Raw genomic sequence first — 55718 nt, forward strand, 5'->3', positions numbered from 1 at the left:
TCCAGGCTCTGAAACGTTCCGCCGAGCCGGACGATATCGGCGGTGTCGTCGCCTTCCTCGCCTCCGACGACGCGCGCTGGATCAGCGGCGACACCATCCGGGTCGACGGCGGCTCGAAGCTCTGAAGTCTCTCCGCCAGCGCCAGGAGCGTGCCGATGTCAGTCGTCCGAAGAGAAAGGTCATCAAACCGTACTGTAAGGCGGTCCGGACCTTTGGCACTCGGCCGACAGGCGAGCTTCTGGGTGTCGGCAGGCGTTGTCGTTCATACCTTCTGGAGCAGCGCCGCACCGGCCATGACCTACCAACTCTATGCCGACGAATGGCGGCTGACCCATACAGTGACGACGGGCATATTCGCCATCTACCCCATCGTCGTCGTCGCCGTCCTCATCCTCTTCGGGGACATCTCCGACCATATCGGCCGCCGAACGACGATGCTGCTTGGACTTTGCGCATCGCTCATCGGCGCGTTGCTGTTCGCTGTCGCGCCTGACGTATTGTGGCTCTTCGCGGGTCGTGCCTTCATGGGCATTGGCGTCGGCCTGACCGCCGGGCCTTCGACGGCGGCAATGGTGGAGTTCAGCGCCGAGGGCCAGGCGAAGCGAGCCGCTTCCGTCACAGCCGCCGCCCAAGCCTTTGGTTTCACCGGAGCTTTGCTCCTCGGCGGCGCGCTGACGCAATACGCGCCGTGGCCCACCCATCTCAGCTTCTGGGTCCTGTTCGCCCTGATCGGGCTGCTGTTCGCCGCCACCTGGTTCCTGCCTCGCCATGTCGGCGGCCACGCGTCCAGGCGCTGGCGTCCGAAAGTTTCTTCCTTGCCGCCCGGATTGCGGCCGGCCTTCGCGCTTGCGTCGATCGCGGTGACGACGGCCTATACGCACGGCGTGCTGATCCTGTCGCTCGGCGGGCAAGTCGCGCGGGACCTCGTCGGTTCACCCAACGCCCTCGTCAACGGCGCTGCGCTCTCGCTCTTCGCGATCACCTCCGGCATCCTCGGGATCGTCGCCCGAGACCTTCGTCCGCGGCCAGCGATGATGCTGGGGGCGATTGCCTCGTCCGCCGGCATGGGGCTGCTAGCCTGTTCCGTCGCATGGCACGGATTGTCGATCTTCCTCGCCGCGACGGCGGTGAGCGGCATCGGCTACAGCCTGCTGTTCCTTGGCGGCCTGGCGCTGATCAACAGCGCGGTTCCCGCTGGCCACCGCGGCGGCGTGCTCTCGGCACTCTATCTGTCCGCCTATCTGTCGCTTGGCGCCGTAGCGCTCATCCTCGGCGCAGTGGCTACGCAACGAGGGCTCGCTCTCGCAATCAACCTCGGAGCCGGCATCATTACCCTGCTCAGCCTCGCTACGATCGGCTTGATCGCGATGCTGGGGATGAGCGTGAATACGCCGGCCATTCCTTCAACCGCCGACACAGCTCGGCGCTTAACCGACCGACCTGAAGAATGAGGAGAATGATGTGACCAAGACCACTCCGGAACAGAACAAGGCGCTCGTGTTGGAGGCCTTCGACACGCTGTTCAACAAGCGCGACTACGAAGCCGCTGCGCAGTTTTGGTCAGCGAGCTACATCCAGCACAGCGCTCACATCGAGCCCGGCCGCGACGGGTTGTTCAACCTGATCCGCAGCGGGCCGAACACGCTACGCTACGAACACCAGCTCATCTTGGCCGAAGGCGACTACGTCATTGTCTACGGCCGCTTCACCGGCAACGGCCGTCCCGTGGCATGGATAGCCGCCGACGTGGTCAGGGTCGAGGATGGCCGCCTTGCCGAGCACTGGGACGTGCTTCAGGACGAGGCGACCGAGGCTGAATCGAAAAGCGGGCGACCGATGTTCGGCGACCGGTTCCCTGCCTGAATTTCGATCGACGGAGTTGCCCGGACCGCAACATCGTTCGGCGAATGTCTGCTTTCCGCAGCGAAGCCTATGTCCACATATGGCGCAAAGCGGCCCACACTGGGCTGGACCCAAAGGTCGGCTTTCTAGCCCAATTTCATGAAAGCGGATCTTCCGCATCCGGCCAGTTTCGGTCATTCCGAATGGGAGCTTCCGACCAGTTTCAGTCATCCCGATCGCAGGCCAGTATGGTCGATCCTGGGGGCATATGATTGGATCCACGTGATACTGCGCAACGCCGGTGGATCACGGATTCATCTCGCAACGACCAGAACTTGAAAAATCCATCCGGATGTTGCTCGAAAGCCATCTGAGGTCTCCACGATCTATGGTTCCGCGCCGGCGACCGCCGGCGCTCCAACGACAGAACGGCGCATAAACCGCAGTCCTGCGCGCGTCCGCAACAGCGGACGATTGTCGCGCGTAGGACGGAGGAAATTCGCCCCCGCCGTGGGCGGTGAACGGGACAGCCGCAGGAGCGTCAGCATAGCGCCGGCCGCAGGACGGGACGCGGGACCGACTGTCCCCGTCCGAGGTGGTCCGCATGCTGCATCAGGGATGGAAGCCGCCCGGCCGAGACCGGATGCGGGCTCGGTTTACGACAGCCCGGCCGCCGATCGGCGGCGATGCTCCCTGGTTGCGACCCTTCGCTAAGACACTTCGGCGCGGCTCCCACATCGGCGAGCCTGAACGCAATTTGGCTAAAGAACTCGACCACGCGCCCCAAGCCTAGGCGACCAATCTTCGTTGGAACTGCGGTGTGGTAGTCCCGCACCCTGGCCGGCCCTTGCCGCGGCTACGCAGATTATCAGTCACAAGATCGCAGTAATTCAACGGCAGATTGCGTTCCGTCGCTAGCGACAATATGGTCGCGTTGCTGGACTGCATTTCGCGAGGGGTCGAGAATGTATTTCCGTTTACGTTTTGTCGGTTTAGCCATTGCTGGTGCCACAACAGCTGCGTTCCTTGTCTCGACAATGGCGGTGGCTCAGGAAACGCCGGTGTCTGCGGTACAGGGCGCCGACCACAGATCCCCCGTCGCAGGCGGAGGGGTTTTGACCCTATCAGGCGTAGTGACAGAGCTGTTCGGCGACGGTTTCTTCCTTCAGTCCACGGCACCGGACAACGATCCGGCCACCTCGGAGGGCCTCTACGTCTTTCTGCGCAACGTCGCGGCCTTCCCAGCTCATGACGTCGGGAGCCTCGTCACGGTGACGGGACGCCCCGTCGAATTCCAGCCCTTCACCGAAGGCTTTCCGCCCAGTCGGACCGTGGTCGCCTGCGGGACGATTGAAACGTCGACCATCCCAAACGAAGACCGAAAGTCTTACCTCACGATTACCGAACTTAATAATGTCACGGCGATGACCGTAAAGGGCACCGCGGCCGTCCCCGCGCCGGTGCCGCTGATGCCGCCGGGGGCAACGGCCTCCATCGCTTTTGCAGACGTTCCGAACACGCCGTTCGATCCGGCAAATCATCCTCGTGACTACTTTGAATCCCTCGAGGGCATGCGCGTCAGTATCGATGACGCGTTGGCCGTGTCCGCGCGGGACAACAAGATCGTCTATGTCGCTGCACGCGCGAACCTCCAGCCAGGCGAACTGACCGTCGATGGACTGCCTATCAGTATCCCTGGCCACATCTTTCCGGAAATTACGCGGGTACGCTTGCCGGCGACACAACCAACAATCGTCGTCGATCCTGGCACGCTCCTTGGCGACCTCACGGGCGTCGTTACTTACGAGAATGGCGAGTACATGGTGGCGCTCGATCACGTGATCGATCCGGCATCCCTGACGCAGCCTGCCGCGCCCGAAGCGCCGCCCGCCCCGATGCAGGGTTTGCGCATCGCAACGTTCAATGCCGAGAATCTCGACGCGAATGACCCGCCGTCGCGCTTCACTCGCATTGCTGAGCAGATCGTGGAATCGCTCGGCGCGCCGGATATCCTTGCCCTCCAAGAAGTCCAGGACGACGATGGTGTTGATGTCACGATGACGGTCACCGCGGGTGCCACCCTCGCGAAGCTAATTGCCGCGATCGGGGCCGCTAATGGCCCTGCTTACGAGATTGTTGCTCTCGATCCACTGGTGCCCAATGCCGATGGTGGTCAGCCTGGTGGCAACATCCGCAACGTCTATCTCGTCAAGAGCGGGGCGGGCGTTGCGGTCGGGGCGGTCGAGCGACTGTTCGATACAGCCGACCGGTGCGAGGAGGGTGTAAATCCGTTCTATCAGTCGAGAAAGCCGTTGCTGGCGACACTCACAGTGAACGGGATGCTTTACGTTTTGCTAAATGTCCACCTGAGCTCAAAGGTCGGGGACCAGGGGCTCTACTCGAAAGCGGAGGATCCCGTGCCGCAGTCGTCGGCAGGGCGACGCGCACAGGCGGAAGCCATCGTCGCTGAGTTGGAGTCACGTTTTGGCACGAACCCGCCCCGGATTATTATTCTCGGCGACTTCAACGATGTCACAGAGGCCGCCACGCTTGCTCCCTTCGAGGCGGGCAGCCTTGGCCTTACTATGCTCCCGGACAGCCGGGGCGAGAACTACACCTTCTCGTCGCAGTTCCACGGCCTGCGGGAGGCCATCGACCACATAGTCGTGGGCGGTAGCCTGTCGTCGACCGACGTCACCTCGATCACCTACCTGAACCTCAATGCCGACTTCCGTGACCAAACGAGCGACCACAATCCGGTCGTCTTGACGCTCAACTAACCGCCCGTGTTTGCGGGCCGTTTTGTGTGCTCCTGCCTGATCGTTACGCTCCCTAAGTCGCGTCCATCGTGAGTCGTTTTGATGCACGGCACACCACAATATTTTTGTTATCCCACATCTCAAGTTCCTCAACCGGATACAGCACCGCTTTTCCGATCTTGACGTAGGCCGATCTAATCCTCATGGCTCGCCAGTTTCGAAGCGTCCCAACAGAGATGCTACCACGGTAGCGTTCCGAGACTTCCTCAGCCGTCAGATATTTCATCGGGGTCTCCAGATGTTCGCCGGCGGCTGCGCTGCTGGTGGCATCCCAGCCATTGCCTGCGAGCAGGCTCATGCACGCTTCCGAACCGTTGATCATCCAACTTCACGGCTATGACTGACGTCGGCGCACGACCCTCCATGGCCACCTGCGTTGGCCAAAATACCCGCCGTCTCGTTCGCAACGATGGCGGCAGTGTCTATGTCAAAATAGACGACGCGCTATCCGTTGCGCACCATGTGAACCGCGAGATCGAGACAGCGGCTGGCATAGCCCCATTCATTGTCGTACCAGGCGATAAGCTTGGTCAGGCCTTCGGATGTCTGCATTCCCGCCTGCGCGTCGAAAATGGCGCTGTGGGGATTCCCGCGCAGATCGGTCGAGACGACCGGCTCGTCGCAATATTCGAGAATGCCGCGATACGCATCCGCCGCCGCCTCCCGAATTGCCTCGCAGATTTCGGCGTACGATGCGTTGGAGCGCAGCCGGCAGGTCAGATCGATCATCGACACATCCGCGACCGGTACGCGCACCGCCATGCCGTTGATGCGCCCGCTCAGTTCGGGAACGACCCTGCCGACCATGCGCGCTGCACCGGTCGTCGCCGGAATGATGTTGTTGAAGACACTGCGCCCGAAGCGCCAATCGTCGCGCGCAACGCCGTCGACGGTGTTCTGGCTCGCCGTCGCCGCATGCACAGTCATCATCAGCGCCTCTTGGAGGCCGAAGACGTCGTTGATGAGGTTGGCCAGCGGCGCCACGCAATTGGTCGTGCATGACGCATTTGAGACAATTGCCTGCCCGGCATAGTCCGTCGCATTCACCCCCATGACGAAGACTGGCGTGTCGTCGTTCGGCGGCGCCGAAAGGAGCACCTTGCCGGCGCCGGCGCGAACATGGCCTTCGGCCTGTTCTGTCGTCAGGAAGCGCCCAGTCGACTCGATCACCAGATCCACCCCGGTATCGGCCCAATGGATCGCGCTGGGGTCCTTTTCCTCGAAGGCGACGACTACACGTCCGCCAATGCGCAGCGCGCTTTCTTCCGCAACGATCTCTCCGGCAAAACCGCCATGCACACTGTCATATTTCAACAGATAGGCGAGATGGATCGGTGGGCAGCAGATCATTCACCGCGACGATGTCGATATCGTCTCGCACCATTGCGGCGCGGAACACCATGCGGCCGATCCGGCCGAAGCCGTTGATACCGATACGTACCTTGGAACTCATTTTCAGTCCTTGTTCTCGTCAACCGAAGCATTGGGCGGATGCGGGGGCGTGATTCCCCGGCGCAGTTGCGGCTGTTGCTATTATCGTGTTTTTTCCCTCTCTTTTTTATGCTAGTTCGCATAGAAAGGTGGCGCAATCAATTTGTTGCGGATTGGCATAGAAATGGAACGCAAACTTTCTCGCGGCCGACCCAGGGAATATGAGCCAGAGCAAGCTTTGAAAGCGGCCCTTGGTGAATTTAGAAGGCGCGGCTATGCCGCCACCTCGCTCGATCATCTGTCGGAAGCGACGAAAATGGCGCGGCCGAGCCTTTATGCGGCCTTCGGCAACAAGCTCGAAATCTATCGCAAAGCCGTCAGACAATATGCTGACGAATCCGTCGAGCGGCGGACGCACGCCCTCTTCGACGAGCCGTCGCTCCACAAGGGACTGGAAGATTATTTCGGCGAGATCGTCGGCGCCTATGTTTCGAGTGAGGGCGAACCGCTCGGCTGCCCGATTCTGAGCGTCATCTCGGGTGAGGCTGCCGCTGATCCCGAGATTGGAGCGGAACTGGCCGCCGCCGTAGAAAAGACCGACACCCAGTTCCGGCGGCGGATGAGAATGGCGGCCGATGCCGGAGAAATATCGGCCGACGCGGATATGGTTGGTATCGCAGCGATGCTTGCCGCGCTCCAGCACAGCCTGGCGCTTCGCGCGCGTGCCGGCGAGAGCAGGCCAAAACTATTGAGAATCGCCCGATCGCATATCACGCTGGTGCTCAAGGCGGCTGGATATGCTGGCGTTGAGACAACGCGCAATTGATCGCGCTAAGAACCGTTCACGTGGCTATTGCGTCAAATTGCGGCCTATCGCCCGAATGCTACAAGTCACGGCTGTCGAAGGTTGGTGAATCCAGCCAGAAGCATCGTTCGAGGTCTCGGGGGATCGGTGCAGCGATAACTCGAATCGCGCGGCCGGTAGCCTCAAGCGCTGGTCAGCAACCGATATCCGCCCTGAGCCGCGTCACCTGCGGCCTTTCTTGAAGCCAGATCGGTCGCCATGAAGCGCGCCAGCATCGGCGCGACGAGCTTCGCGGTGCGCCGATCGCGAAATGCTTTCATCGATCTGCGCGCCGGGAAGATCGAGAAACAGATACCAGAACAAGGCGGTTTCTGTTTCGACTCCTTCGATTGGGGCATAGAGCAATCGGTCGAATCCGCCGAGCCGGAAGCCATACCTCGCATAGAAGCGACAAGCCGGCAGGTTATTGCTCTGCGTTTCGAGGCGAATGCCCCGCAGTCTCTGATCTCGCGCCCAAGCGACCGCTGTGTCCATGAGCGAACGCCCGACTTGCCCGCGACGTACATGCCGATCGACGGCAAAATCAGTAATCGCGGCCAGGTTGTTCCAGGATTTCTCGACCGCGACGAAACCCACTGGTAGCTCTCCCGATAATGCCACGAAGACGGCTCGATCAGGCTTGCATAGATGGCCTGCTAGAGAACGCGCATCAAAGCCGTATGCCTTGCGGTGCGGCTTGCGGGTCACAGTCTTGGCGATATCCGCACTATCGAAAGGAGGTACGGCCTCCTCATCGATTTGGAATGAATAGTCCAAACCTTCGAGCTCGCGCAGCAATTCCGCCGTACCGTGCACAATGCTTACGTCATGATTGAACATCGTCAATTGGGCCCTTTCCCCCGACGAACACGAGTGATGTGACTATGCGCCCTGTCCGCCAAAAGGCGGACCGATCCGGCTTTAAGCCGTAACCCGAAGCCACCGCCTTTCAGGCGGTGGAGCATTCACAACTATCGTGCAATCCCGCGGCGAGCGCCGGAGGGTACCTTCCAGCACGCCATCAGCAATGGATAGTTCCATGGGATAATCGCGCCAACTCGGTGGCCGGATCGACCACGTCCAACATTGCGCCCTTGGCCGACGGCACAAACCGTCCATTGATGCAGATGTCTCGCTGCACGCTCATTGCTCCGCCAGCCGGCCACCCAGATCGTTTCGTCTTGTCTGGAGCCGGATTATCCCACCCATCGTCCGATCCAAGGACGAACTGGCCGACAGAAGGCGTCTTGTGTAGGGATGTTGCGGCCGATCGAAAATCTCAGAGCGAGTACCTATCTCGACAAATCTCCCCCCATTCATGACGACCACCCGATCCGCGATCTGCTCCACGGCACCGAGGTCGTGTGAAATGAAGATGCAGGCAAAGTTGAACCTTCCCTGAAGCTCTGCAAGCAGGTCGAGGATTTGCTTCTGTACCGTCATGTCCAGCGCCGATACTGGTTCGTCGGCAATAATGATGTCAGGCCTTCGAATGATCGCCCGGGCGATTGCTACTCGTTGGCGTTGGCCACCCGAGAGTTGATGCGGGAAGCGACCAACAAACTCGCGGCCAAGCCCTACATCGGACAACACTGCCAGTGTGCGCTCGCGTCGACCGGCTGATGTTAGAGTAGCCTCATGCCGGAGCGGCTCCTCGATGATCGCATCGATGTGCATTCTCGGGTCAAGTGAGGAGTACGGATCCTGGAAGATCATCTGTATCCTTTGCCGAACTGCATGGCCGACGCGGTAATGTAGTTCGGTCAGCTCCTCGCCGTCGAGAAGGACCTTGCCTGCGGTTGTGCTGATTAATCCGACCAAGCTGCGGCCCAAAGTCGTCTTGCCGGAACCGCTTGCTCCGACGAGGGCTACCGTTTCACCGGGGTATAGATCGAGCGAAACGTGATCTACTGCCTTTTTCGGGGCGGAGGTCGCGAAAAGGCGACGTCGACCAGCATGCACGATCGTCAGGTCGAGAACCTGAAGCACTGGTTTGCCGCTGCGATCCAACGATTTACGCTGAACGCGGCTTGGGAGAGAGTCCAACAGGCGACAGGTATATTCGTGGCTTGGGCGCAGTAAGACATCCCGAGCCGGTCCCTGTTCTACGATCTTACCCTTCTGCATGACAGCGACTCTCGCCGCGTAACGGGCGACCAAAGGCAGGTCGTGGCTGATAAGGAGGACGGCCGCGCCGTTCTCCCTGCACAGTTCCACCATGAGTTCCATGATTTCCTGCTGCAGCAACGAATCGAGTGCGGTGGTCGGTTCGTCGGCGATCAGCAGCGTCGGACGCAGCAACATGACTGACGCCAACAGAATTCGTTGTCGCATCCCGCCAGAAAACTGGTGTGGAAATGCGTCAAAGCACCCCCGCGGATCGTCGATGCGGACGCGTTCCAGCATATCGAGGCAAAGTTTCATTGCTTCGTGTCTTGACAGGCGGCGATGCAGCCGAAGCCCTTCCATCATCTGGTTGCCTATCGTGCGAGATGGGTTGAGCGAGACCATCGGCTCCTGAAAGACCATCCCGATTCGGCCGCCGCGGATTGCCCGCAGATCGCGCTCCGCAAGCTTTGTCAGGTCGGTGCTCTCAAACAGAATGGAGCCATCGGCTATCCTCACCGCCGCTGGCAGCAAGTTGAGGATCGAACGGGCGAGCATCGTTTTTCCACTGCCGGATTCGCCGACGACCGCAAAGATCTCGCCTGGCGCAACTTCGAAGCTTGCACCATCAACAATTGTCAGATTGCCCACCTTGAGGGTGAGGTCTCGCGTCGACAGCACGGCTCGTTGAGAAAGCATCAGGCTGGCATCTTTCTCTAGAGCCCGATCATTGAATGGCTTATGACGATGATTGGGCGGTTCGGGGATCAAGATAGTCATTCAGGAGGTCCCCTATGAGATTGATCCCCAGCATTGTCAGAGAGATACAAAGGCCTGGAAAGACGCAGAGCCAGCTCGCGCGGCTGATATGGGCAAAGCCGCTGGCCAGCATGTTGCCCCATGTGGGCGCCGGAGGAGGCACGCCGAGGCCAAGAAAGCTCAGAGCGCTTTCGGCCAGGAGAACCCATCCGAACATGGATGTGGCAAGGATGATGATCGGCGGCAGACAGTTCGGAAGTATGTGGCGCCACATCGAGTATAAGTCCGAGTTACCCATGACGAAAGAAGCTTCCACGTACTCTCTGCGGCGCAGCGACAGCACCGCGCCGCGGACGACGCGCACCACCGACGGCAGGAATGCAATAGACAGCGCCACGACGATGCCGCTCCGTCCGGCTCCAAGGACGGTCATCAACCCGAGTGCCAGCAAGATGCCGGGAAACGCGAGCAGCGCGTCGTTGACCACCATCAGCACGACGTCGACCGGGCCGCGCAGATAGCCACTGACCATGCCAAGCAGACTGCCGACGGTGATCGCGCCAGCCACCGTCTGCAGACTGATCCACATGCTGCTGGTGCCTCCCGCCATTATCCGGCTGAGCACGTCACGGCCAAACTCGTCCGTGCCAAGCCAATGACGTCCGTTCGGTGGTTGCAGCCGCGAGCCTATGTCGATCGAAAGCGGGTCGTGAGGCGTCCAGACAGCGCCTACCACTGCAAAAGCAACCACGAATAAAAGGGGAACGCAACTGAGTAGAAGACGATCGGGTTGCAGGACCGATCCACCAGGTGATCGAGTCATTCTGCCACCCTCGGGTCGAACAAGGGGTAGAGGAGATCGACAACAAGGTTGATCACCACGTAGACGCCCGCCACCAGCAGAAGGCAGCCTTGTACGACAGGGTAGTCGCGGGCATATATCGACTCCACAAGTAACCGCCCGAGGCCTGGCAGCGTAAAAACGGTCTCGACTACCGCGACGCCGCCCAAAAGATTGCCTAATATTAGCCCGATCACGGTCCATGTCGGCGCAAACGCGTTGGGGAAGGCGTGTCGCCACAGGACGGCGCTCTCTGACAGCCCTTTCGCGCGCGCGTGCGTGATGTACTCCAGGCGCATGACTTCGATCATGCTGGATCGTGTCATGCGGGCGATGAATCCCATCTCAGAAAACACCAATGTAGTGACCGGCATCACCAGATAGGCAAGAGCGCTGACGGGGCTCTCGCTGAATGAGATGTAGCCCACGATCGGCAGCCAGTTCAGGGTGAGGCCGAACAGCATGAGGATAAGCAGACCAAGCCAGAAACTTGGGATGGAAACGAGTAACGAAGAAAGGCTGACTGTCGCGAGGTCGATCAGACCGCCCTGCCGCCACGCTGCAAGCACACCTGCCGGAACCGCAAGCAAGCTTGCCAGCGCAACAGAAATGATAACAACGCTGGCCGTCACCTGAAAACGATCCAACATCAGGTCCAGCACGGGCAGCTTGTTGACGATCGAATAACCAAAGTCTCCTTGCAGGACATTCGCAAGCCAGATCATGAACTGGATGGGCATAGGCCGATCCAGGCCGAGAGAGCGGCGGTATTCTTCGATCATGTCGGGCTGCGCCATATCGCCCAGCATTACGATGACAGGATCACCGGGGATCAGTCGCATCAAAAAAAAGACTGTCAAAGCGACGATCGCCAGCGTCGGCAACGCCATGACAATCCGTCGAAGGATAAAGCTAAGCATGTCGCGTTTGTCCCTGCTGTCGCGGCGCCCCAAAGAATCGACAAGCGCACCTAGGCTGCGGCTTCGGCCGCGCCCTTTGTGTCCATTGTGAGCGAGTAGACCGTAAAGTGCCTGTTTCGTGCCGGCGCAGGAGCGACTTCCATCAAGCCACGGGCCGGCTGCATCACAATCATGGCCACGGTTTCCGATATACTTCCGGGGAATTCTGGTCGCCATGGCCGACAAACCGAAAACGGCTCTCCGAAGCGATCAAAGAGGGCGTCTTTCACATCCTCAACGGCCAAGCCGCCACCTCTCGACCCTAGCCTTTCGCGCACCCGATAGTCTCTGTAGTAGCTTTCCGGTACGTTCGCGATGCCGGTGTCGCGCAGCTTCGACAAGGCCGCTGGCGATGTCCAATGGTTTGCATGCGCTAGCACGCCCCTCTCTGGTAGGATCGGGAACGATTCATCCGGCGCGCACTCAAAGTCGATCGCAAAGCCCGCTGCCGTGCTGAGCATCATGTTGTTGGACCCGGATTTCGGTGTGGTCGCCACGGTTTTTATTCCCTGAGCCAGATGCTGACTTTCAAGGAACTTTCGTCGTATGAAGGGCAGCGGAATTCCAGGCCGATCATAGTCACGGTCCGACTCCAGGTAGTTTGCCGTGATTGCCAATCCCGCAGAATTCAAACCGCTCCTTGCCAGACCTCCGGCTTCCGTGAAGGTGAGGATATCAGGCCCATCGTCTGTCCTAATCATGAGAACCACTCCGGTTTGTGCGCACTCCGGCAGCCAGTCCCAATTCTGAGCATGGATCAACGCGCCGTCACGGGCCATTTCCGGCATCACGATGACGCCTGTGCAACCATCGGGCGCCTCACGAGCAGTTGCCTTGCGACCAATCTCAAGTATCTCGGTTCGAGCATTCACCAGCACGATCTCTTCGAATGAGCAGCCCGCACCATCGGCGATGCCGCGCATTTCCTCGAGGTAGTCGGGTGCGAACTCTTCAACCGTCGGCACGAAACCGCGTACGATCTCACGGACATCGTTCCAGGCATAAGACATGGCCAGAAGCCGCTGACTGTAGATGCGAACGCTGCGGGCGATCCGTTCGCGTGCGGCACGTCCATACTGTTGGCCGCGGCTGAATGGCGGCCCCGCGATCTCGACCAAGGGAAACGACGGTATGCTCATTGTTAGTTCCGTGATGAGTTATATCATCATAAAAAACATTTTGTGACCTTAGTGTCAACCAAGTTTCGCGAAGGTATGTATGGTTCTTGGTACACCAAGAGACTAAGTGATAGCCGACGCGGACGCGTGTATCGGGTGACGGTGGAACAGGGCGATCAAATGAAAAGATCGGGAACGCGTGCCAAAGAAGGAGCCACGCAACGGAGCGCGAGCCCGTTGCAACTCGATCTTGCGCGCCAGATTCTTGCAAGATTGCTGGATGAAGGGTTCACCGTCGATCAGCGGGTGCCCGAACAGACCATTGCGCGCGCGCTCGGCGTGTCGCGAACGCCGGTCCGAGCTGCATTGCGCTTGTTGGCCGAGCAGGGAGTGCTTCGCACCGAGGCGGAGCGCGGCTTCCTGGTGGCGCAAACAATCGAAGGCATCGATGCCGATGGCCTGATCCCGCGGTCTCCAGACCAACGCGTCTATGAAGCAATGCTGTCCGATCGCGCTGACGGGCGCATTGGCGTGGAAGTTTCCGAAGCGGAGATGATGCCGCGGTACAACGCGTCGCGCGGCGTCATCCGCAAGGTGTTCATCAGGCTTGCTGCAGAGGGCCTCGCGCAACGCCAGCGAGGACATGGATGGTCCTTTTCGGATACCCTCGACAGCGATCAATCACTCGCCGAAAGCTATCGGTTTCGTATGGCCATCGAGTGCGCGGCGCTGCGGCAGCCCGGCTACCAGCTCGATCCGGACCGGATCCTGAAGCTGCGCCGAGCCCATGATGCCGTTCTTAGAAACGGCCGCCCGTCGGTGGATGGAGTCGAGTGGTTTGCGGTCAATGCAACCTTCCACGAGACGATCGTCTCCGGCTCCCAGAATAGATTCTTTGTTCAGGCCGTCCATCAGCAGAACAACCTTCGGCGCATACAGGAGTATGCGGGCTATCCCAGCCTGGCCAGCGACAGGATCGTGCAATCGTGCACCGAGCACATCGCGATCCTGGATGCGCTGGAGGCACAGGACTATCCTTGGGCCGAGACGCTGCTCTCTCGCCATCTTCAGCTTGCTCTGCGCTACGCCCAAAGCGGATCGGACACCGCCGTGGAGGGTGCCGCCGATTGATGCGAGGCAAATACGTCGCTCGCGATGCCAGCGCCATGTGTTTTTTGTCGATGCAAAACATTGCCTCTTGATTGTGCATTATGTGATGATATAAAACACATGAGGCTGGGATCGTAGGACGACCCCGGACCCCTTTGCGGAGGCGCGGTCAGATGAGCGAAACGAACAGTCTGAACTTCTATGATCTCGGCTATACCGCCCTGTTTGCTTCAAGGGCCGATCAACGCTTCTCCTATTGCCTCTATGTGCCGAGCGACTACGACGAGAACGGCGACAAACGCTATGGGTTGGCCATCGTGGTTCACGATACCGAGCGAACCGTGGGAGCGTACCGCGATCGATTCGCCGACTTTGGCGAGGCCAACGATTGCATTATCCTCGCCCCATTATTTCCGGGCGGCATCATCGAACCTGGAGACCTCTCGAACTACAAACTGCTCAAGTTTCACGATATCCGGTTCGATTTGTTATTGCTTTCAATGGTTGACGAAGTCGCCGCGAAGTATCGTGTCGATACCGGCAAGTTCCTTCTCTACGGATTCTCCGGCGGGGCGCATTTTGCTCACCGATTTTACTATGCGCATCCGGAGCGTCTGCTCGGCGTCTCGATAGGAGCGCCCGGTGTGGTGACCCTGCTCGACGACAGTCGAGACTGGTGGGTCGGTGTCCGCAACTTTGAGAGCGAGTTCGGCAAACCCCTGGACATCGGCCTGATGCGCGGCGTCCCCGTTCACATGGTCATAGGCGATCGGGACACGGAAACCTGGGAGATAACCATCGAGCCTCAGGACCATTGGTGGATGCCGGACGCCAACATCGCCGGCGCAACGCGCATCGACCGGATGCGATCCCTACGCGAGAGCTACATGGCCCGAGACATTAATGTGCGCCACGACTTTGTTGCGGGGGTCGGGCACGACTCCGAGCCGGTTGTAGCTCCGGTCAAGGTTTTCTTTGCCGACGTCCTTCGTCGGCGGAGCTCGTGCGATGTGAATTCTTGAAATCGGTAAACCAAAGAAGCGGGGAGCAGACAAAATGAGAATGTCGAAACATCTACGGGCGATCCTGATTTTGACAACCGCTCTCTTGCCCGGCGAGTCCAGTGCCGGCCAAGATTTACGAGAAACCGACGTGCTTACCCTCGCCATCGGCGGCGACATTTCCAGCAGCGACCCCGGGGTGGACCGTGACTCGACGTCGGACACTGTCCTGCACCATGTCATCGAGGGCCTCGTAGCCTATAAAGAGGACCTGACAGTCGGTCCGATGCTCGCCAAGAGTTGGGAAATCAGCGCCGACGGGCGAACCTACACGTTCAAATTGCGCGACAGCCTGAAATTCCACAATGGGGATGCTGTCACCTCGGCCGATGTTGCCTGGAGCTGGTCGCGTTACCTCGACCCCAAGACCAAGTGGCAATGCACGTACCGTTTTGACGGCTCGTTCGGTTCGAAAGTCGAGCAGATCACCACGCCGGATCGCGTCACAGTCCAGTTTCAACTCAGTGAGCCCGACGCGCTGTTCCTTGCAAATATGGCGAATATCCAATGCCTAACCGCGGTCCTGAGCAAAGCCTCTCTCAAAGCGGACGGCAGTTGGGACAAGCCTATCGGTACGGGACCGTACATGTTCGGAAAGTGGGAACACAATCGATACATTACGTTGGAGCGCTTTGCCGACTATCAGTCGTTGCCGGGTGAGCGTGATGGGCTGGCCGGCGGCAAGCACGCTTACGCCAAGCAGCTCAAATTCTTAGTTGTACCGGATGCATCCGCCCGAAAATCCGCTCTCTACACGGGCGAGATTGATGTCGTTTCCGATTTTGGGGCGGCGGACATCGAAGACGCCAAGGCAAGGAATACGTCTGTGTCGGTCCAATCCTCAATGGCTTGGCAGATGCTACTGCTGCAGACTGAGGATCCCATTCTGGCCGATCTTCGAGTTCGCAGAGCGATCGCTCATGCCTTGGATATCCAACAGATTGCCAATGCGGCTACCTATGGGCTTGCGACGCCCAACCCATCGGCGGTGCCAACGATGAGCCCCTACTATGGAGACAAGCAGACCATCTGGCCGGCATACGATCCGGCTGCCGCCGCGGCGCTTCTGAAGGAAGCTGGGTACTCCGGACAGAAATTGAGCATCCAGACCAACAAGAAATTTGAGAACATGTATTCGGCGGCGGTCGTCATACAGTCCATGCTTCAGGCTGTCGGAATCAATGCCGAGTTGGAGGTGCTCGATTTCGCAGCTCAGCTCGACAACTACTACTCCGGGAAGTTTCAGCTGATGTCCTTTGGAATGTCTGCACGCCTCGACCCGGCCTACAGCTTTGAGACATTTATGGGAGCAAAAAAGGACGACGCGTCCAACCAGTGGGAGGATCCGGACGCGCTGATGTTGCTTGCCGCCGCAAAATCGGAATCAGATCCGTCGAAACGGCAGGCGATCTTCGATTCACTGCACGCGAGATTGGCCGAACAGGTACCGATCATTGGCCTCTTCAATGATCCGCTTGTGACCGCGATCGGGCCGAAGGTTCGAGGATATGCCGACTGGCCCGCTGGCAAGGAGCGCCTTTGGGGCGTTTGGCGGGAGCGGTGAGGCGAGTTCATAACCTGGCTCGCCAACCCTGCCGGTCACGCAGAACTCGACCCTGAGATCGTTCAGCGTCGCGCTTTTCCATCAACTCTGGAGGATCAACATTGCCGTCAGTCGTCCGACTTTCTGAAACTGCCCCGGGATCCCAACCACTTCCGAAACTAGGCTATTCCGCCCCGGAGCTAGTAGTTTGCGGTGCCCCAGTCGAATACGGCTACACATACTACTGCGATCCCGCAGGCCGCATGATCGCAGGCATCTGGGAGAGCGAGCCAGGGTCGCTGCGCTTTGAGTCATACCCGTGCGACGAGTTCTGTTACGTGCTGTCAGGTTCGATAACCTTGCAGGAGACCGACGGGGAGGCGCAAGAGTTCAGCGCAGGCGACAGCTTTGTAATTTGCAGAGGCTTTCGGGGGCTGTGGCAAATGACCGAAAGGACGAAGAAGTACTATGTCGAATGCAGATAGCAGGCCCAACGGGCGTCAGACCGTGGCTGAGTTCGGGATCGCTGCCTGCCAGACGACGTGGCCCGCGGGCGACAATATTGACCGCCTTCGCTGTGAGATATCAACCGTCAAGGCGCGTTTCCCCTGGGTCAGCATGCTGCTGTTCGGCGAACTCGTTCCGCTCGGTCCTTTCGTCAAGCAGGCGATCAAGCTTCCCGGCCCGGCGGAAGATCGCCTTCGAGAGCTTGCCCGGCACAACCGCATCTGGCTCATCCCAGGGTCTATGTATGAACTCGATGGCGACAGCGTGTACAACACGACGATCGTCATCGACCCAAGCGGCAACGTCGTCGGGCGGTATCGGAAGCTCTATCCGTTTCAACCCTATGAGTGCGACGTCAGCGCGGGCGACAGTTTTCTGGTGTTTGAAGTGCCTGACGTAGGGAGGATAGGCGTCCTGATCTGCTACGACATCTGGTTCCCGGAGGTTATGCGCACGCTTGCCTGGCTTGGCGCTGAGGTCGTCCTTCACCCGATACTGACGAATACCCTAGACCGCGACGTCGAGTTGGCAATTGCCCGCGCGAGCGCCGCTCAGCAGCAATGCTACCTCTTCAATCTCAACAGCGCAGGCGGGGACGATGGCCTGATGGGGTATGGCCGATCCGCAGTCTTCGGCCCGGACGGCGATATCATCCATCAAGCTTGTGCCGGCCCGGAGACAATTCCCGTCCTTGTCGATTTTGACCGCGTGCGCCGATCGCGATCGCGCGGCTTGCATGGGCTGGGCCAACCACTGAAGAGCTTTCGCGAGGGTGCCATTGCGTTTCCGCCATACGGTGGGATGTCGTCCTCCGCTCTGGAGGTCCTTGGTCCACTCGGAATGCCAACGCCTCGGCTCTAATTTTTCGTCGGTGGAGTCAACATGTATACATCGGAGCATTTTCGCGAGAGCCGTATCGAAGTCATCACGCAGTTTATCGTTGAACATCCCTTTGCCGTGCTGGTAACCCACGGCGACCGGGGGCTCGAGGCAACGCATCTACCCATGTTGTTCGATCTAAACGGCGGGCAGGGCGCCCTAAGCGGTCATCTTGCGAAGGCTAATGGCCAGTGGCGCAACATATCGGATGGGGACGACGTCCTGGCCATATTCAGGGGTCCGCAAAGCTACATCTCGCCCGTTGCCTATTCCCAGGAGCCAGATGTTCCAACATGGAACTACATGGCCGTCCACGCACGAGGCCGATGGAAGCTGGTCAATGACAGGGTACGGAGCATCGCTCATCTTCGCCGAATCGTGGCTCATCACGAGTCGGGTCGAGGGAGCCCTTGGCCTTTGTCGCAACTCGACGCAGGCTTTCTTGAGGGACTGCTGCACGGAATCGTGGGGTTCGAAATAGAGATCCTCCACCTCGATTGCGCGTTCAAGATCAGCCAGGACAAGTCGCTTCAAGATCGCATCGGTGTCATCGAATGGCTGGCTTCGCAGAGCTCGCCGACGAAACATGAATTGGCCGACCGCATGCGCGAATATTTCGGGTTTGACTAATGAAGGGGAGATGCAGCCCCTGCTGGCTGTCAATCGATCGGCCAGCCGCCATTTCTTGTCGGTCAACGTGGAGCCGCTGCCGTCGAAAGCGTTTCTGCCTCAAAGGGAGCGTGGGCGACGTGGCGACAGTGTATTGAATTGGGCTCAGCAGTCCGCATCCTTGGCCGCGAGATGCTGGTGTGTGCCAGTGGTCGAAGCGCGATCGTTCCTTTCCTGCAACGACGGGTTTCTGGGCTACAGAGGTGGCCCAGGGGATAGTGTTGATGACGCTTCTCGACCTTGCCTTCAGAGATTTTGTTGATGCGCTTGAAACGGCGCGCGACGAGGTTGGCTTCAAAGGTGCCGCTGATCGTTTTGCCGCACGGCTGGGTTACCGGTGGTTTGCCTACCTCGGATTTTCGGAACCTGCGCTCAAGGTGCATTCTTCATATCCGAGTTCATGGGCACGGCAATATATTGAGCAGAAATACGAGGATATCGACCCTGTCGTTGGCCTCGCTCGATCATCGCAGCGGTCGTTTCATTGGGATCGCTGGACGCTGCGACTTCCGTCAGCTTCTCAGCAGCGCTTTTTCTCTGAGGCTGCCAAATTCGGCATTCATAGTGGTGTGACTGTACCGATACGAGGAGGCTTTGGCCGCTTCGCTGCGTTCACAGTTGCGGGTAATAGGGACGCAAGTCTCGAGGTTCGTCCCACGGAAGTGATGGATACCCTGCAACTTGCCGCACTCTACTATCATGCACACGTCTACGCGAAGCTGCAACTGGGCCTGACCCGTGTTGCCGACGCGCCACTCACTCAACGAGAGCGGCAGTGCCTTTACTGGGCCGCGCGCGGCAAGAAGATGCCAGAAACCGCGAAAATTCTCGGCATCACCACACGAACAGTGGTCTTCCATCTTGAGAATGCTCGGTCAAAGCTGAGCGCGTCCACGGTAGCGCAGGCAGTAGCCGAGGCCACACACCGCGGCCTCATCTTGTCGTGAAAAAGCGCTCGACTCTGCTTCTCATGAGACCGCCGCGGGCGCAGTGACGCCCCGATTTGCTTGGTCTGATCGACATCTCCCGTCCATGCACCACCCATCTCTACTGCAGCCGTGGGTGCAATCGGCCAAATTTACGCTAGAGCTTCCGCGCATACTCACCCTGTAAAACCCCACAGCTACGCGACCCGGCCCGCCGTGCTCTTTGTTTCTCACAAACAAAGGAGCCTGCTGCCATGCGCGTAATTCCAGTTACTCATTCGGACTACGCAGACTTTCCTGATCTGATCGCGAGCATGCACCGCTTGCGCTACCGCGTGTTTCGGGATCGTTTGAATTGGGATGTTTCTGTTTCAGGCGATATGGAGATCGACGCCTACGACACGCTTGAGCCGACATACATCATGGCTGTCGACGACAGCAACTCGGTGGTCGGCTGTGCGAGGCTGCTGCCGACGACAGGGCCAACGATGCTGGCGAACACCTTTCCAGCGCTGCTTGGATCGAATCCCCATCCGCGAAGCGACAGAATATTCGAAAGTTCGCGCTTCTGTGTGGATACAAGCGCGGCGGACAGCGTGGCCTCAACTGGGCTTCGTGACGCGACGTTCAGCCTGCTTGCGGGGATTCTCGAATGGGGACTAGCGAAGGGTCAAGAGGCGGTAGTCACAGTAACGGACGTTCGATTTGAGCGCATCCTAAGGCGTGCTGGATGGCCACTGGAGCGCTTTGCTCCGCCCATGCAGATTGACAACACAAGGGCGTTGGCCGGTTACCTGCCGATCTCTGAATCCGCGCTGATGAACGTTCGCGAGATGGGGCAGCTCAAAGGGTCCGTGCTCACGGGTCGCATTATCCCACCGGTAGCGGCGTGATGATGGCTGCTGCGAGTCCGTAATGGCGATTGAACTGCGCCATTTGCGGTACGCTGTCGCGGCCGCGCACTATGGCAGCTTCCGTCGCGCGGCGGAGGCGCTTGGCGTCAAGCAGTCGTCGCTCAGCCGCCGCATTCGCCAAATGGAGGACCGCTTGGGTGTCGCGGTGTTCGAGCGATCGAGCAGCGGCGTGCGGCTGACAACGGCCGGCACCGAAATCCTGCGCACCTCCAGGCATTTGGTCGATGGGCTGGACCACATGATGGCGTCGGCCAAGGCCGCAGGCAGGGGGGAGGCTGGCCGGCTGGCCATCGGCTTCTACACCTCGCTGTCGGCGGGAAATTTGCGCGCGAGCTTGGTGGAACATGCGCGACGATTTCCGAACGTGGAAATCCGTGCGGTCGAGGGAGCACGAGCGAGTCTTATTGTAGGCTTGGAACATGGCACCCTCGACGTTGCCATCGTCACCGGCGAGCCGGCAGTTCGCGATGGCGGAGCAATGGCCTTGTGGGGCGAACGTATCATGGTCGCGCTCCCGGAAAGCCATCCGCTGGTAACGAACGATATCGTCTATTGGACCGATCTCAGAGGCGAAACTTTCCTCCTGAGCCAGCGCGATCCCGAACCGGAACTCCGGGACATTTTGCTGGCGGAACTGGCTTCGCCCGGCGTCCAGCCTAAGATTGTCACCCAGGACGTCAGCCGCGAAAGCATAGCGAGCTTGGTGGGCGCGGGCTTCGGGGTCAGCCTGACATGCGAGGCTGCCATCGGTGCCAGTTACGTTGGCGTCGTCTATCGCGATGTGCAGGACGGCAGGGGCCCGAGCCGGATCAGCTACGCCGCCTGTTGGCAGAGCGACAACGACAACCCGGCTCTGGCGCACTTCCTCAAGCTGTTGGAAGAGCGCTATCCCTCGCTGCCAACTAGGGCTGCCGAATCCGCCGCGCCTTCGCGAACGCCCGATCCGTCGCCATGAAGCGCTCGATCATCGGCGCGATTAGCCTGGCCGGTTCGACAACGGGCTGGCCCGTCTCGCGTCCGAGAACCTCGGCATAGGCGATGAGGTCGCGATGCAGGGTGGCCGACAGTTCGATCGAGACCTTGACCGGCTTGTCGTCGGCAATGGCGCCAAGTTTCAGATTCGCCATGGATCACCCTCCGTAGGGTTCGAGGACAAGATCGCGCGTAACAATCACGCGTACGGGGAAGCCCGGCCGGATGGTGAGCGTCGGTTGGACCGACAGCTGACGCCGGACGATCTGCTGGCCAGCATCGTTGATCGTGTCCTGCGTCCCGTCGCGGATAGCACGGAGCAAGCGTTGATCATCGTCGATCGCCAGTTCGGCGCCGATACCGAGCAGCGTCGAGAGGCCCGCCGCCTTGGCCAGATCCCACCAATGATAGTCGACGCCGTCCTCGAGACCGGCATAGCCCTCGGCGTCGGCGCCGGGTTGCCGCTCGAGGACGATGGACCTGCCGTTCGGCATGATGACGCGGTTCCAGACCAGCAGGACGCGGCGCTGACCGAAGCCGACGCCGTTGTCATACTGTCCGATCAGCCGCGCGCCCTGCGGGATGATAAGGATGCGTCCGGTCGGGCTGTCATAGACGTTTTCGGTCACCTGCGCGGTGATCTGGCCGGGCAAGTCGGAGCGGATGCCGGTGATGAGGGCCGCCGCGATGATCGAGCCTGCCTGCAAGACGTAGGGCGAGGCTGGTTCCACAACGCGATGCGGACTAACCGTGTGACGGTCGACGGCGGCGTTGAGGAAGGCGGCCTGCCGATCCTGCGCGGTGAGGGTTACAGGCTCTGGCGTGAGGCCCAAGCCCGCTAGCGTCGGCGCCTCGATTGCCGGCGTTTCGCCCGGCGCGGGCGCCGGAGTGGCCGGTGCGGGCCGCGTTTCGGTGCCGGCGAACAGCCGGCTGGTGCGCGCGGATTCTATTTCCTGGAGCCGGCGCTGTTCCTCTGCGCTGACGCCTTGGACAGGCTGACCACGGTTCTGGGAGCTGAGTATTGGACGCCCCAGGTCACCTGGGAGCGGTGGCCCCAATTGCGGAACATTGGGCTGCGGCTGCGGCACGCCGGAATAGTCGCGCGGCAATCCGGCGAGTCCGTCCGCCGTGGTCCGGTTGTCGGTCGAGTACAGTTCGTCGTTGGCGGGGCCGCTGTGACGCGTCTGCAGCGCGTAAATCAGCGCGCCACCAATGCCGAGGCTGGCGACCAGACCGAGCCCGGCCAGCACACGCCGCGAAAGGCGGGTGACGCGCGGCGCCTCCCCACGCAGGCGCATGGGCGCGGGACCAAGCGCTTCGCCACCGACCGGCGGCCGTCCTTCCTCTTCCCGGTCCTCGCTCATGACGCGGGCCTTCCGTCGGTGCGGACGATCCGGACGCGCTGTTGCTTACGGCCGCTGCCGAAGCGCAACTCGGCCGCGGCGAACAGTCGGTCGACGATCATGTGATTGCCGCGGACGCGATAGTTCACGAGTTCGGAGGTGTCACCCTCGGGGCCGACGATGAACAGTGGCGGCATTTCGCCTTGGCCGATGCCGCGCGGGAATTCGATAAAGACCTGACGGCCGTCGTCAAAGGCACGCAGTGGCCGCCACGGTGCGCGTTCACCTTCGATCGAATAGCGGAAGTTGATCGACGCGAGATCGACTCCGGTGGCGACGGGCTGAGCGGCCTCGGCTCGCGTGTTCTGTCGGCGCAAGGCGATCAACTGGTCCTGCGGATATTGCCAGGACACCGATGCCATGTAGGTCCCCGTCGTCGAGCGCAGCTCCATGTGATAGGTGCGGCGATCGGTGTTGATGACGAGATTCGTCGTCAGGTCCGCACGGGTCGGCTTCACGAGGATGTGGATCTGCCGCGTTCCGCCTGAGCCGCTTTCGGTATCGCCAATCACCCAGCGCACAGTGTCGCCGGCGGCGACTGGACCGGAGCCGACGAGCTGCTCGCCGGGCTGCAAGGCGACGTCGGTGATCTGTCCGACGGCGGTATAGACCTGATAGAGCGCGCCCTGCGTGTAGGGATAGACCTGCATCGCGTTGATAAAGCCGTCCTGCACAGGCTGCATGCGCGCGGCGGCGTTGGCCTGGTTGACCCGGGCGGTGGGCTCGGCCGGTTCCGGTGTTCGACGTGTTTCCCTGACCGGCTTCAACTGGCCCGGCAAGGGCAGGGGACGTGGAAGTTCGACCACCTGGACCGGCGCCGGCGGATCCGCCGCGAGCACAGCGGGCTGTGGATCGTCGTAGGAGATCTGCGGCGGCTTTTTGGTGGCGCAACCGCCAAGCGCCGTTGCGGAGAGCAGCACAAGTGGAAAGACGGATTTACGGAAATGAGGAAATCCGACTTTCGCCGGAGCCGGCCGGATGGATCTACGAACATGAGTGATCATTGGCCAAGCTCCTTCGACCAGTTGATGGCGTTGACGAAGACGCCGAGAGGGTTCTTGCGCAGCCGCTCAGTGTCTCGCGGCGGCTGGATCACGACCGTGAGGATCGCAGTCCAGCGCTCAGTGGATGCGAGCGAGCCGTCCTGGTAGCGGCGCTCCACCCAGGCGACGCGGAAGGAGTCCGGCGAGGCGCGTATGACGCTCGACACCTCGACGGCGATCTGTTGCTTCCCGACCTTGGAGAAGGGTTCGTTGGCGCGGGCGTAGTCGTTGAGCGCCAGCGCGCCGCGGTCGGTCGTGAAGTCGTAGGCCCTGAGCCAGTTCTGGCGAACGATGATTGCATCGGCGGGGATCGATCGGACCTGTTCGATGAAGCGGGCCAGGTGCCAGGCGATCTGCGGATCGGTCGGGCGGTAATCGGCGACGGCTGGCTCGACCGCCTGGGCTTGGCCGAGCCGGTCGACTTGAACGACCCAGGGAACGACGGTGCCTCGCGCCGATTGCCAGACCAGCGCCGCCGCGAAGCCGCCGGCGAGCAGGAGCGAGCCAAACGCCATCAAGCGCCAGTTCTTAGCCTGGACACGGGCCGAGCCGATGCGCTCGTCCCAGACCTGGGCGGCCTTTTGGTACGGCGTCTCGGTTTCGGGTGTCTTGCCGTAGTGGGTGGAAGGTCGTTTGAACATCAGCGGTCCCCTTCGGAGAGATTGACGGAAGAGCCGCCGCCATGGGCGTCGCCCGATCGCACGGCGTGGCTGACGGCCGAGACCCCATGGCTGACCGACTGGGAGCGCTTCATGCGCTTCGCCCAGGCGGGCGGCGTCGAGGCGCCTGGGGAAGTGGAAGGATCGTTGGTAGCGCCGCCGATCGTGCCTTCGGTCGAAGTGGCGCCAGTGGCCTCGAAGGCGGCCTTTGCACCGCTGGAAAAGCTCTGCGCCATGCTGTCGGCAGTGCGGGACGCGGCGCGCCTAAGCGGCGATGTGGCGGCACTGGCACCGGCGCGGGCGACGCCGCCGAGGCCCGAGGCAACGCCGGCTGCGCCCGTCTGGCCCGCAGACGCAAGGCTATAGGAATTCGCGGCTCCGCCGGCGAGCGTGGCGCCACCACGCGCAGCGGTCGAGGCACCACTCGACACGGCGTTGATGCCGCCTGCCGCCGCGCCAAGGACGGCTCCGCCCGCCATCACCATGCCGCCGGCAGCCAGACCCGTGCCGACAGCGGCGCCGGCGCCGAGTTGCGGCCCGCCGGCGACGAGGCCATTGGCGATGCCGGGACCAAAGATGCCAAGGCCGAGCAGCGCGAGCGCGGCAAGCACGATCGCCATGGCGTCGTCGATGGTAGGCGTTGCGCCGCCGAAGCCGGCGGTGAATTCGGAAAAGAGTGTCGAGCCGATCCCGATGATGACTGCGAGCACCAGCACCTTGATGCCGGAGGAGATGACATTGCCGAGCACCCGCTCGGCCATGAAGGCGGACTTGCCGAAAAGGCCGAAGGGGATCAGCACGAAGCCCGCCAGCGTGGTGAGCTTGAACTCGATAAGGGTGACGAAGAGCTGGACCGCCAGGATGAAGAAGGCGAACAGCACCAGCGCCCAGGCGAGAAACATGCAGGCGATCTGGATGAAGTTCTCGAAGAACGACCAGTAGCCCATCAGGCCGGAGATGGAGTCGAGCAGCGGCCGGCCGGCGTCCAAACCTGTCTGGGCGACCTTGCCGGGGCGCAGGAGATCCGCGGTCGAAAATCCGGTGCCGGACGCTTTGAGGCCGAGGCCGGCGAAGCTCTCGAAGACGATGCGGGCGAGACTGTTCCAGTTGCCGATGATGTAGGCGAACACGCCGATGAAGAGCGTCTTCTTGACAAGGCGGGCGATGATGTCGTCGTCGGCGCCCCACGACCAGAACAGGGCGGCCAGCGTCACGTCGATCACAATCAGCGTGGTGGCGATAAAGGCGACCTCGCCACCGAGCAGGCCGAAGCCGGAATCGATGTAGCGGGTAAAGACTTCGAGAAAGTGATCGATGACGCCGGTGCCACCCATGAGGCTATCGGGCCTCCGGTCGATCGATCGCCGGCGGCGCGGGCGCGAGGAAGCGGCGGCGGTTCTCTGCCCAGATGCGTAGGCATGCCGGATCGCGCGTGCCCGCTTCGCCAAGCTCCCGGCACCGGATCAGGTCGCCGCGCAACGAATCGGCGCTGCCGGCCTCCGATTGGCCGACCGAGGGGATCGCGGAGCGATCTTCCTTCCGGGTCAGCTCGAGCGCGGTCGCCACCACGGTGACCGCGACGAACACGACCGCGCCCAGCCGGGCGAGCATCTTTCCGTCCATGACTTTGCCTCAGTCGCCGTTCTGGAACATGCGGGCGTTGCCCGGCTGGTAGCCGGCGCCCGGCGTCAGGAAGCGGCGGCGCTGCTCGCGGCCCTGTTCGGCGGCCGCGGCCTGCTCTGCCGATTGAAGCGCCTGCGCCCGGCCATTCGCCGCGACTACGGCGGTCAGGTCGGCCAGTTGCTGCGCCTGGAGGCCGAGAAGCTGGTTGCCGGCCTGCGCCGCCTGCAGCGCGCCGGTGGCGCCCTGGCTCTGCCCGATGAGCGCGGACATCTGGGTCCGGTTGGTGTCGATGTTGCCGACGACGCCGGCTTGCACGCGCATGGCGTCCTGGAGGCCGTCGACCGTGTTCTGCCAACGCTCGCGAGCTCCCGCGATCAACTCCTGGTCCGAATCCGAGAGCGCGGCGCTGCCGTAGGTTGTCTGGAACGCCTGGTCGATCTGCTGGACGTCGAAAGCGATGTTCTGCGCCTCGGAAAGGAGTTGCTGCGTCTTTTGGACAGACTGCTGCAGCTGCTGGAGCGAGGAGAAAGGCAGGCTGGCGAGGTTGCGAGCCTGGTTGATCAGCATCTGCGCTTCGTTCTGGAGCGAGGTGATCTGGTTGGTGATCTGCTCCAGTGCTCGGGCGGCCTGAAGGACATTCTGGCCATAATTCGTCGGATCGAAGACGATGAGCGCGTAGGCTGATGTCGTGAGCATCGGCGACAACACAATGGGCGCAGTCGCCAGGGCCGCCGCGAGACGCGCTATGCTGGAAGGGGAACGGTTAATCATGGTTGGGTTGTCTCTTGGGTTTGGGGACTGAGGTTCGTGAGATCGGGGATGAGGTCGGCCGCCCACGCGATGCCATGCGCCCGAAGCCAAGCGGGCACGAAGCCATCACGACCGGCCTCAGCGAGGACGCGTTCGATCGCGGCCTGGTCCGTCTTGGACGAGGCGGCGGTGAAGGCGAGGGCCACCTCGCCGAGCCCCAGCTCGAACAGGCGATTGCCGCGGCGGCTCTGGCAATAATAGTCGCGCTTCGGTACGGCTCGCGCGAGGATCTCGATCTGGCGGTCGTTGAGGCCGAAGCGCCGATAGATGGCGGTGATCTGCGGCTCGATCGCCCGCTCGTTCGGCAACAGCAGACGCGTCGGGCAGCTCTCGATGATGGCAGGCGCAATCGCGCTGCGGTCGATGTCGGAGAGTGACTGCGTGGCGAAGACGACGCTGGCGTTCTTCTTGCGCAGCGTCTTCAGCCATTCGCGGAGCTGGCCAGCAAATCCCTCGTCGTCCAGCGCGAGCCAGCCTTCATCGACGATGAGCAGCGTCGGCCGACCATCGAGGCGGTCCTCGATGCGGTGGAACAGATAGGAGAGCACGGCGGCCGCAGCACCAGTGCCGATCAGCCCCTCAGTCTCAAAAGCTTGGACGGAAGCCTCGCCGAGCCGCTCCGTCTCGGCGTCGAGGAGACGGCCGTAAGGTCCGCCGACGCAATAGGATCGAAGCGCCTGCTTCAGGGCCGATGATTGCAACAGCACGGAGAGGCCGGTCAGCGTGCGCTCCGCCACCGGGGCTGACGCGAGCGAGGTCAGTGCCGACCACAGATGCTCTTTTACCTCCGGGTTGATCGCGACGCTCTCGCGCACCAGGATCGCCACGATCCAGTCAGCGGCCCAGGCGCGCTCGGGCGTGTGATGGATGCGCGCAAGCGGCTGGAGTGAGACGGACGCCGCGACGCCATCGGTCAGGTCGCCGCCGAGGTCATGCCAGTCGCCGCCCATGGCGAGCGCCGCCGCACGGATCGAACCGCCGAAGTCGAAGGCGAAGACCTGTGCTTGGCTGTAGCGCCGGAACTGCAGGGCCATCAGCGCCAGCAGCACCGACTTGCCGGCGCCGGTTGGGCCGACGACGAGGGTGTGGCCGACATCGCCGACATGAAGAGAATACCGGAACGGGGTCGAGCCTTCGGTCCTGCCGAAGAGCAGGGGGGGCGCTGCAAAATGCTCGTCCCGTTCCGGCCCCGCCCACACCGCCGAGAGCGGGATCATGTGGGCGAGATTGAGGGTGGAGACCGGCGGTTGCCGGACGTTGGCGTAGACCTGCCCCGGCAAACTGCCGAGCCAGGCGTCCACCGCGTTGATCGTCTCGGTCATCGCGGTGAAGTCGCGGCCCTGGATCACCTTCTCGACAAGGCGCCGCTTCTCTTCGGCGATGCGGGGATCGTCGTCCCAGACGACGACAGTTGCCGTGACATAGGCTTGCCCGATCAGGTCGGAGCCAAGTTCCTGCAGCGCGAGATCGGCGTCGGCCGCCTTGTTCGCCGCATCGCTGTCGACCAGCGTCGCCGCTTCGTTGGTCATCACCTCCTTGAGGATCGCGGCGATCGACTTGCGCTTGGCGAACCATTGCCGCCGAATCCGGGTCAGCAACTTTGTCGCGTCGGTCTTGTCGAGCATGATTGCCCGCGTCGACCAGCGATACGGAAAGGCGAGCCGGTTCAGTTCGTCGAGGATGCCAGGTGTAGTCGAGGTCGGGAAACCGACGATAGTGAGGATGCGTAGGTGCGAATTGCCGAGCCGCGGCTCGAGGCCACCAGTCAGCGCCTGGTCCGCCAGCAGCGCGTCGAGATACATCGGGATCTCGGGCACGCGCACGCGATGGCGCTTCGTCGAGACCGTCGAGTGCAGGTAGGTCAGCGTGTCGGCGTCATCGAGCCATGCGCATTCGGGCATGAACCCTTCGACGAGTTGCAGTACCCGGTCGGTGCGATCGACGAAGCCGCGCAGGATCGCGCGGGCATCGAGACCGCTCTTTGCCTTGCCCTCATAAAGCCAGCCCTCGGCGCGTGCGGCGTCCTCGGCCGGTGGTAGATAGAGGAAGGTCAGGTAGTAGCTGGACTCGTAGTGCGCGCCTTCTTCCTCGAAGTCGGCTTTGCGTTCGGCGTCCACGAGGGCGGACGCCGGGTCGGGAAACCGGCTCTCTGGATACCGTTGTGCCGATACCCGGACGGCCTCGACGAAGATAGCCCAACCGGAGCCAAGCCGGCGGAAAGCATTGTTGAGGCGTCCAGCGACCGCGACCATTTCGGCCGGCACCGAAGATTCAAGATCCGGCCCGCGAAAGCGCGCGGTCCTTTGGAATGCGCCGTCCTTGTTCAGGACAACGCCTTCGCCGACGAGGGCTGCCCAGGGCAGGAAGTCGGCCAGATGGGAAGACGCGCGGCGATATTCGGTAAGGTTCATCATGGCTGGCTCAGATCCTTCAGACCTTCAAATTACCGGGGATGCGCAAATGCCGGCGCACAACATCGACGAACATCGGGTCGCGCTTAGCGGCCCAGACGGCCGCGAAATGGCCGATCGCCCAGAGCATCAGGCCGACCAGCCAGAGCCGCAGGCCGAGGCCGAGCGCCGCGGCCAGCGTCCCGTTCAGGATGGCGACCGAGCGCGGCGCGCCGCCAAGTAGGATGTGGTCGGTCAGTGCGCGGTGGACCGGGGCGGTGAAGCCCGGAATGTCGCCGCCATGGTCGAGGACGCCGTCCATCAGACGAGCGCCCCGCCGCCGAAGGAGAAGAACGACAGGAAGAAGGAACTGGCAGCGAAGGCGATGCTCAGCCCGAAGACGATCTGGATCAGCCTGCGGAAACCGCCCGAGGTGTCGCCGAAGGCCAGCGTCAGGCCGGTGACGATGATGATGATCACCGCAAGGATCTTGGCGACTGGCCCTTCGACGGATTCGAGGATCGACTGCAGCGGTGCTTCCCACGGCATCGAGGAACCGGCGGCATGGGCTGGCGCGATCATCGTGGCCACAACGAAAACGGTTGCTGCGGTCGTGGAAAGCAGGTCGGCAATCTTATGGATAGACGATGAAGTGAAGCGGATCGGGTTCATTCTGAGACTCCGTGGAGGACTGGGGATTCGCGCTTGTTTTGGGGTCGTGTTTGGCGTCGAGCGTGCGGTAGTCGCCGGTAGCGGGATCCAGCCCGTCTACCCAGGCGAGTTCGGCGAGACGGCGGTGCGAGCCGCGACCGGAAAGCACGGCGACCAGATCGATGGTCTCGGCGATGAGCGCGCGCGGCACGGTGACGACAGCTTCCTGAATGAGTTGCTCCATCCGTCGGAGCGCGCCGAGGGCGGTTCCGGCGTGAACGGTGCCGATGCCGCCGGGATGTCCGGTGCCCCATGCCTTGAGCAGATCCAGCGCCTCGGCGCCGCGGACCTCGCCGATGGGAATGCGGTCGGGCCGCAGGCGAAGCGAGGAGCGCACCAGGTCGGAAAGCGAGGCGACGCCGTCCTTGGTGCGCAGCGCGACTAGGTTCGGCGCGGCGCATTGCAGCTCGCGGGTGTCCTCGATCAGCACCACGCGATCAGATGTCTTGGCGACCTCGGCCAGCAGCGCGTTGGTGAGCGTGGTCTTGCCCGTCGAGGTGCCGCCGGCGACGAGGATGTTCTTGCGCGCGGCAACGGCCGCGCGCAGGACCTCAGCGTGGTCGGCCGTCATGATGCCGGCGTCGACATAATCGCCGAGGGTGAAGACGGCGACCGCGGGCTTGCGGATGGCGAAGGCTGGGGCCGCTACGACGGGAGGCAGAAGCCCCTCGAACCGCTCCCCTGTTTCAGGCAGCTCGGCCGAGACGCGTGGACGACCGGAATGAACCTCGGCGCCGACGTGGTGGGCGACGAGCCGCACGATGCGCTCGCCGTCGGCGAACGACAGCCGCTCGCCCGTGTCGGCGAGCCCGTGGGAAAGACGATCAACCCAGAGCCGCCCGTCGGGGTTGAGCATGACCTCGACGATTTCGGGATCTTCCAGAAACCCCGCTATCGCCGGTCCCAGGGCCGTGCGCAGCATGCGCGCGCCCCGGATGATCGCCTCGGATTGTTGGTGAGAAACCGCCATGTCGTCCCCTTCTTGCCAAAGGACCGCAAAGGCGGCGCTGGCATCGGGGATGATTAGAAGAGGCAGGAATTAGAGGCTGGCAACAACTACAATGTGGCGTCGCGGCCTGGCGTATAAAGACAGGGAAACGGCGGGACGTTGGAATACTTGGCATCCGCCTCGCGAAGACCATTCAGCCGGCGGTCCCCGACTCGTCGGGATCTTTGGTCGGCGAAAGGTTGCCAATGTCGTCGGGAATTTCCCGGAGGAAGCTCTGTCCTTTTTGCAGGCGCCGGCCCAGCGCTTCGATGAACCCCTCGAAGCGCTCACGGCCCTTGATCTGGGCCGCCGCCTGGGCGTCGGTCGGCAGTGGCGGCGTGATGGTCAGCCAGAAGCGGACGAACAGCGCTAGCGTCTCCGCGGTAACACCGAGATCGCGCTCCATGCGCTGTGCTTGTCGCGAAAGCCGGTCGAGGCGACGGGTGAACGCTGCTTCTCGCCGGTCGGCACCATCCGGCGACAGGAATGAGGCAACCGCCGCCTCGACGATCGCCGAGCGGGAGAGCTTCTTGCGATCGGCAAGCTCGACGATCTCTCTCAGCATCTGAGGCGGGAAATAGACGTTCATCCGGCCGCGCATGGTCGAGCCTCACATCTCAATGCCATCGTCAGGGTCGAGCGCGACCTGGCGGGCGACCCCGCGCATCTGCTGGCGCAGGATGCGGCCCTGCCGTGCGGTGTCTTCCGGCTCGTCATCGTCGATGATGGCAAACTCTTCCTGCGGCCTCGGTCCGCTGGTCTCCCTGGCGATGGCGACGTGATCCCGCAGCTCGGGTTCGCGGCGCAGGCCGCTATTTGCCGCGTCCTGCTCGGCCTTCTCGGCTTCGGTAAGGAGCGCGGGCGAAGCTTTCTGCAGGGCAAGCGCCGACCAGTTGTCCTTGCGAACTGACCTGCCGCTCTTCGCGGGATCGGGGGGCGGCAGGACGCGCTCCTTGAACCGTGCGTCCTCATAGTAGCGAGCTTTTTTCGCGCGGATCGGCGGCGTGCCCGCCACCATGACGATCTCGTCGCTGGGCGGGAGTTGCATCACCTCGCCCGGTGTGAGCAAGGGTCTCGCCGTTTCCGAGCGCGACACCATGAGATGCCCGAGCCAGGGCGACAAACGATGCCCGGCATAGTTTTTCATCGCCTTCATTTCGGTCGCAGTGCCGAGGGCGTCCGAAACGCGCTTGGCCGTCCTCTCGTCATTGGTCGCAAAACTCACGCGGACATGGCAGTTGTCGAGGATCGAGTTGTTGGCGCCGTAAGCCTTCTCGATCTGATTGAGCGATTGGGCGATGAGGAAGGCCTTCAGGCCGTAACCGGCCATGAACGCTAAAGCGCTCTCGAAGAAATCGAGTCGGCCGAGCGCCGGGAACTCATCGAGCATCATCAGGACGCGATGGCGGCGGTCCTTCGCATGAAGATCCTCGGTCAGGCGCCGGCCGATTTGATTGAGCACCAGGCGAATAAGCGGCTTAGTGCGCGAGATATCGGATGGCGGTACGACGAGATAGAGGGTTGCGGGCTTGGCATCTGAGACGATGTCAGCGATGCGCCAGTCGCAGCGGTGGGTCACCTCGGCGACGACGGGATCGCGGTAGAGGCCGAGAAATGACATGGCGGTGGAGAGCACACCGGATCGCTCGTTGTCGGATTTGTTCAAGAGCTCGCGCGCGGTCGAAGCCACGACTGGATGCGGGCCGGCTTGTCCCAGATGCGGCGTCGTCATCATCGCCGCCAGCGTGGTTTCGATCGGCCGCTTCGGATCCGAGAGGAATCCAGCGACGCCAGCCAGCGTCTTGTCAGGTTCAGCGTAGAGAACATGCAAGATCGCGCCGACGAGCAGGGAGTGGCTAGTCTTCTCCCAATGGTTCCGCTTTTCGAGCGAGCCTTCGGGGTCGACCAGCACGTCGGCGACATTCTGGACGTCGCGCACTTCCCAATCGCCGCGGCGCACCTCAAGCAGTGGGTTGTAGGCGGAGGACTTTGCGTTCGTGGGGTCGAACAGCAACACGCGCCCGTGCCTGGCGCGAAATCCTGCCGTGAGCTGCCAGTTTTCACCTTTGATATCGTGGACGATGGCCGAGCCTGGCCAGGTCAGGAGCGATGGCACCACGAGGCCGACGCCTTTGCCGCTTCTCGTTGGCGCGAAGCATAGCACATGCTCCGGCCCGTCGTGCCGAAGATAATCGCGATCGAGCTTGCCGAGAACGACGCCGTCTGGACCGAGCAGCCCTGCAGACTTGATCTCGCTTGGGTTGGCCCAGCGCGCTGAACCATATGTCTCGACGTTCTTCGCCTCGCGCGCCCGCCAGACCGACATGCCGATCGCCACGGCAATGGAGGTGAATCCTCCCGAGGCTGCGATAAAGGCGCCCTCGACGAAGATAGGCGGCGCGTAGGCGTCATAGAAATACCACCACCAGAAGAAGGCCGGCGGGTAGTAGACCGGCACGCCTGCCAGCTCAAACCATGGCGTCCCGAGTTGCGCCTGGAAGCCGAACCTCCACGCTGTCCACTGCGTCGCCGACCATGTCGTGGCGAGTACGATCAGGAAGACGACGGTGATCTGGCCCCAGAGGATTTTCGTGGCGGACAAGTGAATGATCCTTGACAGCAATTGCCATCAAGATCGGTGGCAATTGCTAAGGGCTGCAAGGCGTTATCGTCGTGGGTCGTAGGGCTGGCGCCAATAGAGAACAAATACAGGGGACGGGCAGGCCGCGGCGCTCTGCTGGCGCATAGACGACGACCTCTGCCATCATCCGAATGAGCCGTTTTGCTGCCGACTAAGGACGCTAAGGTTCGCCCTACGACGAACGAGAGCGATACGCGTGCGGTGGCTTACATTTGGTCGGCTAGGAGGTCGATCCCAGGGGCGATTCGAGGAGAGTGATTTAGTGCCGCTTTGTGGCTATTCAATCCGACAAAAAATCGCAGAAAGGTTGTCATTTGAACCGTTGTCGAGCGCCATGTCGAATAACGACGCAAGCGCTCGGTCAGGAGTAAGGTCCTTCAACAGCAAGAGATCAGTCTCGCGCAGGAATTGGTGAAAGCCATCGGTAGATATAAGGAACTCGGTTCCCAGGTCGACCTCCAAACGATCAATATAAGGGATTGCGTTCGCCTCCGAGCCTCCTAAAAACCGCGTGATCGCTCGCGAGTCAGTCTGCGACCGATGATCAACCGTTAATAGCCGCACAGCTGCATGCTCAATTTGGTACACGCGGCTGTCGCCGACATTGAAAATCAGCACACCTTCTTCGCTTGCGGATATTCCAGCAATCGTGGTCGCAGGGCCTATGCCCCGAGACGTTCGTGCGAGTACGCTCCTGTGAGCGCTGGCGATGGCTAGCCTGAGAGCTTTAGCCTCATTGTCTGCAATAGGTTTTGTGGCAAGGCTTTCGATCGCTGCAAAGGCTGCCCAACGCCCGTCTGGTCTCCCGCCAACACCGTCCGCGACCGCAACCACAGAACCATCTCGCGTGAGAGGCGTGACGCGGGAAATGACCTCTCCATCGTCCGTCATCAAATGCCCTGGCAAACCGACAGCGTCTTGGTTATCCACGCGTCGGCCTTGATGTGTGAGGGCCCAGCAGGAGATTTTCACGGCGGTCCAGACCCGCCGACATCAAACCGCTTAAGAATCGTTAGCGCATACGCTGCAACCTGGTCCCGCATAGCGATGCGCGTACCCCATTCTTCGCGAAACGTCCGCTTGGGATCGCCGCGAAAAGACAACCAGTTGAAGCTGGTCGTCACAAGCCAGTCATCGTCTTTGATGAGGATCTTGGCATGGGTGTTGCCTAGGCGAACAAATCGGAAATTGTGATGGTCGCTTGCCAGCTTCTCTAGATGCTTGACCGCTGTGGGGACACGTTCTTCCTCCCCAAGCCCATAGCCAATATATACATCGACGCCGTCGTTTAGGCGTTGGGTGAGCTTCTGAAGAAAGCTCTTGTCGACCACGGCATCGGTAATCCAAGGCGAGATGATAATCAGCCGTTTGACCGCTTCCTCAAGCGCCATGCGTAGCAATGGCGGATGATCGTACACCGCGATCATCTCGACTTCGTTCGGCGGCGATGAATCACCCAGCGCCGGGGCAGTTGGATCTTGCTCTTCCCGCTTCGCCGCGATCTGCCGTCGCAGTTTGGAAATCGCTTTCTCTCGTTGCGCTTGAGCCCCTGCGACGTCCGGTTTTGGCGGCGCTATGGGTAGATTGAAACCGGAATCGTCGGGTAGCGGTTTTGCGTTGAGAATCGCTGGCGCGATCCCCATCCTTGCTGGGCCGTCGCTTGCTGCAAAGGCGTCTTCATGTTCACGAGAAAGCCGACCGTCAATAGCGAACCCAACCTGTACTTCGTTACCGGAGAGGCGTCGAAAGATGAGGGCGATCGCCGGAATGAAATTCGCGAAGGCTCGGCTAATGCTTTTCACTTGCAGGATTTGCACGCTTGGCTCGGTCGCCTGGCTTGGCGTACGAAGAACAGCTTGGAGTTCGTCGCCCTTAATCTCCTCGGGGTTGGGACGCTTAGGCGGAAACGGCCGGATTTCCCGGATGCCGCGGTCGCGTAAATCCCTGGGCTCCCATAACCTCAACTCGTCGGTGCGGATCGGGCGGCGAGTAAGCCCGTCATAGCGAAACACCAGCGACTGCTCGTGAGGACGTATATGGCTCTCCCCGGCAAGCACTCGCTCGCTCTTGCGTGTGAGCCGCAATGTGCCGGTTGGGGAGACAGTGAGTTCGTCATCCTTAATTAGTATCGAGGCCGTAGCTTCAACAATCGTCATGCTGATTCCGAGAAAACCAGCGACTGTCTCAACAGTTGCAAGGCCAGCCTCCACGGCGCGCAACACAAACTCTTCGATCGCCGAATATGCCTTCGGCTGCAAGGTGAGAACAGTTGAGGTCAATCTGTAGACCGGGAGGCCAACCTCTTCAAAATCGACCAAGTTAAAACCGGGGCGGTCGTCAAAGCTGCGTGCAATCTCATCGGGGCGCATGCTCATACTTCCACAAAGGCGCAGTCGTCAGGATGGCCGCGCATATAGAAAAGGACTTCGGCAAAAGGGTTGCGACCCGTGACGCTGTCACAGAACACCGAATCTCCGACGATGACTAACCCTAACTTGGCGCGCGAAAGGGCGACGTTAAGCCGTTCGTGCTCCTTTAGGAATCCGATCTTCCCTTCCGGATTGGAGCGTGTGATTGAATAGACGGCAATATCGGCTTCGCGACCTTGATAGGAGTCGACCGTTCCAGTCTCGATCTCGAGGTCTGGGTGTTGGCGCCGGCGCGCCGCCGCCATACGGTCGAGTGCAGCGACCTGTCCGCCATAACCCGATAGTAGCGCGACGCTGTACTTATTTTTGCGTTTTGACGCAGCGAGCTGGAGACGCAGGAGCAGGTTTTCGATCGCTTCAACTTCCGTGTCGTTCACGTAGGTGCCTCGGTGAAACTGCTCAACTCTGCGCGGGTTCGCCGCTGTGTTAAGCCAAGTCACCGGTTTTGGTAGGGCGAATGCCTTGGCCAGCCATGGGCAGAGTTTCTCGTTCACGTTATTAAGTGTCCCTTTGTAGAAACACGCGCTGACGAGATCCCCGATCGGCTTTACCATTCTGTGCTGGGTAAGAAGCGAGACTTGGTTCGCTCGCGGCGCCACTTCGATGAAATGATCAAGAAGTGTCCGACGCGCCTCGTCCCTACCTACCCCCTGCCGTTCCAGTTCGCGCCGGGCCTCAAGAGAGTCATCGACGAACGGCGGTAGCTGGTTCGGGTCGCCTACCACTATCCATTTTCGCGATTTCGCCATCGGCACGAGCATTTCCGTTGGTGTCGCCTTCGAGGCTTCGTCGATGATGCATAGATCGAACTCCACAGACTGAAGCGCATGCGCAGCCACGCCGAGGCAAGTCCCTCCGATTAAGTCGCAGTCGTTGATAAATGCGCCATGGAAATCAGAAGACTGACCGAAACGCTGTCGCCATTCCTCCGCGAGCACGAGAAGCTTCTGATACTGCGGACCGTGTTCTGAATGGTGAATAAAGTCATGCTCAAGCTCGACCATGTCCTTCTCACTCAATGTCTCGATCTGGTCGGCTAAATCGGGGAAGCCGCGAGCCCGGTCAGTAGCTGCTTGGTAAGTATGCCGCGCAACCTCAACCGCTTCTTCAGCCTGTGTCGTTTCCACCTGCTTAAGCCGGATGTCGGCAACCAAAATACGAAATTCGTCGCCACGCGCCTTATCCTTGGACAACTCCTTGCGCTCCTCTTCGAGCGCAAGGAGTTCATCGCGACATGCGTTCACGCGCTCTTGAGATAAATGGAGGCGCAAGCCGGCGAATCTTAATTCAGCGAGGGCCATACCGATCAGCACGTGCTCGGAGGTAATATCGTGCTCGGCCGCCCAATCGAACAAGAACCGCTCGGACCGTTGCATTGCATCCTGCAGCCATTGGCCTACGCAGTACTCGAGCAACAGATGATTGAGCTCAGGGGACACCTTCTCATCACCGCGTCGAGCTATCCGCACTGCGCGCAGAGGAATGGATTTAGCCTTCGCAAGCTTCTCGATGTTAACCAGTGCATGATCGAGAGCTACGTGTGTCTGCGACGATAACAAGATGCGCGAACCGGGCTTCCTCTTGAGGACTTGAGCGACTAACTCAGTAATAAATTTAGTTTTTCCAGTGCCTGGCGGACCTTCGACGATCAGGAGATCCCTAGTTCCGAGAGCAGCGCGGACGGCATTCTTCTTGTCGTCGTCGAGATCCGACTGGAAGAACTCGACATCCGCGGGCGGACGTGGTGTTTCCGGCTGTTTTTTGCCGGTTAGTATATCCCGTAGGTCTGGCCTCGTGTTGCGTCCGAACTTAACCGCATCCAGCGCCGCGATCTGTCGCTTGAGTGCGATCTGCGACTGCCTCACATCGAGTTCGAGTTGACCTTCCTTCGGCACCGCAGCCAGATTCTGGCCGGGTCCGCAGTATAGCACCACGGTTTCGCCGTCGGTCCGTTCAATCTCGCCAAAGACGGTATTGCGCGCGTCGAGATGGATAAGTCGCTGTTGTCCTGTGACCGCCTCTCCGAGATTGTGTCGCGCTTTCAGAATCAGGCGGGCGCCGTCGATATCCACGCCCGAAAAGTGGATTGGCTCCTTGCGGAGATGCTGGATGCCTTCCTTGGCCCGCAATGTCGACGACCAGCGATCGAACAACTCTGTTTCGGCGAGCCGGCTTGCCTGGACCTTGCGGTTCGTAAGGAACTCTGCGAATTCACTGGCCAGCCAATCCATCGCAACGCTATCACCGCGATATCCTGCTTGGTTAAACTGGACGAGTGGCTGCCAGGCTCTATCCCTTTGCCGCTCAAGTCGCGAAGGGTTTTGTGCGGAGACGCCGATGATTGATAGGGCCTGGCGGGTCTCATCGACGACCGCTCGGAACCGAAACTCAGCAGTCAACAGGGCAAGATGGTGCTCGCCCACAACGGCCGAGCTATCTAGTTCGTCGATGCCGCAGATCTCATTGAGCTCGTTCATGATCTGCTGCGCAGCGAGTTCGTTGGATCCGAGATGCCGCTCCGCGCGCATCGCCTCAAGGGCTGCCTGAGTGAGATAGACAGGGACGTTTCGAGTGACAGCCCCCAGCGTCGCGGCCCGGGCCATCGCGGCCTCGATCTCCTCAGCAAGAACCACGATGTTGGCTGGACGAAGTGCGGGGTCGCTATTGACGCAGCGGATCAGAATCTCGCGAATCTCCGCCGGGAGATCGATTTTTCGCGATGCCGTGTGCACCGCGTCGTAGTCTTTGAGGGGCACACCGCCAACGCATTCGAGGCATAATACCGCAAACGAGAAAACGTCCCGAGTATCGGGAAAATCGCTGCCGTCTTCTGGCGGTGCATAGGGCACCGATTTGAAGTGTATTAGAGTGACGCCTGGCTTGTAGTATCGCCGAAATTTTGAAATGCCGAAGTCGGTGACGCAAGCTCGGCCATTGGCGTCGACTAGGACATTTTGAGGTTTAATGTCCCGGTGCAAGACGTCTTGTGAGTAGGCGAACCGTAGGGCATCCAAGATGTCAGCACCGTAGCGCGCATAGAACCCGCCCCAAGTCGGCTCCGGGTGCTTGATCAGGTGCTCACTCAGATTGGCGTCGCACCACTCCAGCGCGACATAGTTGCAGCCGCTCGCGGCATCACGCCCGAGATCTATCAGGCTAACGATATTGTCATGGCTTGATAGCTTCTCAAGCGATTCGCACTCGCGCGAGAACGCTTCCATTACAACATTCTGTTGGAAAGCGTCCTTGTCAAAGATCTTGAGCGCGACCTTGGCTAGCCCATTTTCAAGGTCGACTGCGCGAACGACCTTGCTGATCTCGCCCAGATAAGGACCCCAACTGGGGTCCACCACGAATCGGTCGCCGAATGTATTCATACTCCCCCAACCCCTTCAATCTCCCGATCTTACTTTGTACGTTGACAAGAACAACTGCAATCCCCGCCATTGGAAACTTTATCCGGTGTAGCGTCGGCGACGCTGCTCCCTCGGTAATTTCTCGGCGACAGATTGGTCACTGTTTGTCACTTGGAACGATCCTAGGTCAGCCATCCTTATTCTACCTATGAACAAGCGGTTTTGACGATATAAGGCTGGCGGTCCCGGGATCCGATGGCGCCATTCCCGACCATTTGCGACATTAAAAAACTACAATCCCAGCGTCCGTTTCCGGCCGAAGCTCCAATCGATGACGCCGCGCTCCCTGACGACGCCCAAGATGTGCTGGCCGAGTTTCTTCTCGATCGCGGCCGACCACGGCACGAGTTGGAAGCCGAGGCCGTTGTCGATCATCGCGAAACGGCCCGACGAGAGTGTAAGGCGCTGGCGATAGATTCCTGAGAAGTGTTCGCCGGGCGTAGCTGTCACATGGGGCAAGCCGGTTTCTTCCGACAGCTTCTTGCCGACGGCGTCCAACTCGCGGCGGCGCAGCGTATGGAGCAAGTCACGCTGGAGGATGACGCGCTGACCCTGGCGGCGGGCGAGCCCTTCGTTGGCGAGATACTCGGCGCGGGCCTGAATGGCGTCGCGGGCCTCTCTGCCGAACCCGCCCAGGGAAAGCGGCATCTGCTCGCGCTCGACCAGACGGTGGTCGAGCCATGTGGCTCCGGGCGCTGTGATCTGGGCGTGCAAATCGAGATCGGAACGGGTCGCGAGCGTCAGCGTCGCCCGGGGATCCTCCAGTCCGCCAAACTGACGGACCTCGACGATGCCACCGACCGGCGCCGCGTGCTCGAATGCCTCGATGCCACGGAAGCGGACATGATGGGCGCGGCCGTCTGTGCCGTCGATCACGGCGTAGGCTTCTCCCGTGAGTTCGTTGTGAAGGCCCTTATCCACCAGCCGGCCGATGATCGGCGCGTTCTTCATGCCAGCTTCGATCGCAAAGTCAGCGACGCCACGATCCTGGCCGCGCTCCGCAAAGGCCCGATGCATCGTTTTGATGATGTCGCCGCGCATGCCGAGGTCGCGGAGCGACCGCTCGGATTCGAGGCCTACCATCCATTCGCCGGGACCGGCAGCCGTGGCCAGTCCCATCTTCTCCAGATGCTGGAACCGGCCGGTCATCAGCCGGCGCATTTCGGGGTCGGCGGTGCCGGTCATCCCGGCGCGCAGGTCTATGTATCCGGTTTCGTCGGCAGCGCTGCGGATTTCCACATCGAGCCGCGTCCAGCGCTCGGCGGTGATCTCCCTCTCCAGAGCGTTGCGGATTTCGTGCTCGGGCCGGGGTCCAAGTTCGATTGATACAAGCTCCTCGGCACGCGAGCGCAGGCCGTGGCCGATGTAGTCGCGCGAGATGACGAGGTCCGCACCGGTGTCGTCGACGCCACGCACCAGAAGATGGACGTGCGGGTTGTCTGTGTTCCAGTGGTCGACGGCGACCCAATCGAGCCGTGTGCCGAGGTCGAACTCCATCTGCCTGGCAAGATCACGCGTGAAAGCACGCAGGTCTGTCATCTCACCGGCGTCCTCGGGCGAGACAATGAAGCGGAAGTGATGCCGATCGTCCTTCGAGCGCTCGGCGAAGGCCACGTCATCAGCGCGGTCGCTGCCGGCGTCGAACATCACCGCTTTTTCGCCGTCACGCGTGACGCCGTCGCGCTTCAGATAGGAAAGGTGCGCGGTGAGAGGCGCGGAGCGGAAGGCGTGGCCAGAAAGCCGGGCAATGCGGGCGGCGACTATGACACGTCGGCTGGAGGAGAAGAGCCGGTTGCGGCTGAAGTTGATCCGGCCACGCCCGAAACTGGAGCGGCCGAGAACTGGCGAGCGGCCATTCCTCGAAGCCGCATTGGACGCGCCATCGGTATGGCCAGCACGTTTGGCGGCGCGAAGTACCTGGTTGACGAAGCTCTTCGCCTTCGGCGCGCGCGTGCTTCGGACGCTTCCTGGCCGGACGCGAAAGTCGCTATCGCCCTCACTCATGGCCAATTCGCCAATGAAGGTATTAGGCGAGCAGTGCCGAAAATAGCATTGAATTCGTTGGCAAAATCCTCAAGTGCGGCACGCGCTCCGACCAACAGGCACGCCGGAATACGAGCCATATCAATGGCTTGGATGACGACGGGCGAGCCTCTTTTATCTTGCCATCCTAACGCTGTGCTTCTTCCCAGCTCCTCGAGTTTTCTCCGCCTTACGCCACTCCACGCCGGTCTGCGCGATCCCGCGAGAGCCTTCATTGAGGGCCTGCAGGGCCGAGACGGGTGACAAACAGGCCGTCGGACAGGGGTGAGATGGCGGAGAGATCGCGCACGATCGTTGCAACCGATGCGTCATCGCGCTGGTCGTCGCGCCGCGCAGCTTCGACAGCAGACGTGTACTCGGTCCGCTCAGCGAACAGCGGCGCGCGCGTCCAGTTAGCGCGCTCGACGGCTGCGGCCACGAAAGGGCGATCAATTTTTCCGCCTCCGACAATATGAGCGAGGGCAGCGACGTAGGCGCGCGTTTCAGCAGGTAGCGGACGACGGCCGGCAAGGTATTCCTCATAGCGGCCGGGGCCAGCATTGTAGGCAGCGAGAAAGCCTGGAGAGCCATAGCGGTCATGCATCTCGCGCAGGTATGCTGCGCCGGCCAGGATGTTGTCGCGCGGGCTGAAGGGATCGCTGCCGAGATTGTGGCGCAGACGAAGATCAGCCCATGTTGCGGGCATGATCTGCATTAGTCCGATGGCGCCCGCAGGTGAGATCGCCCGGACGTCGCCATGGCTTTCGGCTTGCAGGACGGCGTATATCCAGCTTTTGGGTATGCCGAAGCGCTGCGAGGCCTCGGCAACCGTCGCGGCGTATCGGTCGCCGGCAGCCTTTCGTTCGATCGGTGCATTCTGCGCGAGCGTGGCCGGCGACAAAGCGACGATTGAGACAAGGCCGGAAAGGAGAATGAATACGCCGCGGCGGAGAATCTTTAGACGTCTGGTGGCAAAGCGGTGGCGAGGGATCGGCATGGCCTCACTCCCGTTCGCTGCGTTTGGGCGCACGGCTCCAGTGCAGCGACCACGACGCCTTGTCGGCATCGGACCGGAAGAGGTTTGCCCGAATCGGCTGCAGGAAGACGGGATCGTCGATCAGCAGCGAGACGTATTCTCCGGCCTTGTCTCCGGTTCGCTTCCAGCCTGCACCGACCTCTGGTCCGTCACCATCCTCGCCCAGGTGGATGCGATAATCCGGCGCCTTTTCGGCGTCCGTGGGCTCGGCTGGAACGAGGGCGAGTCGCACGTCCAGCGTGAGCGTGCGGACGCGGCCGGAATATCCGGACTTCGTGCGAGTGAACTCTCCGATCTGTGGCATTTCTTTGCTCCTCTCTGCGATAGGCGTTTGAAGGTTCGAGCGCGATCACTAGCCCGGAGCGCGCTATTCGTGGCGGCCGGTCGTGTCCTGCTCAGTCCAAAGCGGGGTGGCTCGACCGATGATCGAGCTAGTCGCAATCGGCCCGAAGTAGCGGCCGTCGAGGCTGTGGCGGACTAGCGCATTCATGAGGAAGACTTGGCCGCTGACGATGCGCCGGCAGCCCCGCCAGACCGGCAGTGGTCGGCCGAAGTGATCGTGTTCGAGCGCCTTGTCGATCTCGATTCCATCGACGGTAATGGCCAGGCCACTGCGACAGACTTTCTGCCCCGGAAGGGCGGCTACACGCTTTATCATTGGCACACCGCGCGGCAGATAGCCGTTGTCGGCAAGGAAGCTCGCCAGTGGTTCTGGAGCATCGACAGCGACAAGATCGCCTAGAGCAAGTCGCTCTGCGGGGCGGACGCGGTAGAGGCCGATCGGCGTGCTGGCTGACGCGTTCCAGATCAGTTTCGGCGCCACATGAACAAAGGACAGTCCGCCGATCGCGAGCACGGCGAAGCATGTGGCCACGACGTAGCTAGACCGTTTCATGGTTCGGCCCTGCGGCGGCGGAGCCAGGCGTGATGACGCTCGCGGGTGTAGGGGCGTGGCTCGTGGCCGGCGTTGAGGCGGTTATGGATATGTCGCCAATGGTCGGGCGCGACATCGACGGGATCGATGCCGAGCGCCTCGATGGCGTCGACCGCCTGGAGCACGCGCTCGACCTTCGGCCAGCGGTCGACTTTCAGCAGGATGTCGCCGCCGGGTCTGACGAAGGGCAGCGTCTGGAACGGTTCGCCGTCACGAACCGCGCGCAGGATATCGATGCGCGAGATGATCGTGCCGAAGTCGTTCGCCGCCCAGCGGACGAAGGCGAAGGTCGTGTTGGGCGCAAACCCGACGACACGGTGGCGCTGGTCGAGAACCTGCTCGTGAACCTTGTGGCCGAACCGGATCCAGTGCTCGATCCTCTTCTCGATCCAGGTCAGCTCAACGAGGGTTGTGGATGGCGTGGCGACGATAGGCTGTCGGCCGCCGCGCATGCGAGGCGTCTGGTTTCGGGTCACGGAGTGTCTCCTTGGCTCTCGGGAAATTCTCGGGCGAGCAGGTCGCGCAGCATGTCGGCGACGGTCTGGCCGCGCTGAAAGGCGACGATCTTGATGCGACCGCGCAACTCGGGCGTGACGTCGATCGTCAGCCGGGCGGTGAAACCTGGCCCTTCACCGCTGCGATCTGGCGCCTTCTCGGATTCCTTGATCCAGTCCTCGGCTGAGATGGGACGTGCGGCGAAGCCGCGCTTCGAGGACCGCCCATTCATGGCGCGATCCTCCCGACCTCGGCGGCGAAGGCCGCAATCTCGCGTGAGGCCGGGCTGTCCTCGTCCGTCTCAAAGACGAGACGACCCGATTGCGCGGCATCGGCAAAAGCGACGCGCTGGCCGATCGTTGTGACGAGTACCGGCGGATCGTGGTCGGCCAGGGTCTCCGCCGTTTCGCGGGCGATGACGGTGCGCGTGGCGCAACGATTGAGCACGAAGCGAGCGGCAAGCTCGGGACGATAAATCCGCGCCTCGCGGATCAGCGTCAGCATCTCGGCGGAGGCCCAGCCATCGAACGGGGACGGCTGAACCGGGACAAGCGCAAGATTGGCCGCGAGCAGCGCCGAGCGCATCAGAGCGGCGACACGGGGCGGCCCATCGATGACGATATGATCGGCATCACGGGCCAGTTCGGGCGCCTCGCGATGCAGTGTATCGCGCGCCAAGCCGACGACCCCGAATAGCCGTGGCAGACCCTCCCGGGCGCGCTGCTGCGACCAATCGAGAGCCGAGCCCTGCGGGTCGGCATCGATCAGCGTGATGCGCTTTCCCGTCCTGGCCCACTGTCCGGCGAGATGAAGCGCCAGCGTCGTCTTGCCGACACCGCCTTTCTGATTGAGGAGCGCTACGATCATTCTGCCCCTCGCGGCTTAGGTTCGAGGGGAAGTTCAGGTGTCGGAACACTGGATTTAGTGAAAGGCGTATGCGGGAAGATCGGGGGCTGAAGCGTTTGTGTTTCGTCGCGATTGCCGCCGTCGGCAGAGCTTTCGACGATGCCGCGCGCGCTATAAGAGTTAGATTCTGAGTTAGATTCTAAGTTAGGAGCGCGATTTTCGCTTGCCGTGCAGTCGGTTAACCCCGGTTTGGGTTCCCGATAGCACGAGCCTCGGGTTCCCGATGGCACGATAGTGCGGGTTCTCGATAGCACGAGGCCGTCCACAGGTCGTCCTTGAGGAGACGATTCAAAGGAGAGCAGCACCCGACCGCTGATTTCGACCTCGATGAACAGGGTGTACCCGGGCAGCGGCTGGCGTCTGACGATGTGGCGCAGCTCGAAGGCAAACCGCTTGAAGGGTGAGAGGCTACCGGACTTCAGGTAGAGATGGCGGAAGTCGAAGCGCCAGCCGGCGCGCTGTCGGCCGCCATGCTTGCGCACGAGCCGATAGAGCCAGCGGTCAAGCCCGCCCGTCAGCGAAAAATAGTCGCGGTCGATCGTGAGCACGAGCGCATCGTCCAGGACCGCCTGGTAGAACCAGTCGGGGACGATCAACTCGATGCCGGCGGGACGCCCGTGCCGATCCATGCGCTCGACCCATTCGTTGATCCAGGAGAAGCGGTGCCGGCGACCCTGCGCGGCCTGGCGGATCGTCGTCGCCACCGTCGTCGATTGCAGGCGATCGAGCGCCGCCTTCAGGCGCTGGTAGTCGCGAGCGCCGACGCCGCGTCCGATGAAGTTGAGAATTTCGTAGGGCGTGGCCGCCATCAGGCGCGACGTGCGCAGTCCGGCGTCGCGCGCCTCGACGATCTGGCTTGCGGCCCAGATCAGGATATCCGCGTCCCAGATGGTCGCCATACCGTGTTCGGGCACGGCTTCGACGCGGATGACAACGTTCCCGGCGGAGAAGTCGATGGGCTGTATCCGATGGGATTTAGATAGACTGAAGAAGGGATAGGCCATGAGATCCTGCGTGTCTCGGGGTGCGAGATCGCTGCCGCGAGCACGGAACAGTTCGAGTTGTCCGCGTTCCGACAGGGGGCGACGGCGCACTGGCATTGAGGAAACCGGCGGGACGGTCAGCGGGCGTAACGGCCGGCAACGACGGGCGTCACGGCCTCATGGCGCTTTGCGGGGAGAACAGTGCCGCGGGGATCGGAGGTCGAGGTAACGGCGCCCCGGTCGGCCCAGGTCTGCAGGTCGTCGATCGCGTAGACGACGCGCCCGCCGAGCTTTCGATAGGATGGACCGGTCCCGTAGGTCCGGTGTTTCTCCAGGGTGCGGCCGGACAGACCCAGGAAACGAGCAGCTTCGGGAGTACGCAGAAAGCGCGGCGGCAAGCCGGTGAGGTTGGCGGACATGATCGGGCCTCCGTGGGTTCATTGAGGCCGCTGGCGATCAGCGGCGAACGAAGGCCACGGTGGCGGAGCGGAGCCGCGAGGGGGGATGGCGAAGAAGGGTGAGCTAAATTCGCACCCCAGTCGTTGCCGCGAAGCGTGTCAGGACTTGCGGCGATGGCGCAGAAGCTTGCGGTAGCCGCCGGCGATCATGGCGCGGCCGTCCTTGACGAGGTCTATGGTGCTGTCTCGAAGCGCGGAGGTCTTCCAGGAATCGGCTGCGACGCGCGGCGCGCCGTAAATGACGTTTGCGATTTCGCGATAGGTCGCGCCGTTCATGCTGCCGTCGACCGCCTGCAGCATGTGGCGCAGCCTTCGGCGTTGCTGTGCCGTCAGGCGGGTATCGGGGAAAACGCGACGGCTATACAGTCCGCGCCAGAGCCGCGTGACGGCCTCGATGCGATCGAGGCCGTCGGCGTCAAGCGGAACCAGGGCCGCGAGCGGCTGATCGGGCCGCGCATCGCCAAGCACCAGAAGGCGGATGGCGGCGGCACCCTCGCCGTGCACAATGCTCAGCCCGTCCGGGCCTAACTGCGCGTTGCGGGGATCGAGATCAGGTGGCGCAAAGCCTTCCAAGCCCGGCAATGGCAATGGCGGGATCGCTGTGAGCATTACTGTGCCCGGATCGACTCCCGGCGCCCAGAACGTTGCCGTCTCGATGGCACTGAAAGTTGGGTCGACAGGGAAATCGCAGCCCCCAGCGCATTCGCACCATGTTCGTCAGGCGCTCACGGTCCGCGTCGGGACGTTCGACTTCAGCGTAGTCGCGCTGATAGTCGGCATTGCGGCGCAGCCATTCCCATGCGAGGTCGGCGGCGACGAGGTCGTCGAGATAGTCGTACGTCGACGAGGATCGCCACTGTGATGTGTCCGGCCGCATCAGTGTCCTCCAAGCGTGCATGTCTCGTACGTGCTGGGAGCGACACGATTGCCGGATGAAAAGACCTCGGGAAGCCCTCGCGTGGACAACGCCCGATGCGGGCGCTGCATCGCGGTCGAGCTAGTGACGGCCCTCGCGAACAAGCTTGCGGTAGCCGTGTTCTGTCATCCAGCGTGCGCGGGCTAGATGGGTGTCGTAGACGCGGCGGGCTCGTTCGGGTTCGAGGTCAGCATCTAAACCAAAGAGGATCGAGACCGCCTCGTGCCAGTCGGCACCATCCGCCGCCGCGTCAAGCAGGCGGATATACAGCGTCATGTGCTCGCGATCGTACCTGGTGAGCTCTTGGCTCTCTGGTGGCTGGTCCAGAAACGCTTCTTGTGTCACGCCGATCTCCCGCAGCCTGTCATTGCAGCGCCTGCATCATTGTCAGCAGTATCGGCTGGCAGGTGAATGCGCGAGTGCACGAATGCATCGCGTGATGCGCGCGGCGCATCGCCGTGCCCAGATCGGTCAGGCGGTTTTGCGGAAAAACTCGGCTGGATCGACTTCCAGAACTGCTGCAAGCTTTTCGAGCATGTCGATTGTGGCGGCATGCTCCTCGCGCTCAAGCATGCCAACATAGTTGCGATTGACGTCGGCACGATCCGCAAGCTCCTCCTGCGACAGGCCAGTGGCATGTCTCAGCCGGCGTAAGTTCTTCGCAACTCTCTCCCGTAAGATCATTCGGGAGGAGTCACCGGCTACCTAATATACTGCCACCCAATATACTAGGTAATCGTCGTTTGGAAACCGCCGGCGTGTTTCCGGGTGCGAGGCGAAGGGCGCTTGTCAGGCGCGGTGCATGGTCGCGCGCCGCCTGAAAATGGACAACGCCCCGCCCGGTGTATCCGGGCGGGGCGTTGTTCAGGCCGCCTATTCGCCGTTACGGCGGCTGGGGCGGGACCAGATGAGGCTGAAGCCTTCGCCTTCCTCGTCGTCGAAGAGGTTGGCGTAGATCGGAGCGTTGAAGCTCGGGTCATCGAGCTTGAGGCCGAGGTAGTCGCGGCCCTCGTTGGAGGTTTTGGACCAGGCGGCGCCGATCTCGGCGCGGCCGACGAAGACGCGGTGGCTTGGGGCGTTCTCGCCGACCTGCCGGCTCTCGGGGACGATACGGACGTTCTTGGTCTGAAGGCTCAGGGTGACGATTTCGCCGGTGAATTCGTTGCCGGATTTCTTGAAAGTGCCGATGGTCGCCATTGTAGTTCTCCTTGATCTCTGCTTCGAGCCCGCACCATTGCGGCCTCGATGGCGATCGGCAGGCCGGAGGCGATCGACGCGGCATCGCTTGCGACCGCAGCGTCAGCGGAGGATGGCAGTCAGGCGACTTTGTTGTCTCGCGAGGAATGACGGCACAGCCGGCAGGGGAAGAAAGTCGATCGGCGCCATTGCCGCATAGGCGATCGAGGCGTAGCCGACCTTCGGTCAGATCAGGCCATTGAAGAGGACGTTTTGGAGCGGTCGACCCGCAAAGATCGATCAGCGGAGAACCTGGCGCCCCTCTGCTACCGACGAGATTGCGGCTGCGAAATCATAGGCAATTCCACCGGCCTGTCCGTCGCAGGAAATGTCATGCGCTTCGCCAGCGCGCCGCCGGGATGTCATGCTATCAACCGCAACATCATCGCAGGTCGTGCGATTCGCGCGATCTGACTACAGGAAGCCATGCCACTGGACGCCTAGCGCCAGCATTGGTGGTCGTCCGTCGTCAACAATGTGATTACCTCAAAGCGGACGCGGGAAAGCCCGACTGCGGGCCGGGTGCTGATGGCAGATTTCGACCGATATTGTTGAAAAAGTCCGCCGCACCGCAATGTCGCCACCGATAATAGAATCCCTTTCCACCCCAGCGTATTGCATGGAATCCGGATTCAATTTTGGGTCTTTGCGGAAACACCATTCTACGCAAATGCCATTTGCAGCCGCGACCCGGACTTTTTCAACGGTATCGACCGCTTGCGGACGTTTCCTCAGTCGGCGATCAAACGAATGACCCGCGCTGGATTTCCTCCGACAAGGGTATTCGGAGGAACGTCCCTGGTGACGACCGAACCCGCCGCGACGACCGAATTCTCGCCGACCGTGACGCCGCCGACAATGGTCGCGCCGGCCGCGATCCAGACATTTCTTTCAATGACGATGGGCTTTGCGGTGACGCAGTCGCGCCGCCGCGAAGGTTCAAGGGGATGGCCTGAGGTGATGAGGCTCACATTCGGCCCGATCATCACATCGTCGCCAATGTCGAGCCCGCCAAGGTCATAGAAGGTGCAATTCTGATTGATGAAGACATTGCGCCCGACGCGGATCTCGCTCCCGCCGGTCGTGTAGAATGGTGGTATCAGGAAAAAGCCGTCGTCGACCTTCTTGCCGATGAGATCGCTGAACAAGGCCCGGACCTCATCCGCGTCGTTATATGTCAAACGGTTGAGAGTGGCGGTGATCCCCATTGCCCGTTTGACGCTTGCCGACATGGCCGCTGATTCCGGCGTCCGCCTGGGAATTATCTTGGTGCGGTCATCATTCGCCATTTGTTATTTTCCTCCGGCGCGGTCGAGCGAGCGTTCGGCGCATGACGGCTGCGCCGAGATTCGCTGAGTGTAGCCATAAGGCGTAGGGGCTGGAATCCATCCTGCTCGGAAACTAAAACCGCCCGCTCCGAGGGCGACCGTTGGCTTGCGCTGACCGACCAGCAACGCTGGCGCTAGGCATCCAGCGGCGAGGCGTCCCTACCTGACTTGACGCTCCTCGAACGATGCAGCGATAGCCGGTGTCGCATCGGATGGCCTGCGCTCCCTGCCGATAACTCCGACGATGACGGCGAGATGAGGATGAAAGCCGCTGGTGTTGCTGCTTTCGCTCGGGCGATATCATGCCCGCGCTGTGCCTGGCCCGGATGGCTCGGCCGAGGCCAACGCCGCTATACGCACCAAAGCGGTGACGCCGACTGCAATCGCGCCTATCACCGAAAAGACGGTCTGCCACGTATCCGACGGCATCGTGAGCTTCACGATGCCATGGGTGGCGTGGTAGCCGGCGATGGCGGCTGGGGCGACGAAGGCCAGAGCGATGGCCATGCGAACCCAGAGCGGCCGCACGAAGGTCAACAAAAGTTGGCCAACCGCGAGCGTCAGCCCAGCCGCGACGAGACCGACGAGGATGCCGCCGAGCCAGCCTGCACTCAATTGGTGGGCCCACATGCCAGCGGTGACGCCAGCAAAGAAGGGGAGCGCAAAGACAGCGAGTGTGAAGAGCAGCCAGCAGAGAACGCCGATTGCGGCGACGCCGGCGAGGATGCCGAGGAAGATCATGGTGGTGGTCTCCGAAATGGTCTGACGGTCGCGCCTCCACCACCACCACGGCGCAGTCTGAAGTATAGCCGAAGATGAGCGGCGGCGGGAGCGGAAATCCGGCAGGACTACCGCTCCAACGGCAAGGCCGCCCCTGCTCAGGGAGCGAAAGGATCGATTTCATGGACGATGGCGGCGGTATCGCCATCGTATTCGCTGGCGGGCATGACGCCGAGGCTGCCGTCGCCGGCCTGAAAGATGATGATGTTGACCATGAGGGTCGCGGCGAGGCTGAAAGCGAAGGCGTGAGCGTCGTTGAGTGACATTGTTCCGGCTCCTGTCTTGGAGGCGGGAGACCATCCCCCGCGCGACAGGCGCCCGATGTGTCCGGCCCGTGGCCGCAATCACCGCTGGGGCGAAGCCGCAGGGCCGCACGCTCGCGTAGCGGACCCTTTACGGGTTGATGGCGTCAGGCCATGGGCCGGACCAAGGATCAGCGCTACTTGGGAGCGGGGGTGGTGTTCGTTTGTTCAAGAGCCGTTGTCACGAGCCCTGAAGGCACATTGTCCCTTCTGCAATCGGCGCGGGGGATGGTCGGTCCGATCGTTCTGGAGGATTGGTGTCATTGCAGCAGAATTCAAGGATCGCGAGCGGCACCTGGTGAAGAAGACGTTGGCCATCGCAGTGCTGGCGATCGCGCGACAGCCGGGGCCGCTTCAGGCGGCGTCGGATCAGAGCGACGTGAAAGGCGCTGCTGAACCGGTTGATCGAGGGGAGCCCTATGCGCGTGCCGCCGTACCGCGGTGATGGCAATCCGGACTGAAAGCCGATTTTCAGTGGAAATGGCGATACGGCTTTGCGGAAATACAGCGGCGCTCACGCGCCGTCCTTCTTGCGGAAGTCGTAGGGCTTGATGCCGAGCTTCCTCGCCTTGTCTGCGAGATTGTCCTGGATGCCGGTGCCCGGGAAGACGATGACGCCGATCGGCAGGATGTCTAGCATCGCATCGTTGCGTTTGAACGGCGCGGCCCGGCCGTGCTTGTCCCAGTTCGGAGCGAAGCCGACCTGAGGAATCTTGCGGTTGTCGGCCCATTTGGCGGCGATCAGCTCGGCGCCCTTCGGGGACTTGCCGTGAATCAGCACCATGTCGGGGTGCTTGGCGTGAACCTTGTCGAGCACGTCCCAGATGAGCTGGTGATCGTTGAAGTCGAGCCCGCCGGTCAGGGCGATCTTCGGGCCTGTGGGTAGCATCACCTCGGTGTCTGCCTTCCGCCGGGCGGCGAGGAAGTCGCGGCTGTCGATCATCGCCGAGGTGAGATGCCGGTGGTTGACCATCGATCCGGTGCGCGGTCGCCAGGCCGATCCGGTGTGCTGCTCGTAGTGGTCGCCAGCCTGGTCGCGCATCAGTTCGAAGGCGTCGCGCCGTTCGACCATCGTCCGGCCCTGGGCGGTGAGGTTCTCGAGTTCGACCGCCTTGATCTCGGTGCCATCCTGTTCCCGCTGCAGGCGACGCTGCGCCTGCTCGTTGTCGTCCAGTTGGCGCTCGATCCGCAGCACGGCACGGTGGAAGACGTTGGTGACGGACCAGAGCAGGTCGTCGAGGTCAGGTTCGAGGCGCGTATCCGCCAAGGTGGCGATGAGGGCATCGAAGATGTCCACCACGGCTCCGGCGACATGATCGCCGTCGGGAAGTGGTCGCGGATCCGGTTCGTCGGCGTAAGGACGCCAGCCATAGAGCTGGAGTTCGGTGAGGACGTGATCGGTTGGAGAGGCGGAGTGGTGTGGCTCGGTGTCGTCGTACGCGCTCACGGTATGCTCCCGTCGATTGGACCGCGACCCTCGCGGCCTTCTTGGCGACGAAAGCTCACAGGCGGGATGGCCTCGCACCCGGAGCGACGCGGAGGGCCGGAGCGACAGCGGAGGATGGCAGAGGCCGACTATTTTGGCTCGCGATGGAAAGGCGGCGCAGCCGCCGCCGGAAAATAGTCGGCCGACGCCTTTGTCTGGCCGGCCCGCTTGTGGGCCCGATCGCCCTCTCGAAGGCCGGGTCGTGGTTCTCTCCGGCGGAGACTTCTGGGGCGCGTGACGCCGGCCTCGTGAACCGCACGGCGCCGCGCTCCATACCGGTTCAGGTCACACGTTCGAGGAAACGATGGCGATCCCGGTGAACTAGTTGGTCCGCGATCGATTTGCGAAGTGCGGCGAGGCCCAAGTAGCGGAGATCCTCGTTGAAGTCCTCCATCCTCGGCGAGAGGACGATCGCCTCGATCCCGGCATCGGTCGCCCGCTCGATCAGGTTGTCGCGGGCACCGTCACCGGCCGGATCGTTGTCGCGGATGATGTAGAGTCGGTTCAGCGTTGGCGGGAACAGGATGGCAGCGAGATGCGCCGCTGAGAGAGCTGCCGCCATCGCCATGCCGGGCAGGGCGCATCTGAGCGAAAGCGTCGTCTCGATGCCTTCGCCCGCTGCCATGACGCTGCCGGGCGCGCCGAAGCGAACGGCGTTGCCAAGAAGGTCACCCATCGCCCGGCGCGGCGTGTCGACGGGTGCCTTGCCCTCGCCGTCCGGCGCAAGCCAGGTCCGGTGCGCGCCGGTCAGCCGCCCATCGAGATCGGTAACTGCAGCGATCATCGCCGGCCAGGTTTCGGTCGGTCCATGGCCGTCAGGCCGATAGTAGCAGCGTGGATGAAACCGGAGCGATCCGGTTCCGTGCAAAGTCGTAATGCCACGTTCACGGAGATACGTTTCCACGATGGTTCCGATGATCGGCTGCGACATGCCCACCAGCCGGCGGGCTGCCTCCGATGAGCCGGCTGGAGCCTGGACACTCTGCCGGACAGGAGATGCCAGACGCGCTGCTTCATGCGACGGGCCCAGAAAGGCCCGGGCTTCCTTAGCGACATCTGCGAAAGCTCTGAGTCCAAGCGCCTCTCGCACCACGTCGAGCAGATCGCCATGCTCGCCGGTAGCGGCGTCGGTCCAGTGTCCGGCCGAACCTCTTGCGGTGTCTGCAAGTCGGACGAACATGGAGCGACCAGGCGTGTTGCGTACATCGCCGACGGTCCAATAGTTCCCCTGGCGGCGGCCATTGGAGAGATAATGCCGGCAGACCGCCTCGGCCCGGTCGGCGAGGCGGCGTGCCAGCGCATGCGGTGGTTCGCGCATGGTTACCTCCTTCAAAAAGAAAGGCCCGCCGTTGCCGGCGGGCCAGTTGTGAGGGTCGTGGGAGGCTATTCGGCCGCGATGGTCATTGCGGCGACATCGTCATCATCGACGATACCGTCGTCGTCGGCCATGGCCGTTTCGTCCGCTACCTCCGCCGTTTCTACGACGGCCAGTTCCACCGGCGACATATCGGCGACCGTCTCCCGGGCCGGTGTACGGAGCGGCTCGGGCAACCAGCCAGTGCCGTTAAGCAGCGTCGTCGCTTCCGTCGCCATGTCGCCCTTCTTGAGATGGGCGATCCGGTCGGCAGCGCGCTGGCCCTTCGCTTCGGCAACGGCCTGTAGAATCCGCGCCTTGGTGACGCGACCGAGGAAGGTGTCGACGGTCGGCTTCCAGCGCGCCGACATGTCGAGGTCGACGGCGTCCGCCACCTGGTCGGCATGGGCGAGTGCACGGGGCCGTCGGTTCCCGGCTTCGTGGACCGCGTTAACCGAGAGGCTGACGACATGGGCGAACAAGGCGGCGCGGCTATCGCTGTCCCATTCACGAAGCGCGTCCCAGAGGTCGGCCGAGTCCTTCGGCAGAGCCTTCGTCCAGCTCTCATGCCGGGCACGGATCGCCTCGGCCGAGACGCTGTCGTTCAGCCCTGGCACCTGGACGCCGAAGCTGACGGTCTTGAGGCCCAACTCCAGGCAGCTATCCGAGCCATACTGGTAGAAGACCTTGAGCGTCAGGACATGCAGCGCGGCGCGGAAGGCGACATCTGGATGCTCGCCGAGGGCGTGCCGGAGACCGAGCGTCCGATGCGCCGTCAATTCGGTCATCAAACGGTCGGAGATGGGCGAAAGACCCTCGTCTTCCTCAGGCTCGGGTGCGGCATCGCTGCCGACGCCATCGGCATTGTTGCCGGCCGACGCTCCTCCACCCGTTGCTTCGCCATCGGATGCGTTCTCGGGCTCGACCGAAGCCTCATCCTCGGGGCGAACATAGCCCCGATCGACACGCAGGCGGCCATCGCCAGCGATGCTGATGAAGGCGCCGGCACGGGCGATTTCTTCGGCATCGAAGGACAGCGGCCGTTCGTCGAACGCCTCGAGTGCGGTCTCGAGTTCGCCCAGCCGCTCGTCGACCTCGTCGGGCAGTTCGTCGGCACCTTCATGCTCGGTAACGAGGCGATCGAACTCGGCCTTGAGCGCGTCGCGCGTGGCTTCCTCCTCGGCCGTGAGCGGCACGGGTTCACCGTGGAGGCGCCTCAGACCATAGGTGTGACCGTAGGCAAAATCAGGCGCGACCTCGGTCCACTTCCAGCCCTCGGCGGCAATCGCCTCGGACTCGGCTTTGAGCTTATCGGCCACCATCTGGTCGACCAAGGCGACATCCTGCAGCCAGCCACCATCGTCGCCCTCGAACAGGTCGCGCAGCACCGTGCCGCCCGCCTCGACATACGCTTCAGTGCCGATGAACAGTGCCCGCTTGTCGGTGGCACGGACGGCGCCTTCGGTCAGCACGCGCCGAATGGCGTAGGACGACTTGTCGTAGGAGGTTTTCAGGCGTTCGAAGACCTGTTCCTGGCGTGCATGGTCGCCCGACACGGTGAACGCTTCGAGCTGGGCGAGCGTCATGCCGTCTTCGGCATAGACGTCCAGCAGCACCGGAGAGACCGATGCGAGCTTGAGGCGCTGCTTGACCACGTTGACCGAAACGAAGAACGCCGCGGCGACCTCCTCCTCGGACTGACCCTTTTCGCGCAGGGTGAGGAATGCGCGGAACTGGTCGAGCGGATGCAGCGGCGCTCGCTGGACGTTTTCGGCGAGCGAGTCCTCCTCGGCAATACCGCCCTCGCGGACGACACAGGGCACTGGGGCCGTCTTGGCCAGGCGCTTCTGCTTGACGAGCAGTTCCAGCGCCCGGAAGCGCCTGCCGCCGGCCGGCACCTCGAACATGCCGGTCTCCACGCCGTTTTCATCAACGACAGGGCGGACGGTGAGGCCCTGAAGGATGCCACGCCGAGCGATGTCTTCGGCGAGTTCCTCGACCGAGACGCCTGCCTTGATGCGCCGGACATTGGACTGGCTCAGGACGAGCTGGTTGAAGGGGATGTCGCG

At 61.9% G+C, this 55718-nt stretch carries 58 protein-coding genes and 1 pseudogene (1 of these 59 running past the window's edge); 14 read left to right on the forward strand and 45 right to left on the reverse strand.

What is annotated here, in order from left to right:
• The 4 genes from B5V02_RS21835 to B5V02_RS21850 form a co-directional block, all read left to right on the forward strand.
• Nucleotides 1-125, forward strand: a 125-nt coding sequence (locus B5V02_RS21835; protein WP_146606002.1) for an SDR family oxidoreductase, incomplete at its 5' end; no start/stop codon positions are given.
• 87 nt (nt 126-212) lie between these two features.
• Entirely contained in the window at nt 213-1451 is a 1239-nt protein-coding gene (locus B5V02_RS21840; protein WP_167458605.1) for an MFS transporter, read from the forward strand.
• Nucleotides 1452-1461: 10 nt separating this feature from the next.
• Nucleotides 1462-1863, forward strand: a complete 402-nt coding sequence (locus tag B5V02_RS21845) for a nuclear transport factor 2 family protein (protein ID WP_111546180.1) — start codon at nt 1462-1464, stop codon at nt 1861-1863.
• A gap of 944 nt (nt 1864-2807) precedes the next feature.
• On the forward strand, nt 2808-4622 hold the full coding sequence (locus B5V02_RS21850; protein ID WP_111546181.1) for an endonuclease/exonuclease/phosphatase family protein: 1815 nt from the start codon (nt 2808-2810) through the stop codon (nt 4620-4622).
• A 52-nt stretch (nt 4623-4674) separates the two neighbouring features.
• On the opposite strand, the gene B5V02_RS21855 is transcribed toward B5V02_RS21850, so the two are convergent.
• From B5V02_RS21855 to B5V02_RS42510, 3 genes are all read right to left on the reverse strand, one after another.
• Nucleotides 4675-4887: a MerR family transcriptional regulator gene (locus B5V02_RS21855; RefSeq protein ID WP_111546284.1), complete on the reverse strand. Its 213-nt coding sequence runs from the start codon at nt 4885-4887 to the stop codon at nt 4675-4677.
• Between the two features lie 218 nt (nt 4888-5105).
• Complete coding sequence (locus B5V02_RS42505; protein WP_167458606.1) at nt 5106-5975, reverse strand: glyceraldehyde 3-phosphate dehydrogenase NAD-binding domain-containing protein; 870 nt, start codon at nt 5973-5975, stop codon at nt 5106-5108.
• Nucleotides 5965-6114 (reverse strand): glyceraldehyde 3-phosphate dehydrogenase NAD-binding domain-containing protein, encoded by a 150-nt coding sequence (locus B5V02_RS42510; protein WP_111546183.1) that lies wholly within the window; start codon nt 6112-6114, stop codon nt 5965-5967. The genes B5V02_RS42505 and B5V02_RS42510 overlap by 11 nt, the downstream gene beginning before the upstream one ends.
• Before the next feature lie 162 nt (nt 6115-6276).
• On the opposite strand from B5V02_RS42510, the gene B5V02_RS21870 reads away from it, so the two are divergent.
• Nucleotides 6277-6918, forward strand: a complete 642-nt coding sequence (locus B5V02_RS21870; RefSeq protein ID WP_111546184.1) for a TetR/AcrR family transcriptional regulator — start codon at nt 6277-6279, stop codon at nt 6916-6918.
• Nucleotides 6919-7119: 201 nt separating this feature from the next.
• Here the strand turns inward: B5V02_RS21870 and B5V02_RS21875 are convergent, their stop codons facing one another.
• From B5V02_RS21875 to B5V02_RS21895, 6 genes and pseudogenes are all read right to left on the reverse strand, one after another.
• Nucleotides 7120-7776 (reverse strand): GNAT family N-acetyltransferase, encoded by a 657-nt coding sequence (locus B5V02_RS21875; protein ID WP_111546185.1) that lies wholly within the window; start codon nt 7774-7776, stop codon nt 7120-7122.
• A 142-nt stretch (nt 7777-7918) separates the two neighbouring features.
• Nucleotides 7919-7991, reverse strand: a pseudogene (locus B5V02_RS42745) (aldehyde dehydrogenase family protein); the annotation flags it as partial.
• Between the two features lie 88 nt (nt 7992-8079).
• On the reverse strand, nt 8080-9741 hold the full coding sequence (locus B5V02_RS21880; protein ID WP_111546186.1) for a dipeptide ABC transporter ATP-binding protein: 1662 nt from the start codon (nt 9739-9741) through the stop codon (nt 8080-8082).
• A gap of 40 nt (nt 9742-9781) precedes the next feature.
• A complete protein-coding gene (locus B5V02_RS21885) occupies nt 9782-10624 on the reverse strand; it encodes an ABC transporter permease (protein WP_111546187.1) in 843 nt (280 codons plus the stop codon).
• The gene (locus tag B5V02_RS21890; RefSeq protein ID WP_111546188.1) at nt 10621-11562 is read right to left on the reverse strand and encodes an ABC transporter permease; all 942 of its coding nucleotides are present in this window, start codon (nt 11560-11562) and stop codon (nt 10621-10623) included. The genes B5V02_RS21885 and B5V02_RS21890 overlap by 4 nt, the downstream gene beginning before the upstream one ends.
• 50 nt (nt 11563-11612) lie before the next feature.
• Nucleotides 11613-12740 (reverse strand): C45 family autoproteolytic acyltransferase/hydrolase, encoded by a 1128-nt coding sequence (locus B5V02_RS21895; RefSeq protein ID WP_111546189.1) that lies wholly within the window; start codon nt 12738-12740, stop codon nt 11613-11615.
• A gap of 216 nt (nt 12741-12956) precedes the next feature.
• Between B5V02_RS21895 and B5V02_RS21900 the strand changes: the two genes are divergently transcribed.
• From B5V02_RS21900 to B5V02_RS21940, 9 genes are all read left to right on the forward strand, one after another.
• A complete protein-coding gene (locus B5V02_RS21900; RefSeq protein ID WP_167458607.1) occupies nt 12957-13850 on the forward strand; it encodes a GntR family transcriptional regulator in 894 nt (297 codons plus the stop codon).
• A gap of 152 nt (nt 13851-14002) precedes the next feature.
• Nucleotides 14003-14851, forward strand: coding sequence for an alpha/beta hydrolase (locus B5V02_RS21905; protein WP_111546191.1), 849 nt, complete (start codon nt 14003-14005; stop codon nt 14849-14851).
• Nucleotides 14852-14885: 34 nt separating this feature from the next.
• Nucleotides 14886-16454 (forward strand): ABC transporter substrate-binding protein, encoded by a 1569-nt coding sequence (locus tag B5V02_RS21910; RefSeq protein ID WP_111546192.1) that lies wholly within the window; start codon nt 14886-14888, stop codon nt 16452-16454.
• A 242-nt stretch (nt 16455-16696) separates the two neighbouring features.
• A complete protein-coding gene (locus B5V02_RS42750) occupies nt 16697-16918 on the forward strand; it encodes a cupin domain-containing protein (RefSeq protein ID WP_111546193.1) in 222 nt (73 codons plus the stop codon).
• Complete coding sequence (locus B5V02_RS21920) at nt 16902-17801, forward strand: carbon-nitrogen hydrolase family protein (protein ID WP_111546194.1); 900 nt, start codon at nt 16902-16904, stop codon at nt 17799-17801. Before B5V02_RS42750 ends, B5V02_RS21920 begins: the two co-directional genes overlap by 17 nt.
• Before the next feature lie 21 nt (nt 17802-17822).
• Nucleotides 17823-18449 carry an FMN-binding negative transcriptional regulator gene (locus B5V02_RS21925; RefSeq protein WP_111546195.1) on the forward strand — a complete coding sequence of 209 codons (627 nt, stop codon included), beginning with the start codon at nt 17823-17825 and terminating at the stop codon, nt 18447-18449.
• 263 nt (nt 18450-18712) lie between these two features.
• Nucleotides 18713-19435, forward strand: a complete 723-nt coding sequence (locus B5V02_RS21930; RefSeq protein WP_146606128.1) for a LuxR family transcriptional regulator — start codon at nt 18713-18715, stop codon at nt 19433-19435.
• A gap of 233 nt (nt 19436-19668) precedes the next feature.
• Complete coding sequence (locus tag B5V02_RS21935; protein ID WP_111546197.1) at nt 19669-20307, forward strand: acyl-homoserine-lactone synthase; 639 nt, start codon at nt 19669-19671, stop codon at nt 20305-20307.
• 22 nt (nt 20308-20329) lie between these two features.
• Entirely contained in the window at nt 20330-21283 is a 954-nt protein-coding gene (locus B5V02_RS21940; RefSeq protein ID WP_111546198.1) for a LysR family transcriptional regulator, read from the forward strand.
• Here B5V02_RS21940 and B5V02_RS21945 read toward each other — a convergent pair.
• The 36 genes from B5V02_RS21945 to B5V02_RS22125 form a co-directional block, all read right to left on the reverse strand.
• Complete coding sequence (locus tag B5V02_RS21945; RefSeq protein ID WP_111546199.1) at nt 21231-21455, reverse strand: DUF2274 domain-containing protein; 225 nt, start codon at nt 21453-21455, stop codon at nt 21231-21233. The two genes, B5V02_RS21940 and B5V02_RS21945, sit on opposite strands and share 53 nt — an antisense overlap.
• A 3-nt stretch (nt 21456-21458) precedes the next feature.
• A complete protein-coding gene (locus B5V02_RS21950; RefSeq protein ID WP_111546200.1) occupies nt 21459-22664 on the reverse strand; it encodes a TraB/TrbI/VirB10 family type IV secretion system protein in 1206 nt (401 codons plus the stop codon).
• The gene (gene trbG / locus B5V02_RS21955) at nt 22661-23707 is read right to left on the reverse strand and encodes a P-type conjugative transfer protein TrbG (protein WP_208647125.1); all 1047 of its coding nucleotides are present in this window, start codon (nt 23705-23707) and stop codon (nt 22661-22663) included. The genes B5V02_RS21950 and trbG overlap by 4 nt, the downstream gene beginning before the upstream one ends.
• Complete coding sequence (gene trbF / locus B5V02_RS21960) at nt 23704-24387, reverse strand: conjugal transfer protein TrbF (RefSeq protein WP_111546201.1); 684 nt, start codon at nt 24385-24387, stop codon at nt 23704-23706. The genes trbG and trbF overlap by 4 nt, the downstream gene beginning before the upstream one ends.
• A complete protein-coding gene (gene trbL, locus B5V02_RS21965) occupies nt 24387-25739 on the reverse strand; it encodes a P-type conjugative transfer protein TrbL (RefSeq protein WP_111546202.1) in 1353 nt (450 codons plus the stop codon). Before trbL ends, trbF begins: the two co-directional genes overlap by 1 nt.
• Before the next feature lie 4 nt (nt 25740-25743).
• Nucleotides 25744-26028, reverse strand: coding sequence for a putative entry exclusion protein TrbK-alt (trbK-alt, locus tag B5V02_RS21970; protein ID WP_111546203.1), 285 nt, complete (start codon nt 26026-26028; stop codon nt 25744-25746).
• Between the two features lie 9 nt (nt 26029-26037).
• Nucleotides 26038-26799 carry a P-type conjugative transfer protein TrbJ gene (gene trbJ, locus B5V02_RS21975; RefSeq protein WP_111546204.1) on the reverse strand — a complete coding sequence of 254 codons (762 nt, stop codon included), beginning with the start codon at nt 26797-26799 and terminating at the stop codon, nt 26038-26040.
• Complete coding sequence (gene trbE / locus B5V02_RS21980; protein ID WP_111546205.1) at nt 26796-29252, reverse strand: conjugal transfer protein TrbE; 2457 nt, start codon at nt 29250-29252, stop codon at nt 26796-26798. The genes trbJ and trbE overlap by 4 nt, the downstream gene beginning before the upstream one ends.
• A 16-nt stretch (nt 29253-29268) precedes the next feature.
• A complete protein-coding gene (locus tag B5V02_RS21985) occupies nt 29269-29550 on the reverse strand; it encodes a VirB3 family type IV secretion system protein (RefSeq protein WP_111546206.1) in 282 nt (93 codons plus the stop codon).
• Nucleotides 29550-29900 carry a TrbC/VirB2 family type IV secretion system protein gene (locus B5V02_RS21990; protein WP_111546207.1) on the reverse strand — a complete coding sequence of 117 codons (351 nt, stop codon included), beginning with the start codon at nt 29898-29900 and terminating at the stop codon, nt 29550-29552. Before B5V02_RS21990 ends, B5V02_RS21985 begins: the two co-directional genes overlap by 1 nt.
• A complete protein-coding gene (gene trbB, locus B5V02_RS21995; RefSeq protein WP_245446099.1) occupies nt 29863-30909 on the reverse strand; it encodes a P-type conjugative transfer ATPase TrbB in 1047 nt (348 codons plus the stop codon). Before trbB ends, B5V02_RS21990 begins: the two co-directional genes overlap by 38 nt.
• A gap of 172 nt (nt 30910-31081) precedes the next feature.
• Nucleotides 31082-31528 (reverse strand): CopG family transcriptional regulator, encoded by a 447-nt coding sequence (locus tag B5V02_RS22000; protein WP_111546208.1) that lies wholly within the window; start codon nt 31526-31528, stop codon nt 31082-31084.
• Between the two features lie 9 nt (nt 31529-31537).
• Entirely contained in the window at nt 31538-33529 is a 1992-nt protein-coding gene (locus B5V02_RS22005) for a conjugal transfer protein TraG (protein WP_111546209.1), read from the reverse strand.
• A 315-nt stretch (nt 33530-33844) separates the two neighbouring features.
• The gene (locus B5V02_RS22010; protein ID WP_111546210.1) at nt 33845-34459 is read right to left on the reverse strand and encodes a PP2C family protein-serine/threonine phosphatase; all 615 of its coding nucleotides are present in this window, start codon (nt 34457-34459) and stop codon (nt 33845-33847) included.
• Nucleotides 34460-34536: 77 nt separating this feature from the next.
• On the reverse strand, nt 34537-35937 hold the full coding sequence (locus B5V02_RS22015; protein ID WP_111546211.1) for a phospholipase D-like domain-containing protein: 1401 nt from the start codon (nt 35935-35937) through the stop codon (nt 34537-34539).
• Between the two features lie 2 nt (nt 35938-35939).
• The gene (locus tag B5V02_RS22020; RefSeq protein ID WP_111546212.1) at nt 35940-39374 is read right to left on the reverse strand and encodes a serine/threonine-protein kinase; all 3435 of its coding nucleotides are present in this window, start codon (nt 39372-39374) and stop codon (nt 35940-35942) included.
• Nucleotides 39375-39644: 270 nt separating this feature from the next.
• Nucleotides 39645-41417, reverse strand: a complete 1773-nt coding sequence (locus B5V02_RS22025) for a relaxase/mobilization nuclease domain-containing protein (protein ID WP_111546213.1) — start codon at nt 41415-41417, stop codon at nt 39645-39647.
• 250 nt (nt 41418-41667) lie between these two features.
• A complete protein-coding gene (locus tag B5V02_RS22030; RefSeq protein ID WP_111546214.1) occupies nt 41668-42432 on the reverse strand; it encodes a lytic transglycosylase domain-containing protein in 765 nt (254 codons plus the stop codon).
• 4 nt (nt 42433-42436) lie between these two features.
• Nucleotides 42437-42775, reverse strand: a complete 339-nt coding sequence (locus B5V02_RS22035) for a DUF736 domain-containing protein (protein ID WP_111546215.1) — start codon at nt 42773-42775, stop codon at nt 42437-42439.
• Between the two features lie 63 nt (nt 42776-42838).
• Entirely contained in the window at nt 42839-43366 is a 528-nt protein-coding gene (locus B5V02_RS22040; protein ID WP_111546216.1) for a S26 family signal peptidase, read from the reverse strand.
• Nucleotides 43363-43857, reverse strand: coding sequence for a DUF2840 domain-containing protein (locus B5V02_RS22045; RefSeq protein WP_208647128.1), 495 nt, complete (start codon nt 43855-43857; stop codon nt 43363-43365). Before B5V02_RS22045 ends, B5V02_RS22040 begins: the two co-directional genes overlap by 4 nt.
• A gap of 20 nt (nt 43858-43877) precedes the next feature.
• Entirely contained in the window at nt 43878-44132 is a 255-nt protein-coding gene (locus B5V02_RS22050; RefSeq protein WP_111546218.1) for a hypothetical protein, read from the reverse strand.
• Entirely contained in the window at nt 44129-44767 is a 639-nt protein-coding gene (parA, locus tag B5V02_RS22055) for a ParA family partition ATPase (RefSeq protein WP_111546219.1), read from the reverse strand. The genes B5V02_RS22050 and parA overlap by 4 nt, the downstream gene beginning before the upstream one ends.
• Nucleotides 44764-45906, reverse strand: a complete 1143-nt coding sequence (locus B5V02_RS22060) for a replication initiator protein A (RefSeq protein WP_111546220.1) — start codon at nt 45904-45906, stop codon at nt 44764-44766. The genes parA and B5V02_RS22060 overlap by 4 nt, the downstream gene beginning before the upstream one ends.
• A gap of 20 nt (nt 45907-45926) precedes the next feature.
• Nucleotides 45927-46208, reverse strand: coding sequence for a helix-turn-helix transcriptional regulator (locus B5V02_RS22065; protein ID WP_111546221.1), 282 nt, complete (start codon nt 46206-46208; stop codon nt 45927-45929).
• Between the two features lie 138 nt (nt 46209-46346).
• On the reverse strand, nt 46347-46820 hold the full coding sequence (locus B5V02_RS22070) for a DUF2285 domain-containing protein (RefSeq protein ID WP_245446101.1): 474 nt from the start codon (nt 46818-46820) through the stop codon (nt 46347-46349).
• Complete coding sequence (locus tag B5V02_RS41180) at nt 46798-47124, reverse strand: transcriptional regulator domain-containing protein (RefSeq protein ID WP_208647126.1); 327 nt, start codon at nt 47122-47124, stop codon at nt 46798-46800. Before B5V02_RS41180 ends, B5V02_RS22070 begins: the two co-directional genes overlap by 23 nt.
• A gap of 120 nt (nt 47125-47244) precedes the next feature.
• Nucleotides 47245-47523 (reverse strand): DNA -binding domain-containing protein, encoded by a 279-nt coding sequence (locus B5V02_RS22080; protein WP_342633875.1) that lies wholly within the window; start codon nt 47521-47523, stop codon nt 47245-47247.
• Between the two features lie 111 nt (nt 47524-47634).
• Nucleotides 47635-47847 carry a helix-turn-helix domain-containing protein gene (locus B5V02_RS22085; protein WP_111546224.1) on the reverse strand — a complete coding sequence of 71 codons (213 nt, stop codon included), beginning with the start codon at nt 47845-47847 and terminating at the stop codon, nt 47635-47637.
• A 189-nt stretch (nt 47848-48036) separates the two neighbouring features.
• Entirely contained in the window at nt 48037-48360 is a 324-nt protein-coding gene (locus B5V02_RS22090; RefSeq protein ID WP_023760184.1) for a DUF736 domain-containing protein, read from the reverse strand.
• A 770-nt stretch (nt 48361-49130) separates the two neighbouring features.
• A complete protein-coding gene (locus B5V02_RS22100; protein ID WP_111546226.1) occupies nt 49131-49688 on the reverse strand; it encodes a sugar O-acetyltransferase in 558 nt (185 codons plus the stop codon).
• A 339-nt stretch (nt 49689-50027) separates the two neighbouring features.
• Nucleotides 50028-50468, reverse strand: coding sequence for a hypothetical protein (locus B5V02_RS22105; protein WP_111546227.1), 441 nt, complete (start codon nt 50466-50468; stop codon nt 50028-50030).
• Between the two features lie 137 nt (nt 50469-50605).
• Nucleotides 50606-50773, reverse strand: a complete 168-nt coding sequence (locus tag B5V02_RS40715) for a hypothetical protein (RefSeq protein ID WP_167458608.1) — start codon at nt 50771-50773, stop codon at nt 50606-50608.
• Nucleotides 50774-51323: 550 nt separating this feature from the next.
• A complete protein-coding gene (locus B5V02_RS22115) occupies nt 51324-52256 on the reverse strand; it encodes a DUF2493 domain-containing protein (protein WP_111546228.1) in 933 nt (310 codons plus the stop codon).
• A gap of 319 nt (nt 52257-52575) precedes the next feature.
• Nucleotides 52576-53613, reverse strand: coding sequence for a DUF7146 domain-containing protein (locus B5V02_RS22120; RefSeq protein WP_111546229.1), 1038 nt, complete (start codon nt 53611-53613; stop codon nt 52576-52578).
• Nucleotides 53614-53678: 65 nt separating this feature from the next.
• Nucleotides 53679-55718 carry the 3' portion of a ParB/RepB/Spo0J family partition protein gene (locus B5V02_RS22125; protein ID WP_111546230.1) on the reverse strand. Its footprint extends 45 nt past the window's final position, so the window shows 2040 of its 2085 coding nt (coding positions 46-2085); the start codon falls outside the window, past its right edge — the gene reads right to left on this strand; the stop codon is at nt 53679-53681.

This window comes from Mesorhizobium kowhaii, from assembly GCF_003253745.1.
Classification (GTDB): Bacteria; Pseudomonadota; Alphaproteobacteria; order Rhizobiales; family Rhizobiaceae; genus Mesorhizobium; species Mesorhizobium kowhaii.

What these genes read in the sequence shown, in the direction of transcription:
- B5V02_RS21850 (WP_111546181.1), top strand. Translation starts at nt 2,808, where the DNA reads ATGTATTTCCGTTTACGTTTTGTCGGTTTAGCCATTGCTGGTGCCACA.
- B5V02_RS21855 (WP_111546284.1), bottom strand. Translation starts at nt 4,887, where the DNA reads ATGAAATATCTGACGGCTGAGGAAGTCTCGGAACGCTACCGTGGTAGC.
- B5V02_RS42510 (WP_111546183.1), bottom strand. Translation starts at nt 6,114, where the DNA reads ATGAGTTCCAAGGTACGTATCGGTATCAACGGCTTCGGCCGGATCGGC.
- B5V02_RS21870 (WP_111546184.1), top strand. Translation starts at nt 6,277, where the DNA reads ATGGAACGCAAACTTTCTCGCGGCCGACCCAGGGAATATGAGCCAGAG.
- B5V02_RS21875 (WP_111546185.1), bottom strand. Translation starts at nt 7,776, where the DNA reads ATGTTCAATCATGACGTAAGCATTGTGCACGGTACGGCGGAATTGCTG.
- B5V02_RS21880 (WP_111546186.1), bottom strand. Translation starts at nt 9,741, where the DNA reads ATGCTTTCTCAACGAGCCGTGCTGTCGACGCGAGACCTCACCCTCAAG.
- B5V02_RS21885 (WP_111546187.1), bottom strand. Translation starts at nt 10,624, where the DNA reads ATGACTCGATCACCTGGTGGATCGGTCCTGCAACCCGATCGTCTTCTA.
- B5V02_RS21890 (WP_111546188.1), bottom strand. Translation starts at nt 11,562, where the DNA reads ATGCTTAGCTTTATCCTTCGACGGATTGTCATGGCGTTGCCGACGCTG.
- B5V02_RS21895 (WP_111546189.1), bottom strand. Translation starts at nt 12,740, where the DNA reads ATGAGCATACCGTCGTTTCCCTTGGTCGAGATCGCGGGGCCGCCATTC.
- B5V02_RS21905 (WP_111546191.1), top strand. Translation starts at nt 14,003, where the DNA reads ATGAGCGAAACGAACAGTCTGAACTTCTATGATCTCGGCTATACCGCC.
- B5V02_RS21910 (WP_111546192.1), top strand. Translation starts at nt 14,886, where the DNA reads ATGAGAATGTCGAAACATCTACGGGCGATCCTGATTTTGACAACCGCT.
- B5V02_RS42750 (WP_111546193.1), top strand. Translation starts at nt 16,697, where the DNA reads ATGATCGCAGGCATCTGGGAGAGCGAGCCAGGGTCGCTGCGCTTTGAG.
- B5V02_RS21920 (WP_111546194.1), top strand. Translation starts at nt 16,902, where the DNA reads ATGTCGAATGCAGATAGCAGGCCCAACGGGCGTCAGACCGTGGCTGAG.
- B5V02_RS21925 (WP_111546195.1), top strand. Translation starts at nt 17,823, where the DNA reads ATGTATACATCGGAGCATTTTCGCGAGAGCCGTATCGAAGTCATCACG.
- B5V02_RS21930 (WP_146606128.1), top strand. Translation starts at nt 18,713, where the DNA reads ATGACGCTTCTCGACCTTGCCTTCAGAGATTTTGTTGATGCGCTTGAA.
- B5V02_RS21935 (WP_111546197.1), top strand. Translation starts at nt 19,669, where the DNA reads ATGCGCGTAATTCCAGTTACTCATTCGGACTACGCAGACTTTCCTGAT.
- B5V02_RS21940 (WP_111546198.1), top strand. Translation starts at nt 20,330, where the DNA reads ATGGCGATTGAACTGCGCCATTTGCGGTACGCTGTCGCGGCCGCGCAC.
- B5V02_RS21945 (WP_111546199.1), bottom strand. Translation starts at nt 21,455, where the DNA reads ATGGCGAATCTGAAACTTGGCGCCATTGCCGACGACAAGCCGGTCAAG.
- B5V02_RS21950 (WP_111546200.1), bottom strand. Translation starts at nt 22,664, where the DNA reads ATGAGCGAGGACCGGGAAGAGGAAGGACGGCCGCCGGTCGGTGGCGAA.
- trbG (WP_208647125.1), bottom strand. Translation starts at nt 23,707, where the DNA reads ATGATCACTCATGTTCGTAGATCCATCCGGCCGGCTCCGGCGAAAGTC.
- trbF (WP_111546201.1), bottom strand. Translation starts at nt 24,387, where the DNA reads ATGTTCAAACGACCTTCCACCCACTACGGCAAGACACCCGAAACCGAG.
- trbL (WP_111546202.1), bottom strand. Translation starts at nt 25,739, where the DNA reads ATGGGTGGCACCGGCGTCATCGATCACTTTCTCGAAGTCTTTACCCGC.
- trbK-alt (WP_111546203.1), bottom strand. Translation starts at nt 26,028, where the DNA reads ATGGACGGAAAGATGCTCGCCCGGCTGGGCGCGGTCGTGTTCGTCGCG.
- trbJ (WP_111546204.1), bottom strand. Translation starts at nt 26,799, where the DNA reads ATGATTAACCGTTCCCCTTCCAGCATAGCGCGTCTCGCGGCGGCCCTG.
- trbE (WP_111546205.1), bottom strand. Translation starts at nt 29,252, where the DNA reads ATGATGAACCTTACCGAATATCGCCGCGCGTCTTCCCATCTGGCCGAC.
- B5V02_RS21985 (WP_111546206.1), bottom strand. Translation starts at nt 29,550, where the DNA reads ATGGACGGCGTCCTCGACCATGGCGGCGACATTCCGGGCTTCACCGCC.
- B5V02_RS21990 (WP_111546207.1), bottom strand. Translation starts at nt 29,900, where the DNA reads ATGAACCCGATCCGCTTCACTTCATCGTCTATCCATAAGATTGCCGAC.
- trbB (WP_245446099.1), bottom strand. Translation starts at nt 30,909, where the DNA reads ATGGCGGTTTCTCACCAACAATCCGAGGCGATCATCCGGGGCGCGCGC.
- B5V02_RS22000 (WP_111546208.1), bottom strand. Translation starts at nt 31,528, where the DNA reads ATGCGCGGCCGGATGAACGTCTATTTCCCGCCTCAGATGCTGAGAGAG.
- B5V02_RS22010 (WP_111546210.1), bottom strand. Translation starts at nt 34,459, where the DNA reads ATGACGGACGATGGAGAGGTCATTTCCCGCGTCACGCCTCTCACGCGA.
- B5V02_RS22015 (WP_111546211.1), bottom strand. Translation starts at nt 35,937, where the DNA reads ATGCGCCCCGATGAGATTGCACGCAGCTTTGACGACCGCCCCGGTTTT.
- B5V02_RS22020 (WP_111546212.1), bottom strand. Translation starts at nt 39,374, where the DNA reads ATGAATACATTCGGCGACCGATTCGTGGTGGACCCCAGTTGGGGTCCT.
- B5V02_RS22025 (WP_111546213.1), bottom strand. Translation starts at nt 41,417, where the DNA reads ATGAGTGAGGGCGATAGCGACTTTCGCGTCCGGCCAGGAAGCGTCCGA.
- B5V02_RS22030 (WP_111546214.1), bottom strand. Translation starts at nt 42,432, where the DNA reads ATGCCGATCCCTCGCCACCGCTTTGCCACCAGACGTCTAAAGATTCTC.
- B5V02_RS22035 (WP_111546215.1), bottom strand. Translation starts at nt 42,775, where the DNA reads ATGCCACAGATCGGAGAGTTCACTCGCACGAAGTCCGGATATTCCGGC.
- B5V02_RS22040 (WP_111546216.1), bottom strand. Translation starts at nt 43,366, where the DNA reads ATGAAACGGTCTAGCTACGTCGTGGCCACATGCTTCGCCGTGCTCGCG.
- B5V02_RS22045 (WP_208647128.1), bottom strand. Translation starts at nt 43,857, where the DNA reads ATGCGCGGCGGCCGACAGCCTATCGTCGCCACGCCATCCACAACCCTC.
- B5V02_RS22050 (WP_111546218.1), bottom strand. Translation starts at nt 44,132, where the DNA reads ATGAATGGGCGGTCCTCGAAGCGCGGCTTCGCCGCACGTCCCATCTCA.
- parA (WP_111546219.1), bottom strand. Translation starts at nt 44,767, where the DNA reads ATGATCGTAGCGCTCCTCAATCAGAAAGGCGGTGTCGGCAAGACGACG.
- B5V02_RS22060 (WP_111546220.1), bottom strand. Translation starts at nt 45,906, where the DNA reads ATGCCAGTGCGCCGTCGCCCCCTGTCGGAACGCGGACAACTCGAACTG.
- B5V02_RS22065 (WP_111546221.1), bottom strand. Translation starts at nt 46,208, where the DNA reads ATGTCCGCCAACCTCACCGGCTTGCCGCCGCGCTTTCTGCGTACTCCC.
- B5V02_RS41180 (WP_208647126.1), bottom strand. Translation starts at nt 47,124, where the DNA reads ATGCGGCCGGACACATCACAGTGGCGATCCTCGTCGACGTACGACTAT.
- B5V02_RS22085 (WP_111546224.1), bottom strand. Translation starts at nt 47,847, where the DNA reads ATGATCTTACGGGAGAGAGTTGCGAAGAACTTACGCCGGCTGAGACAT.
- B5V02_RS22090 (WP_023760184.1), bottom strand. Translation starts at nt 48,360, where the DNA reads ATGGCGACCATCGGCACTTTCAAGAAATCCGGCAACGAATTCACCGGC.
- B5V02_RS22100 (WP_111546226.1), bottom strand. Translation starts at nt 49,688, where the DNA reads ATGGCGAATGATGACCGCACCAAGATAATTCCCAGGCGGACGCCGGAA.
- B5V02_RS22105 (WP_111546227.1), bottom strand. Translation starts at nt 50,468, where the DNA reads ATGATCTTCCTCGGCATCCTCGCCGGCGTCGCCGCAATCGGCGTTCTC.
- B5V02_RS40715 (WP_167458608.1), bottom strand. Translation starts at nt 50,773, where the DNA reads ATGTCACTCAACGACGCTCACGCCTTCGCTTTCAGCCTCGCCGCGACC.
- B5V02_RS22120 (WP_111546229.1), bottom strand. Translation starts at nt 53,613, where the DNA reads ATGCGCGAACCACCGCATGCGCTGGCACGCCGCCTCGCCGACCGGGCC.